This window comes from Bifidobacterium sp. LH_424 (assembly GCF_056356895.1).
This window is the reverse complement of sequence record NZ_JBKEVC010000001.1, coordinates 173015-230685: the sequence shown is the minus strand read 5'-3', so window position 1 is coordinate 230685 and position 57671 is coordinate 173015. Positions and strand designations below refer to the sequence as shown.

General features: G+C 65.6%; 44 protein-coding genes, 1 tRNA gene, 2 pseudogenes and 1 riboswitch (2 of these 48 running past the window's edge). Of the genes and pseudogenes, 16 read left to right on the top strand and 31 right to left on the bottom strand.

The features are described from left to right. On the bottom strand, positions 1 to 2335 hold the 5' portion of the coding sequence (gene dnaE / locus AC1AYP_RS00850) for a DNA polymerase III subunit alpha (protein WP_476501995.1). Its footprint begins 1217 nt before the window's first position; 2335 of the gene's 3552 nt are visible here — the first part of the coding sequence; its start codon is at positions 2333 to 2335; its stop codon lies off the left edge, out of view. A 92-nt stretch (positions 2336 to 2427) separates the two neighbouring features. Between dnaE and AC1AYP_RS00845 the strand changes: the two genes are divergently transcribed. Then, complete coding sequence (locus tag AC1AYP_RS00845; RefSeq protein WP_476546503.1) at positions 2428 to 3642, top strand: helix-turn-helix transcriptional regulator; 1215 nt, start codon at positions 2428 to 2430, stop codon at positions 3640 to 3642. On the opposite strand, the gene AC1AYP_RS00840 is transcribed toward AC1AYP_RS00845, so the two are convergent. The 8 genes from AC1AYP_RS00840 to AC1AYP_RS00805 all read right to left on the bottom strand — a co-directional run bounded on the left by AC1AYP_RS00840 (position 3555) and on the right by AC1AYP_RS00805 (position 12029). Beyond that, positions 3555 to 4553, bottom strand: coding sequence for an RluA family pseudouridine synthase (locus AC1AYP_RS00840; protein ID WP_476546502.1), 999 nt, complete (start codon positions 4551 to 4553; stop codon positions 3555 to 3557). The two genes, AC1AYP_RS00845 and AC1AYP_RS00840, sit on opposite strands and share 88 nt — an antisense overlap. Next, positions 4550 to 5107 (bottom strand): signal peptidase II, encoded by a 558-nt coding sequence (locus AC1AYP_RS00835; protein ID WP_476501998.1) that lies wholly within the window; start codon positions 5105 to 5107, stop codon positions 4550 to 4552. Before AC1AYP_RS00835 ends, AC1AYP_RS00840 begins: the two co-directional genes overlap by 4 nt. A gap of 26 nt (positions 5108 to 5133) precedes the next feature. Beyond that, positions 5134 to 6492 carry a DivIVA domain-containing protein gene (locus AC1AYP_RS00830; RefSeq protein ID WP_476501999.1) on the bottom strand — a complete coding sequence of 453 codons (1359 nt, stop codon included), beginning with the start codon at positions 6490 to 6492 and terminating at the stop codon, positions 5134 to 5136. A 138-nt stretch (positions 6493 to 6630) separates the two neighbouring features. Continuing rightward, on the bottom strand, positions 6631 to 6912 hold the full coding sequence (locus AC1AYP_RS00825) for a YggT family protein (protein ID WP_476531715.1): 282 nt from the start codon (positions 6910 to 6912) through the stop codon (positions 6631 to 6633). Between the two features lie 116 nt (positions 6913 to 7028). Beyond that, on the bottom strand, positions 7029 to 7532 hold the full coding sequence (locus AC1AYP_RS00820; RefSeq protein ID WP_476502001.1) for a cell division protein SepF: 504 nt from the start codon (positions 7530 to 7532) through the stop codon (positions 7029 to 7031). 37 nt (positions 7533 to 7569) lie between these two features. Next, a complete protein-coding gene (ftsZ, locus tag AC1AYP_RS00815; RefSeq protein ID WP_476546501.1) occupies positions 7570 to 8946 on the bottom strand; it encodes a cell division protein FtsZ in 1377 nt (458 codons plus the stop codon). A 165-nt stretch (positions 8947 to 9111) separates the two neighbouring features. After that, on the bottom strand, positions 9112 to 10359 hold the full coding sequence (gene dusB / locus AC1AYP_RS00810) for a tRNA dihydrouridine synthase DusB (protein ID WP_476546500.1): 1248 nt from the start codon (positions 10357 to 10359) through the stop codon (positions 9112 to 9114). Between the two features lie 194 nt (positions 10360 to 10553). After that, positions 10554 to 12029, bottom strand: a complete 1476-nt coding sequence (locus tag AC1AYP_RS00805) for a glycine--tRNA ligase (RefSeq protein WP_476531710.1) — start codon at positions 12027 to 12029, stop codon at positions 10554 to 10556. Positions 12030 to 12211: 182 nt separating this feature from the next. Continuing rightward, a riboswitch (TPP riboswitch) is annotated at positions 12212 to 12321 on the top strand. Positions 12322 to 12337: 16 nt separating this feature from the next. Here AC1AYP_RS00805 and thiM point away from each other — a divergent pair. Next, positions 12338 to 13216: a hydroxyethylthiazole kinase gene (thiM, locus tag AC1AYP_RS00800; RefSeq protein ID WP_476546722.1), complete on the top strand. Its 879-nt coding sequence runs from the start codon at positions 12338 to 12340 to the stop codon at positions 13214 to 13216. 136 nt (positions 13217 to 13352) lie between these two features. After that, complete coding sequence (gene thiC, locus AC1AYP_RS00795) at positions 13353 to 16094, top strand: phosphomethylpyrimidine synthase ThiC (protein WP_476531706.1); 2742 nt, start codon at positions 13353 to 13355, stop codon at positions 16092 to 16094. 103 nt (positions 16095 to 16197) lie between these two features. Here the strand turns inward: thiC and AC1AYP_RS00790 are convergent, their stop codons facing one another. Next, complete coding sequence (locus tag AC1AYP_RS00790) at positions 16198 to 17406, bottom strand: AAA family ATPase (RefSeq protein ID WP_476546721.1); 1209 nt, start codon at positions 17404 to 17406, stop codon at positions 16198 to 16200. Between the two features lie 167 nt (positions 17407 to 17573). Between AC1AYP_RS00790 and thiD the strand changes: the two genes are divergently transcribed. Next, positions 17574 to 18380 carry a bifunctional hydroxymethylpyrimidine kinase/phosphomethylpyrimidine kinase gene (thiD, locus tag AC1AYP_RS00785; protein ID WP_476546499.1) on the top strand — a complete coding sequence of 269 codons (807 nt, stop codon included), beginning with the start codon at positions 17574 to 17576 and terminating at the stop codon, positions 18378 to 18380. 19 nt (positions 18381 to 18399) lie between these two features. Beyond that, a complete protein-coding gene (locus AC1AYP_RS00780) occupies positions 18400 to 18849 on the top strand; it encodes a thiamine-binding protein (protein WP_476531702.1) in 450 nt (149 codons plus the stop codon). A 169-nt stretch (positions 18850 to 19018) separates the two neighbouring features. Here AC1AYP_RS00780 and gmk read toward each other — a convergent pair whose 3' ends face one another. From gmk to AC1AYP_RS00715, 13 genes and pseudogenes are all read right to left on the bottom strand, one after another. Then, positions 19019 to 19603, bottom strand: coding sequence for a guanylate kinase (gmk, locus tag AC1AYP_RS00775; RefSeq protein WP_476502044.1), 585 nt, complete (start codon positions 19601 to 19603; stop codon positions 19019 to 19021). Positions 19604 to 19909: 306 nt separating this feature from the next. Further along, positions 19910 to 20818: pseudogene (gene pyrF / locus AC1AYP_RS00770) on the bottom strand (orotidine-5'-phosphate decarboxylase); the annotation flags it as partial. Positions 20819 to 20855: 37 nt separating this feature from the next. Next, positions 20856 to 24239 (bottom strand): carbamoyl-phosphate synthase large subunit, encoded by a 3384-nt coding sequence (gene carB / locus AC1AYP_RS00765; protein WP_476502009.1) that lies wholly within the window; start codon positions 24237 to 24239, stop codon positions 20856 to 20858. 1 nt (position 24240) lies between these two features. Further along, on the bottom strand, positions 24241 to 25461 hold the full coding sequence (gene carA, locus AC1AYP_RS00760; protein WP_476546498.1) for a glutamine-hydrolyzing carbamoyl-phosphate synthase small subunit: 1221 nt from the start codon (positions 25459 to 25461) through the stop codon (positions 24241 to 24243). 188 nt (positions 25462 to 25649) lie between these two features. Then, positions 25650 to 26063, bottom strand: a complete 414-nt coding sequence (nusB, locus tag AC1AYP_RS00755) for a transcription antitermination factor NusB (RefSeq protein WP_101622084.1) — start codon at positions 26061 to 26063, stop codon at positions 25650 to 25652. 76 nt (positions 26064 to 26139) lie between these two features. Next, a complete protein-coding gene (gene efp / locus AC1AYP_RS00750; protein ID WP_476546497.1) occupies positions 26140 to 26697 on the bottom strand; it encodes an elongation factor P in 558 nt (185 codons plus the stop codon). 202 nt (positions 26698 to 26899) lie between these two features. Then, positions 26900 to 28102 (bottom strand): esterase-like activity of phytase family protein, encoded by a 1203-nt coding sequence (locus AC1AYP_RS00745; RefSeq protein ID WP_476546720.1) that lies wholly within the window; start codon positions 28100 to 28102, stop codon positions 26900 to 26902. 261 nt (positions 28103 to 28363) lie between these two features. Beyond that, a pseudogene (locus AC1AYP_RS00740) lies at positions 28364 to 29375 on the bottom strand (esterase-like activity of phytase family protein); the annotation flags it as partial. A gap of 311 nt (positions 29376 to 29686) precedes the next feature. Further along, positions 29687 to 30886 carry an elongation factor Tu gene (gene tuf, locus AC1AYP_RS00735; protein ID WP_034526986.1) on the bottom strand — a complete coding sequence of 400 codons (1200 nt, stop codon included), beginning with the start codon at positions 30884 to 30886 and terminating at the stop codon, positions 29687 to 29689. 139 nt (positions 30887 to 31025) lie between these two features. After that, a complete protein-coding gene (gene fusA / locus AC1AYP_RS00730) occupies positions 31026 to 33149 on the bottom strand; it encodes an elongation factor G (protein ID WP_476546496.1) in 2124 nt (707 codons plus the stop codon). Between the two features lie 30 nt (positions 33150 to 33179). Further along, on the bottom strand, positions 33180 to 33650 hold the full coding sequence (gene rpsG, locus AC1AYP_RS00725; RefSeq protein WP_034526982.1) for a 30S ribosomal protein S7: 471 nt from the start codon (positions 33648 to 33650) through the stop codon (positions 33180 to 33182). Between the two features lie 5 nt (positions 33651 to 33655). Then, positions 33656 to 34027 (bottom strand): 30S ribosomal protein S12, encoded by a 372-nt coding sequence (gene rpsL, locus AC1AYP_RS00720; RefSeq protein ID WP_003825774.1) that lies wholly within the window; start codon positions 34025 to 34027, stop codon positions 33656 to 33658. Between the two features lie 508 nt (positions 34028 to 34535). Then, positions 34536 to 34611, bottom strand: a tRNA-His gene (locus AC1AYP_RS00715). A gap of 1095 nt (positions 34612 to 35706) precedes the next feature. Between AC1AYP_RS00715 and AC1AYP_RS00710 the strand changes: the two genes are divergently transcribed. Beyond that, positions 35707 to 36744: a threonine aldolase family protein gene (locus tag AC1AYP_RS00710; RefSeq protein ID WP_476546495.1), complete on the top strand. Its 1038-nt coding sequence runs from the start codon at positions 35707 to 35709 to the stop codon at positions 36742 to 36744. A 44-nt stretch (positions 36745 to 36788) separates the two neighbouring features. Here AC1AYP_RS00710 and AC1AYP_RS00705 read toward each other — a convergent pair whose 3' ends face one another. Both AC1AYP_RS00705 and AC1AYP_RS00700 read right to left on the bottom strand, forming a co-directional pair. Further along, on the bottom strand, positions 36789 to 37994 hold the full coding sequence (locus AC1AYP_RS00705; protein ID WP_476546494.1) for a glycosyltransferase: 1206 nt from the start codon (positions 37992 to 37994) through the stop codon (positions 36789 to 36791). A gap of 54 nt (positions 37995 to 38048) precedes the next feature. After that, positions 38049 to 39266 (bottom strand): pyridoxal phosphate-dependent aminotransferase, encoded by a 1218-nt coding sequence (locus tag AC1AYP_RS00700; protein ID WP_476546493.1) that lies wholly within the window; start codon positions 39264 to 39266, stop codon positions 38049 to 38051. A gap of 192 nt (positions 39267 to 39458) precedes the next feature. On the opposite strand from AC1AYP_RS00700, the gene purT reads away from it, so the two are divergent. The 3 genes from purT (at position 39459) to AC1AYP_RS00685 (ending at position 45601) form a co-directional block, all read left to right on the top strand. Then, complete coding sequence (gene purT / locus AC1AYP_RS00695; RefSeq protein ID WP_476546492.1) at positions 39459 to 40796, top strand: formate-dependent phosphoribosylglycinamide formyltransferase; 1338 nt, start codon at positions 39459 to 39461, stop codon at positions 40794 to 40796. Between the two features lie 108 nt (positions 40797 to 40904). After that, entirely contained in the window at positions 40905 to 41657 is a 753-nt protein-coding gene (purC, locus tag AC1AYP_RS00690; RefSeq protein ID WP_476546491.1) for a phosphoribosylaminoimidazolesuccinocarboxamide synthase, read from the top strand. Between the two features lie 191 nt (positions 41658 to 41848). Then, complete coding sequence (locus tag AC1AYP_RS00685) at positions 41849 to 45601, top strand: phosphoribosylformylglycinamidine synthase (protein ID WP_476546490.1); 3753 nt, start codon at positions 41849 to 41851, stop codon at positions 45599 to 45601. Positions 45602 to 45670: 69 nt separating this feature from the next. Here AC1AYP_RS00685 and AC1AYP_RS00680 read toward each other — a convergent pair whose 3' ends face one another. Both AC1AYP_RS00680 and AC1AYP_RS00675 read right to left on the bottom strand, forming a co-directional pair. After that, entirely contained in the window at positions 45671 to 46273 is a 603-nt protein-coding gene (locus AC1AYP_RS00680) for a DUF4230 domain-containing protein (RefSeq protein ID WP_243394323.1), read from the bottom strand. A gap of 115 nt (positions 46274 to 46388) precedes the next feature. Continuing rightward, positions 46389 to 46532 (bottom strand): hypothetical protein, encoded by a 144-nt coding sequence (locus AC1AYP_RS00675; RefSeq protein ID WP_165784851.1) that lies wholly within the window; start codon positions 46530 to 46532, stop codon positions 46389 to 46391. Positions 46533 to 46635: 103 nt separating this feature from the next. On the opposite strand from AC1AYP_RS00675, the gene AC1AYP_RS00670 reads away from it, so the two are divergent. After that, the gene (locus AC1AYP_RS00670; protein ID WP_101622122.1) at positions 46636 to 47172 is read left to right on the top strand and encodes a DNA-deoxyinosine glycosylase; all 537 of its coding nucleotides are present in this window, start codon (positions 46636 to 46638) and stop codon (positions 47170 to 47172) included. Positions 47173 to 47212: 40 nt separating this feature from the next. Here AC1AYP_RS00670 and AC1AYP_RS00665 read toward each other — a convergent pair whose 3' ends face one another. The 4 genes from AC1AYP_RS00665 to AC1AYP_RS00650 all read right to left on the bottom strand — a co-directional run bounded on the left by AC1AYP_RS00665 (position 47213) and on the right by AC1AYP_RS00650 (position 51308). Further along, a complete protein-coding gene (locus tag AC1AYP_RS00665; RefSeq protein WP_476544519.1) occupies positions 47213 to 47788 on the bottom strand; it encodes a hypothetical protein in 576 nt (191 codons plus the stop codon). Positions 47789 to 47843: 55 nt separating this feature from the next. After that, on the bottom strand, positions 47844 to 49250 hold the full coding sequence (locus AC1AYP_RS00660) for a Na+/H+ antiporter NhaC family protein (protein ID WP_101622065.1): 1407 nt from the start codon (positions 49248 to 49250) through the stop codon (positions 47844 to 47846). A gap of 119 nt (positions 49251 to 49369) precedes the next feature. Then, entirely contained in the window at positions 49370 to 49588 is a 219-nt protein-coding gene (locus tag AC1AYP_RS00655) for a hypothetical protein (RefSeq protein ID WP_101622064.1), read from the bottom strand. 100 nt (positions 49589 to 49688) lie between these two features. Then, a complete protein-coding gene (locus AC1AYP_RS00650) occupies positions 49689 to 51308 on the bottom strand; it encodes a Y-family DNA polymerase (RefSeq protein WP_101622121.1) in 1620 nt (539 codons plus the stop codon). 171 nt (positions 51309 to 51479) lie between these two features. Between AC1AYP_RS00650 and AC1AYP_RS00645 the strand changes: the two genes are divergently transcribed. From AC1AYP_RS00645 to purD, 6 genes are all read left to right on the top strand, one after another. After that, positions 51480 to 52175 (top strand): response regulator transcription factor, encoded by a 696-nt coding sequence (locus tag AC1AYP_RS00645; RefSeq protein ID WP_165784850.1) that lies wholly within the window; start codon positions 51480 to 51482, stop codon positions 52173 to 52175. Positions 52176 to 52323: 148 nt separating this feature from the next. Then, entirely contained in the window at positions 52324 to 53466 is a 1143-nt protein-coding gene (locus AC1AYP_RS00640) for a histidine kinase (protein WP_165784849.1), read from the top strand. A 55-nt stretch (positions 53467 to 53521) separates the two neighbouring features. After that, complete coding sequence (locus tag AC1AYP_RS00635) at positions 53522 to 54055, top strand: hypothetical protein (RefSeq protein ID WP_101622062.1); 534 nt, start codon at positions 53522 to 53524, stop codon at positions 54053 to 54055. A gap of 204 nt (positions 54056 to 54259) precedes the next feature. Beyond that, entirely contained in the window at positions 54260 to 55783 is a 1524-nt protein-coding gene (gene purF, locus AC1AYP_RS00630; protein ID WP_101622061.1) for an amidophosphoribosyltransferase, read from the top strand. Between the two features lie 59 nt (positions 55784 to 55842). After that, positions 55843 to 56880 (top strand): phosphoribosylformylglycinamidine cyclo-ligase, encoded by a 1038-nt coding sequence (gene purM / locus AC1AYP_RS00625; RefSeq protein WP_476503220.1) that lies wholly within the window; start codon positions 55843 to 55845, stop codon positions 56878 to 56880. Between the two features lie 59 nt (positions 56881 to 56939). Beyond that, positions 56940 to 57671 carry the 5' portion of a phosphoribosylamine--glycine ligase gene (gene purD, locus AC1AYP_RS00620; RefSeq protein WP_476546489.1) on the top strand. Its footprint extends 540 nt past the window's final position, so 732 of the gene's 1272 nt are visible here — the first part of the coding sequence; the start codon lies at positions 56940 to 56942; the stop codon falls past the right edge of the window.

Sequence of the window (57671 nt, the reverse complement as noted above, 5' to 3'; positions counted from 1 at the left end):
TGTTGAACGCGTATCCGGAGAACGGGACGAGGATGTCCCACACGGCCTGCGCGGACTCCTCCGAATAGCCGTGCTCCTTCATGCCGGCGAAGAACGGCACCTTCTCCTTGGCCAGCACCTCCGGCTTCTTCTTGCCCATGGCTCGTCGGAGCACGTCGGCCTTGCCGAGCGAGTAGCCGGCGAGGATTCGCGCGGCGGACTGCACCTGCTCCTGGTAGATGATCAGGCCGTACGTCTCGTCGAGCACCTGCTTCAACGGCTCGTCGAGCTCCGGGTGGATTGGCGTGATCTTCTGCAGGCCGTTCTTGCGCTTCGCGTAGTTGATGTGCGATTCCATCGACATCGGGCCCGGTCGGTACAGGGCGATCAATGCGGAGATGTCGTTGAAGTTGTCGGGCTTGAGCATCTTGAGCAGCGAGCGCATGCCGTCGGAATCGAGCTGGAACACGCCGAGCGTGTCGCCGCGCGACAGCAGCTCGTAGGTGGGCTTGTCGTCGAGCGGGATCTTCGTGTAGTCGATCGCCTCCTTGCCGTTGGCGACGATGTTCTTCAGCGTATCCTGGATGACCGTCAAGTTGGACAGGCCGAGGAAGTCCATCTTGACCAGGCCCAGCGTCTCGCACGTATGGTATTCGAACGTGGTCGTGACGGTGCCGTCGGTGCGTTCCAGCAGCGGCGACGTGTCGGTAATCGGCGCGCTTCCCATGATCGTGGCGCAGGCGTGCACGCCGGTCTGGCGGATCAGGCCCTCGATGGTCTTCGCCTTGTCGACGATCTGGTGCGCGTCATGGTCGGACTCGTACAGCTCGCGGAACTCGCGGGCCTCGGCGAAGCGCTTCGACGTGGGGTCGAAGATCTCCTTGAGCGACGCGTCCTTGCCGTTCTTCGACGGCGGCAGCGCCTTGGTGACCTTCTCGCCCATCGAGAACTCGTAGCCCATGATGCGCGCCGAGTCCTTCAGCGCCTGCTTGGTCTTGATGACGCCGTAGATCACGCACTGGGCGACCTTGTCGTGGCCGTATTTCTCGCCGCAGTAGTTGATCACGTCGAGGCGGCCGTCCGGGTCGAAGTCGACGTCGATATCCGGCAGGGAGACGCGTTCCGGGTTGAGGAACCTCTCGAAGATGAGGCCGTGCTCCAGCGGGTCAAGCTCGGTGATGCCCATCGCGTAGGCGACCATCGAGCCTGCGGCGGAGCCTCGGCCGGGGCCGACCATGATGTCGTGGTCCTTCGCCCACTGGATGTAGTCGGCGACGACGAGGAAGTAGCCGCAGAACTGCATCTGGCAGATGATGCCGCACTCGTAGTCCGCCTGCTTCGACACGTGTTCGGGCACGTTGCCGTCATAGCGGCGCTCCAGTCCCTCCTCGACCTTCTTGAGGAACAGCGAGGCCTCGTCCCAGCCTTCCGGGCAGGGGAATTGGGGCATGAACGCGCCGTCCTCGTGGTCGTCGAAGATCACGTTGCAGCGTTCGGCGATCTCCAGCGTGTTGTCGCACGCCTCGGGGAACTCCTTGAAGAGCTCGCGCATCTCGGCGGCCGGCTTGATGTAGTAACCGGTGCCGTCGAACTTGAAGCGGTCCGGGTCGTCGAGGTGGGAGCCGGAGTTGATGCACAGCATCGCGTCCTGCGCCTCCGCGTCCTCGGCGTGCACGTAGTGGGAGTCGTTGGTGGCGAGCAGCGGCGCGTCCAGCCGCTTCGCGATGTCGAGCAGGCCCGCGGTGACCTCCTTCTCGATCTTGAGACCATGGTCCATGAGCTCGATGAAGAAGTTGTCGCGGCCGAAGATGTCCTGGAATTCGCCGGCGGCGCGCAGCGCCTCGTCGAACTGTCCGAGGCGCAGCCTGGTCTGGATGATGCCGGACGGGCATCCGGACGAGGCGATCACGCCTTTCGAGTAGGTGGCGAGCACCTCCTTGTCCATACGCGGGTAGCGCTGGACGCGGCCTTCGAGGTTCGCCACGGAGCTCGCCTTGATGAGGTTGACGAGGCCTTCGTCGTTCTCCGCCCACATCGTCATGTGGGTGATGAGGCCGCCGCCGGAGACGTCGTCGCGGCGCTGGTCCTCGGTGCCCCAGTGCACGCGGGACTTGTCCTGGCGCGCGGTCTCCGGCGTCACGTACGCCTCGATGCCGATGATCGGCTTGACGCCGTTGGCCACGCAGTTCGTGTACATCTCGTATGCGCCGTGCATGTTGCCGTGGTCGGTGATCGCCACGGCCGGCATGCCGAGCTCGGCCGTGTACTTGGCGAGATCCGGGATCTTGGACGCCCCGTCGAGCAGCGAATAGTGCGTGTGGTTGTGCAGATGAACGAAGTCTCCCGAATTGGCCATGCGTTCCACCCTACCGCACGCCCTGTTCAGGGCCTTTCGGCCACGGGCGTAGGATGGTGTTCACCGATGAGGGTCGCAGGAAGGGAGCCGGCATGACTCGTAAGGCCGATGGCGCCGCGGCGGGGGCCGCCCGCGCGCCCAAGACGCCCACCGCGCAGATCGTGGTGGAGATCATCGAACTGCTCGCGGCGCATACGGACCGCGAGCACGGGCTCACCGCCTCGGAGATCGCGCAGACGCTGGGGGTGAACGAGAAGACCGTGCGCAACCATCTGCGCGCGTTCGAGTCCATGACGCCGATCGGCCGCAAGGTCGGGCATCTCGACCGCGCCGATCTCGTGCACGCGGAAAGCCCCGATCCGCGCCCCGGCTGGTACATCGACCCGGTCTTCGACACCGCGCAGATGCGGCTGCTCACCGACGGCGTGATGCTCTCCCGCCCGGACGGCGAATACCTGCGCGACCTCATCGCGAAGATCTACTCGTTCGCCGGGCGTTCCGGCCAGCTGCGCGGCCTGAGCAGGCTCGAGACGCCGAAGAACTACAACACGGAGTTCCTCAACAACATCGAGGTGCTCAACGACGCGATCGACCATGAGCGCGTCATCGAATTCCACTACTGCACGTACGACACGGACGGCGTGCTCGTGCCCCGCCGCGACGCCGCCGGCAGGGCGCGCGTGTACCGGGCCGACCCGTACCATCTCATGTACAAGAACAACATGTACTATCTCGTGTGCCACATGCACATCTACGACGGGCTGGCCTACCTGCACGTGGACCGTCTGCGCGACCTGAGGATCGACGACGCCGACCATTCCGTCTCGCATCGTCTCGACGATTTCAGCGACACGCCCGGCGAGCCGTTCGACATCGACCGGCATATGGCGGAGCGCCCCTACCCGGTGAAGGGCCCCGCGGTGCCGATCCGCATGCGCATCGCCGGCCCCTTGGAGCCGTTGTTCGACTGGTTCGACGACGCGCAGGTCACCCGGCTCCCACAGCCTCCCGCCGGGACGGCGGCGAGGGACGGCGAAGGCGGAAAGCGCGCGAAAGGCGCGAAAGGCGCGGAGCCCGTCTACGAGGTACGGGTCCGCGCCAACGAGAAGGCCACCCTGTGGTGGGCGCTGCAGTATGCGGACGGCGGGAACATCGAGATCCTCGAGCCGCAGTCCCTGCGCGACAGCCTGCGCGAGGTGGGCGAACGCCTCGCCCGCACCTATGCCGCGAACGGGTCCGCGGCGGGCGCCTCCGCATCCGCGGTCTCCGACGCCGCCTCCGCATCCGCTGCCGGCGCTTCCGCGTGACGGGCGCGCATCACGTCGAGCGCATGCTCCAAATCGGCCGGATAGCTTGACGTGACGGTCGTCCACACGTGCGTGCGCGGGTGACGGAACTCCAGCTGCATCGCGTGCAGCCATTGGCGTTCCAAGCCGAGCTCGGCGGCCAGCACCGGGTTCGCGCCGTACATGTGGTCGCCGGCGAGCGGATGCCCGATCGACGAGAAATGCACGCGGATCTGGTGCGTGCGACCGGTCTCGAGGTTCACGGAGACGAGCGTCGCCTCCGAACCGAACCGCTCCATCACGTCCCAATGCGTGACGGCGGGCTTGCCCGACGGTGTCACGCAGAAGCGGAAATCGGAGACCTTCGCTCGCCCGATCGGCGCGTCGATGGTCGCCTTGTCCTGTCTGAGCGAGCCCTGCACGAGCGCATGATACGTCTTGACGACCTCGTGTCCGGCGAACTGCCGACGCATCTCCACATACGCGAGATCGGATTTGCATACGAGCATGAGGCCGCTCGTGCCCACGTCGAGCCGTGAGACGATGCCCTCGCGCCCGGCGGCGCCGTACGAGGTGATGTGCACGCCGCGGTCGCGCAGCGAGCCGAGCACGGTCGGTCCGGTCCAGCCGACGGACGCGTGCGCGGCGACGCCGACCGGCTTGTCGACCACGACCACGTCGTCGTCCTCGTAGACGACGGCCATGTCCGTGGCGATCGGCTCCGGCGCCTTGCGTTCCTCGACGAGATCGAATTCGACGGTCTCCCCCGCCTGCAGGATGCCGGATTTCGCGATGGAGCGGTCGAGCACCTTCGCCTGTCCGGTGTCGATGAGTTCGGCGGCCTTCGAACGGGAGACGCCGAGCATCTTGGAGACGGCCACGTCGAACCGCCTGCCGACCAGCGCGTCGGGCGCCGGCGCGAGGCGGCTCATGCGACGCCGCCTTCCGCGCCTTCGCCGTCCGCCACGGCGGCGGCGCGCTCCCCCGCCTTCCCGCCGTCACGGGCGCCGAACGGCACGTCAAAGAGGATCATGAGCACGATGGCCACGCCGGCGGCCATGAGAAAGATGTCCGCCACGTTGCCCACGGACCATCCGTAGTTGAGGAAGTCGACGACCTTGCCGTCGAGGAAGCCCGACGCGTAGACGACGCGGTCGATGAGATTGCCGAGCGCGCCGGCGAACGCCAACGCGAACGCCGCCGACCATGCCGTCGACGCGGTCCGCCACGCGAGCGCGGCGAGCACGACGCAGGCGACGATGGCGAGCAGCGAGATCACCCACGTGGCACCCGATCCGAAGCCGAGGGACGCGCCCGGGTTGCGTACCAGCGTGAGCGACAGCAGGCCGGGGATGACGCGCACGGTGCGACCGTCCGACAGCGCGGACAGCGCCCACAGTTTCGTGAGCTGGTCGACGGCCAGCGCGATGACGGTGACGCAAGCAAAGACGGCCACGCGAATGCGCGGCCGTCCATGATGAACCATGTTCATACCGGGATGCGTACCTGCGATCAGTCGCCGGACTGCTCGGTCTGGCTGTAGGTGTTGTTGTCCGACACCTGGTTGACCAGCTGGCCGAGGAACTCGGTGAGGCGGGCGCGGTACTCGGTCTCGAACTGCTTGAGGCCCTGGATGTTGCCCTCGATGGCCTTGGCCTCGTGGGTCAGGTTCTCGCGCACCTGGTTCGCGTAGTCGTCGGCGGCGGTACGGGTCTTCTTGCCGTAGTCCTCGGCCTCGTTGCGGGTCTTGACGCCGTAGTCGTCGGCTTCCTTGCGGGTCTGCTTGCCGTACTCGTCGGCGGCGGTGCGGACCTTCTGGTCGTACTCGGCGGCGCGGCGCTGGACCTCGGCCTCGTACTGGTCGGCCTCGTTGTGCTTGGTGCCGAGGTAGGTGTCGGCGTCCTGACGGGTCTTGACCGAGTAGGCATCGGCGTCGGAGCGGGTGCGCTTCGAGTAGGCGTCGGCGTCGGAGTGGACGCGCTTGTTGTACTCGTCGGCCTCGGTGCGGGTGCGGTTGGAGTAGTCGTTGGCCTTGCCGATCAGGTCGTTGTAGTCGTTCTGGCTCTTCTCGGTGATCTCCTTGGCCTTCGCCTTGCCCTTGTCCACATACTGGTCATGCAGCTGCATGGCGAGGGTGAGCATGGCGGTCGCGCGCTCCGGCTCGCTGCCGGCGCCGACGGCCGCGCCGGCGATCTTGCGCAGGGAGCCGGTCTCGGTGTCGGGCTCGACCTTGGCGACCTGCTCGCGCAGCTGGTTCTCGCGCTTCTTGGACTCCTCGAGCTGGCGGGTGAGCTCCTGGACCTGCTGCGCCTGCTGCTGCAGACCGGAGGCCTGCTGCTGGAAGGCGGCGATCTTGCGGGACATGTCCTCGGCCTGGGCGCGGAACTGGTCGCGCTCCTTCTGGACGGCCGCGATCTGCTGAGCGACGGCGTCCTGGTTGCCGGAGGCCTGGGCGGCCTGGGCGGTGAGCTGGTCGATCTGCGCGTTGAGCTGGTCGACCTGGGCCTTGAGCTGCTCGTTCTGGGAGGAGAGGGCCTTGTTGGAGGACTCCGCCTCGGCCAGCTTGGCCGCGACGGCCTGCGCCTGGTCGCCACCGGCGGCCGCCTGCTTGGCGGCGTCCTTGAGCTTGTCGTTCTCGTCCTGGAGCTGCTGCACCGTTGCATTCAGCTCGGAGATCTTCTTGTTCAGGGCGGTCACATCCGGACCCAGCGCCTGGGTCGACTGGCCGGCGACCGCCTGCTTGCCGAGCGCCTCGACGGTCTCGGTGACCTGGTCGAGGAAATCGTCGACCTCGTCGACGTCGTATCCTTCCTTGAAGCGCACCGTCTGGAACGTGCGCTCCCTGATGTCCTTAGGCGTCAACAGAGCCATAAATCTACACCTCGCTTTGGGGCTGTGCCTCGCTTACGTTGGTATCAACACATGACATTAGCACGTCCCCCCAGCATTCATGCAGTATTTCCGCGTTTGCGGACGGATGACACGCCCATGGGCGCGCTCACGGGCCGGTCAGATGAGCGCGCGGAGCACCACGAGGACGAAGTACAGGACGATGAAGCTCATGTCGAGCGCGACGGCGCCGAGACGCAGCGGCGGGATGTAGCGGCGCAGCCATTTCAGCGGCGGCTCGGTGACGCTGTACACGATGTCGATGAGCTTGGCGACGAGGCCCCTCGGGTACCAGCGGGGCGCGAGCAGCGCCGCCCAGTCGAGGATCATGCGGATGAACAGCACGGTGATGTAGGCGTCGATCAGACCGTCGACGATGCGCGTCAGGATGAGGAACAGCATGCCTCCACCGTATCAGCCCCGCTGGGAACAGGCTGAATGTTCGCTGATGACATACCGAAACGTCCCCGCGGCTTTCGGCTGCGGGGACGTGGAAGGCGACGCGGGGACCGTGTGGCTCAGTCGGCGAACAGGTCGCGCGCGCTGTTGGCGTTGGCCGATTCCTCGACCTTGATGTTCACCTGTGACGGGCTCAGCAGGAACACGCGCGGCGTGACCCGCTCCATCGAACCGTGCACGCCGAACACCACGCCGGCGGAGAAGTCCACGATGCGGTAGGCGACGGCCTCGGGCACGCCCGTCAGGTTGAGCACGACTGGCACGCCGTCGCGAATCGCGCGGCCGACCATCTGCGCGTCCTCGTAGGACTTCGGATGGATGGTCGTGATGCGGCTGAGACGCCCCTGGAACGGGTTGGCGACGCGCGTGGACGAGGACGGGGACGAGGCGGCCGACGCCGGGACGGCGGGCTTCGTCGGCATCGGGGTCACCGTATGGTCGGAGTCGAACGAACCCGCGGGTTCCGGGGTCTCCGGTTCCTCGTCGATGTCGAAATCGTCATCGTTCTCGGAGACGTCGGACATGCCCAGATAGGACATCGCGTTCTTCATGAACCCTGCCATGGCTTAACCCTTTCTCGTCGTCGTTGTCGTCTTGCCGTCAGCGCAGGAAATCGGGGATGTCGAGGTCTCCGGCCGGATCGTTCGCGTCGGGCGCGTACGGGTACTCCTGGTAGGGGTTCCGGTAGTGGTACGGCTGCTGGGCCGGAATCCCGCCGGTGGTCGGGGCGAAGGTGAACGGCGACTGGTCGGGCTGGGCGGTGGACGGCTGCGGCTGCGCGGCCGGGGCCTGCTGCGGCTGCGCGGGGGCCGGCGTGGCGGCCGGAGCCGCGGGAGCGGCGGGCTGGGCCTGCGGCGTGGCGGTCTGGGCCTGCTGCGGCTGCGCGGGGGCGGCCGGCTGAGCAGGAGCGGCGGGCTGCGCGGGGGCCTGCCGGGCGGCGGGAGCCGCGTCGCGGGCGGCCTTCGCCTGCTGGGCGGCGACGGCGAGCGGCTGCGCGTCGTTCGCCTCGGCCTGTTCCTTGGCGGTGTCGAAGCCGGCGGCGATGACGGTGACGCGCACCTCGTCGCCGTAGGCGTCGTCAAGGGCGAGGCCCCAGATGATCTGGGCCTCGGGGTGGATGGCCTTGCGCACGAGCTCGACGGCGGCGGAGGCCTCCTGCAGGCCGATGTCGGTCGGGCCGGCCACGTTGATGAGCGCGCCGTGGGCGCCTTCGATGCTCTCCTCGAGCAGCGGCGAGCTGATGGCCAGCTCGGCGGCCTGGGTGGCGCGGTCCTCGCCGCGCGCGGAACCGATGCCGAACAGCGCGGTGCCGGCGCCGCGCAGGATCGCGGTGACGTCGGAGAAGTCCACGTGGATGTACGAGTTGGAGGTGATGAGGTCGGTGATGCCCTGGACGCCGGACAGCAGCGCGGAATCCGCGGTCTTGAACGCGTCCATGATCGTGATGGAGCGGTCGGACAGCTCGAGCAGACGGTCGTTCGGGATGACGATGAGGGCGTCGACCTCCTGACGGAGGTTGTCGATGCCGAGCTCGGCGGAGGCAGCGCGCTGCGGGCCCTCGAACGAGAACGGACGGGTGACCACCGCGATGGTGAGCGCGCCCTGCTGGTGGGCGGCGCGCGCGACGATCGGGCTGGCACCGGTGCCGGTGCCGCCGCCCTCGCCGCAGGTGACGAACACCATGTCGGCGCCCTTGAGGGACTCCTCGATGTCGGACTGGTGGTCCTGCGCGGCCTTCGCGCCCTTCTCCGGGTCGGCGCCCGCGCCGAGGCCGCGGCTGGACTGGTCGGACAGGGAGATCTTCACATCGGCCTCGGAGCGCAGCAGGTCCTTGGCGTCGGTGTTGACGGCGATGAACTCAACGTTCTGAAGACCTTCGGCGATCATGCGGTTGACGGCGTTGCCGCCGGCACCGCCTACGCCGACGACCTTGATGTTGGTCTTGTCGTTGAACTCAGTCTGGGCGTTCTCGCTCACGTTTGGCTCCTGTCACTTCACGGTTACACCCTAGACTAGCGCAGGGCTCCCCCGTATTGTGTGATATTTTCGCGCGTGTAACGCGTATTTCACGGCGATGACGACGTTTTCATCGCACACCGCTCCCGACGTCGGTCCCGGGCGTCGGCCCCCGGCCCCATGGCGTCAGTAACCGGCGTCCATCGGGTCGTCGCCGAAGAGCGTCTCGCGCTCCTCATGGCTGGTCGTGCGCGACTCGAGCCAGCCGTACGGCAGATGCACCTTCTTGGCGAACCGCACGCGCCCGCGCGGCTTGTCCACCACGCGCTCGGGGAACGTGACGGCCGGGTCGAGGCGCGCGATCTCGCGGTCCACGTCGGCCAGGGACTCGCATTCCATGAACGCCTTGCGCGTGGACCCGCCCACCGGGAACCCCTTGAGGTACCAGGCGATGTGCTTGCGTAAATCGTGCACGGCCATGCGCTCGTCGCCGTCGTAGAACTCGACGAGCAGACCCGCGTGGCGGCGGATCACGCGGCACACCTCGCCGAGCGTCGGGTTGAAGCGTTCGTCCGAGCCCTCGAAGGCGTGTTTGATGTCGGCGAACAGCCACGGGCGGCCCTGGCAGCCGCGTCCGATGGCCACGCCGTCGCATCCGGTCTCGCGGATCATCGCGAGCGCGTCGTCCGCGCCCCAGATGTCGCCGTTGCCGAACACGGGGATGTCGAGGCGTTCCTTGAGTTCGCCGATGCGGCTCCAATCGGAGTGCCCACCGTAGTATTCGGCGGTGGTGCGCGCGTGCAGCGTGACGGCCGCGCACCCCTCCTCCTGCGCGATATGGCCGGCTTCGAGGAAGGTCTCGTGGTCGTGGTCGATGCCGACGCGGATCTTCGCGGTGACCGGGATGCCGGCCTCGCCGCACACCTTGACGACGCGGCGGATGAGGTCCGTGTAGATGTCGGTCTTCCACGGCAGCGCCGATCCGCCGCCGCGGCGCGTCACCTTGGGCACCGGGCAGCCGAAGTTCAGGTCCACGTGGTCGGCCATATGCTCGTCGACGACGATGCGAGCCGCCTGTTCGACGATGGCCGGGTTCACGCCGTACAACTGGAGCGAGCGCACGCGCTCGGAGGGCGCGAACCGGCACAGGCGCAGGGCCTTCGGGTTGCGGGCGACGAGCGCGCGGGCGGTGATCATCTCCGCCACGTACAGGCCGTCGGGCCCGTATTCCTCGCAGATCACGCGGAACGGCCAGTTGGTCACGCCGGCCATCGGCGAGAGCACGACGGGCGTCGGCACGCTGATGTTCCCGAGCCTGACCGGCGCGATGGCCGGGGCGGGTTCGCCGGCCGCGCGGCGCGGCGCGTCCGTGCGTGGGTCGAGATCGTCCGTCTCGTGCGGCGCGTTGATGATGGTTTCGGTGATGTCGCTCACTGTCACAGGCCTTCCGCTCGTTGCTGGGGTTCGGGACATGCAGGCCCCCTCTGACGAGGGGGCTGTCATCCGCGGGATGACTGGGGGAGAGACCGCGGCGCGTCGGCCGCTCCTTCTCTCCCCCACCCGGCCGAGCCGGGAGCCCCCTCGTCAGAGGGGGCCATTGCCGCCGCCTTCCGGCGACGTATCGCCGATCAGTACAGGCCGCCGGCCTCGTTGATCCTGACGGAGTCCGGCCAGGCCTCGCCGCCCATGGCGACCGGCTTCATCGGCACGCGGGTGCGCTTCTCGCCGATGCGGGCGTCCACGTATTCGGCGACCTTGTCCAGCGAGACGCGCTCCTGGTTCATCGTGTCGCGGTCGCGGATCGTCACGGCGTGGTCGTCGAGCGTGTCGAAGTCGACGGTGATGCACAGCGGGGTGCCGATCTCGTCCTCGCGGCGGTAGCGGCGGCCGATGGCGCCGGACTCGTCGTAGTCGATCATCCACTCGTTCTGGCGCAGGTCGGCGGCCAGGTCCTGGGCGACGGACTGCAGTTGCGGCTTCTTGCTCAGCGGCAGCACGGCGGCCTTGACCGGGGCGAGGCGCGGGTCGAGGCGCAGGACGGTGCGCTTGTCGACGCCGCCCTTGGTGTTCGGCGCCTCGTCCACGTCGTAGGCGTCGACGAGGAAGCACATGAGGGAGCGGGTCAGGCCGGCGGCCGGCTCGATGACGTATGGGACGTACTTCTCGCCGGTGGCCTGGTTGAAGTAGCTCAGATCCTCGCCGGAGTGCTTGGCGTGCGCGGAGAGGTCGAAGTCGGTGCGGTTGGCCACGCCCTCGAGCTCGCCCCAGTCGGAGCCCTGGAAGCCGAACTTGTACTCGATGTCGACGGTGCGCTTCGAGTAGTGGGCCAGCTTGTCCTTCGGGTGCTCGTAGTGGCGCAGGTTCTCCGGCTTGACGCCGAGGTCCAGGTACCACTGGGTGCGGGCGTCGATCCAGTACTGGTGCCATTCCTCGTCGGTGCCGGGCTCGACGAAGAACTCCATCTCCATCTGCTCGAACTCGCGGGTGCGGAAGATGAAGTTGCCGGGCGTGATCTCGTTGCGGAAGGACTTGCCCATGTTGGCGATGCCGAACGGCGGCTTGGAACGCGAGGAGGTCATCACGTTCTTGAAGTCGACGAAGATGCCCTGCGCGGTCTCCGGACGCAGGTAGTGCAGGCTGTTCTCGTCCTCGACCGGGCCGAGGTGCGTGCGCAGCATCATGTTGAAGTCGCGCGGCTCGGTCCACTTGCCGCGGGTGCCGCAGTCGGGGCAGACGATGTCGGCCATGCCGTTCTCCGGCAGCTTGTCGCCGTGCTTCTCGGCGTAGGACTCCTGCAGCTTGTCGGCGCGGTTGCGCTTGTGGCAGTTCAGGCACTCGACCAGCGGGTCGTTGAACACGGCGACGTGGCCGGAGGCGACCCACACCGGGGTCGGCAGGATGATGGAGGTGTCGACGCCGACGACGTCGGGACGGGTGACGACCATCGAACGCCACCACTCGCGCTTGATATTGTCCTTCAGCGCGACGCCGAGCGGGCCGTAGTCCCAGGCGGAACGGGTCCCGCCGTAGATCTCGCCGGCGGGGAACACGAATCCGCGACGCTTCGCGAGGGACACGACTTCATCAAGTTTGGACTGAGCCACAATGCACCTTCTGGTTTGAACGGTTTGGGGTCTTACAACCCGTTCAGACTACCTGCATACGCCGACCGGCGAAAGACCGCGTCACAACTACCACTCCGCCGCACGACACGCAAGAGGTGTGACGCGCTGGAATCCGTCTTCGTCACAGGTTGTCCATATAACCGCATAGCGTCGAATCCGATAACGCAATGCAGGGGAACCCGCAGCCACTCGGCGGGTTGAGATGGGCGCGACGCCCGACCCTTTGAACCTGTTGGTTAAGACCAGCGTAGGGAGCAGTGAATATGAGCGAATCATCGCAGGCAATCATGGCGGACCGCGACGACGCGGACGTCGCCGCATTGAAGGCGCGCATCAGGAAGGCCTCCGAGGCGGTGCGCGAGCGCACGCCGATGGCGCAGTCGTTCACGAACTTCGTGACCATCAACCTCGTCGCCAACGCGCAGCTCGCCGCCGGCGGCGCCGCCGCGATGAGCTTCCTGCCGGACGACGTGATCGACACCGCGACCATGTCCGGCGCCGACTACATCAACGTGGGCACGCTGCTGCCCTTCTATAAGGACGCGCTGCCGAAGATCGCGCGCGCCTTCCACAAGACCGGGCACAAGTGGGTGCTCGACCCGGTGGCCGCCGGCATCGGCTCGACGCGCACCGAGATCCTGCGCGCCTTCCGCGCCGCTCCCCCGACCATCGTGCGCGGCAACGCCTCCGAGATCATCGCCCTGGCGACGATGTGGGGCCTCGTCTCCCCCGACGACGCGACCCGGCCGGCCGGCGTCGAATCCGTCGACGAGGTCGAGTCCGCCGTCGAACCGGCGAAGACACTCGCCCGCTTCCTCGCCGCGTCCGCGCCGGAAGGCGAGGCGGCCGTCGCCGTCTCCGGAAAGGCCGATCTCGTCACCGACGGCGAGACCGTCTACCGTCTTCCCGGCGGCAGCGCGATGATGGCGAAGATCACCGGCGCCGGATGCTCGCTCGGCGGCGTGACCGCCGTCTACCTCGCCGTCACGGACCCGCTGACCGCCGCGCTCGCCGCGACGGCGCTCTACGACCGCGCCGGCGAGGCCGCGGAGAAGGTCTCGAACGGTCCCGGATCGTTCCAGGTCGCCTTCCTCGACGCCCTCTGGAACACCACCCCCGACCAGATCGCCTCCAGCCCGATCCTCACATCCCCCGGCTCCCTCTGACGAGGGAGCTGTCGACCGCAGGGCGACTGAGGGAGAGCCCCTTCCCGCCGGCGGGAAGAAAAACAGGACTTGTCTCCTCCCATCCGGGAGGAGACCGCAAAACTTCCACCAACCAATCAACAAGGAACAGGAACACATGAGCAACGAATATCCCTACGCGTCCATGCGCGATTCGTTCGACCTCTCCGCGTACTTCGTGGTCGGGCCTGACGACTGCAAGGGCCGCCCGCTGACCGACGTGGTCGACCAGGCTCTGCACGGCGGCGCCACGTTCATCCAGCTGCGCGCCAAGGGCGCGGACGCCTCCGAACTGACCGAGATGGCCCGCGACGTGGCGCAGATCATCGAGGACGCCGGCAAGTCCGACACGGTCGCATTCGTCATCGACGACCGCGCGGACGTCGTCTGGCAGGCCCGCCGCAAGGGCATCAAGGTCGACGGCGTGCACATCGGCCAGACCGACATGGAGCCGCGCGAGGCCCGCGCGCTGCTCGGCGACGAGGCGATCGTCGGCCTGTCCGCCGAGACCGAGTCGCTGGTCCGTCTCATCAACGAGCTGCCCGACGGCTGCATCGACTACATCGGCGCCGGCCCGCTGCACGTCTCCTCCACCAAGCCCGAGGCCTCGGTCGGCGGCAACGACGGCTCCGGCAAGACGCTCGACGCGCGCCAGATCGACACGATCTGCGCCGCCAGCGAGTTCCCGGTCGTGGTCGGCGGCGGCGTGACCGCGGCCGACATGGCCATGCTCGCCGGCACGAAGGCCGCCGGCTGGTTCGCGGTCTCCGCGATCGCGGGCGCCGACGACCCGGAGGCCGCCACCCGCGCGATGGTCGAGGGCTGGAAGGCCGTGCGCGGCGACAAGCGCCACGGCTACGCCCCGCGCATCGTCACCCACACGCCGGCCGTCGACACGCAGGCCGCGCAGGAGGGCGCCGCCGAGCCGGGCGCCGAGGCCACCGAGAAGAAGTTCACGAACGCGAAGGAGGCGAAGGAGGCGCAGAAGCTCGCCAAGCAGCAGCGCGTCGACATCGCCGCCCGTGGCTCGAAGCAGCGCGACAAGGCGCACATCCGCAAGACGAAGACCGTGCCGTTCTCCTACGAATACGGCTCCTACGACCTCGAAGTGCCGTACACGGAGATCAAGCTCTCCGACACGCCCGGCGTCGGCCCGAACCCGCCGTTCATCGACTACAACACCGAAGGCCCGAAGTGCGATCCGAAGGAGGGCCTGAAGCCCCTGCGCCTCGACTGGATCCGCGACCGCGGCGACATCGAGGACTACGAGGGCCGCGCCCGCAACCTGCAGGACGACGGCAAGCGCGCCATCAAGCGCGGCCGCGCCACGAAGGAATGGCGCGGACGCACGCACAAGCCGATGCGCGCCAAGGACCACCCGGTCACCCAGATGTGGTACGCCCGCCACGGCATCATCACCCCGGAGATGCAGTACGTCGCGACCCGCGAGAACTGCGACGTGGAGCTCGTGCGCTCCGAGCTGGCCGCCGGCCGCGCCGTCATGCCGTGCAACATCAACCACCCGGAGGCCGAGCCGATGATCATCGGCTCCCGCTTCCTCACCAAGCTCAACGCGAACATGGGCAACTCGGCCGTCACCTCGTCCATCGACGAGGAGGTCGAGAAGCTCACGTGGGCCACCAAGTGGGGCGCCGACACCGTGATGGACCTGTCCACCGGCAACGACATCCACACCACCCGCGAGTGGATTCTGCGCAACTCCCCCGTGCCGATCGGCACCGTGCCGATGTACCAGGCGCTGGAGAAAGTCGAGGACGACGCCTCGAAGCTCAGCTGGGAGCTGTTCCGCGACACCGTGATCGAACAGTGCGAGCAGGGCGTCGACTACATGACGATCCACGCCGGCGTGCTGCTGCGCTACGTGCCGCTCACCGCGAACCGCGTCACCGGCATCGTCTCCCGCGGCGGCTCGATCATGGCCGACTGGTGCCTGCGCCACCATCAGGAGAGCTTCCTGTACACGCACTTCGACGAGCTATGCGACATCTTCGCCAAGTACGATGTGGCGTTCTCCCTCGGCGACGGCCTGCGCCCCGGCTCCCTCGCGGACGCCAACGACGCGGCACAGCTCTCCGAACTGATGACGCTGGGCGAGCTCACCGAGCGCGCCTGGGCGAAGGACGTGCAGGTCATGATCGAGGGCCCGGGCCACGTGCCGTTCGACACGGTGCGCATGAACATCGAGCTGGAGAAGGCCGTGTGCAAGGGCGCCCCGTTCTACACCCTGGGACCGCTCACCACCGATACCGCCCCCGGCTACGACCACATCACCTCCGCGATCGGCGCCACCGAGATCGGCCGCTACGGCACCGCCATGCTGTGCTACGTGACCCCGAAGGAGCACCTGGGCCTGCCGAACAAGGACGACGTCAAGCAGGGCGTGATCGCCTACAAGATCGCCGCCCACGCGGCCGACATCGCCAAGCACCACCCGCACGCGCAGGACCGTGACGACGCGATCTCGAAGGCCCGCTTCGAGTTCCGTTGGCTCGACCAGTTCAACCTCTCCTACGATCCGGACACCGCAATCGCGTTCCACGACGACACGCTGCCCGCCGAGCCGGCCAAGATGGCGCACTTCTGCTCGATGTGCGGCCCGAAGTTCTGCTCGATGGCCATCTCGCAGAACATCCGCAAGGCGTTCGGCGGCGCGGCCGCCCAGGAGCAGATCGTGAAGGACTCGCTCGCCGGCGTGGCCGCCGACGCGCAGCCGGCCGCGGCCGACGGCGTCGTCTCCGCCAACGTACTGAGCCCCGAGGAGATCCGCGCCGGCCTCGACGCGATGAGCGAGAAGTACACCGCCCAGGGCGGCAAGCTCTACACCACCGCCACCGAGTGACGGATTCCGATCCCCACCGGTAGGATCCCTCCGGTCCGATACGTTGAAACCCCTCTCATCCGAGAGGGGTTTCAACATATGCGGGGTCCCGTGCCAGCCTCCGCTAGCCCCGATGCGCGCGCAGCTCCGGGCGGCGTTCGACGCGTTCGAACGCGGTAATGAGGTCGGCGGCGCGGATCGCGGCGCGACGGTCCTTGGCGGCGACAAGCGCCGCCTCCGTCCAGATCGCGCACACTTCGGCGCCGCTCCAGCCTTCGGTGCGCCGCGCGATGTCCGCGAGGGGCAGCTCCCCTTCGGTCGAAAGCGCGCGCTCCTGCACTTCAAGGATCGCGAGACGGTCGTGCTCGCTCGGCATCGGGAACGGGATCTGCCAGTCGAACCGGCCAGGGCGCAGCAGCGCCGGATCCACGTCCTCGATGCGGTTCGTGGCGGCGACGACCACCACGTTGCCCTTGGACGCGAAGCCGTCCATGAGCGTCAGCAGCTGCGCGACGAGACGCTTGCCGACGCCGTTCGTGTCGGTGTCGCGCGAGGAGGCGATCGAATCGATCTCGTCGAAGAAGATGATGGCACGCTGGTCGGCCTGCGCGGCGGCGAAGATCATGCGCAGCGTCTCCTCGCTGTCGCCCACGTATTTGCTCACGATGGTCGGACCGGAGACGAGGTAGAACTGCGCGTCGGCCACATTGGCGATGATGCGCGCCAGATGCGTCTTGCCGGTGCCGGGCGCACCGGTGAAAATCACGCCCTTGATCGGCTTCGCACCGATGGCACGCATCTGCACGCTGTTGCCGAGCTGCGTCTCGATGAGCTCCTTGGCGCGCGTGACGACCTGCTCGTAGCCGCCGAACGACGCGAACGTGAGGTCCGGGTCGGCGCTCGGCGTGATCCGGTACTGTTTGATGTCGTCGTCGTGGTCGGATTCGCCGGGGCGGATGGCCGTCGGCCACAGCACGCGTTCGATGCCGAACAGGTCGGTGAACTCGACCGTGTTGCCGGGCATGATGTCCACCGGATAGTCGCCTTCGAGGAGTTCCAGCCCGTCCGAGGTCTCCAGCACGACCGCATCCTCCAACGCGCGGCGCACGACGCCGACGCGGGGCTTGATCGGCCAGACGGAGGCGGGCACCTTCGTGTAGAAGCCGTCGCCGACGAGCAGCACGTCGCCCACGTCGAACACCTCCTGACGCGGGAACGTGAGCTGCGTGCTCCGCCCGTTCGGCATCGTCGCGTAATAGGCGACGCGCCCCTCGTCGAATCCGGTGATGCGCGCCAGCACGCCGTCGCGGCGCAACACGTCGTCGGACATGATTCCCCTCTCCCACTGCTCGGTTCCGGCCGTTGTCCCGGCCCGTTCCATCACACCACACAACCGCCCCGGAATCAAGGGAAATCCGAGGGAAGTCCAAGGCGGGTCGAGCCGGAAATCAACGGCGGAAACAGGTGAAAAACGAGTCTCCCCCGACTAAGCTGAACCGTATGTCAACACATGCAACCACGCTTCCCCCCGTGCTCGCGATCTCCGGTTCGGATTCGTCCGGCGGCGCGGGCATGCAGGCGGACCTGAAGACCATGCTCGCCAACGGCGTGTTCGGCATGAGCGCGATCACCGCACTCACCGCGCAGAACACGACCGGCGTGCGCTCCATCCAGGACACGGAGCCGACGATCCTCGCCGACCAGATCGACGCCGTGTTCGAGGACATCCCGCCGCTGGCCGTCAAGATCGGCATGGTGTCCGCGACCGGCATTATCGACGTGATCGCCGATCGGCTCACGTTCCATCACGCGGCGAACGTCGTGCTCGACCCGGTCATGGTCGCCACGTCCGGCGCGAAGCTCATCAGCGACGACGCGATCGCCGCGTTGACGTCGAAGCTGTTCCCGCTCGCCACGGTCATCACGCCGAACATCCCCGAGGCGCAGGAGCTCACCGGTCTGGCGATCGTCGACGCCGGTTCGATGGAGGCGGCGGCGCGCGCGCTCGTCACGCGCTACGGCTGCGCGGCGCTCGTCAAGGGAGGCCATCACACGAACGATGCGAACGACGTGCTCGCCGAGACCGACGGCACGGTCACGTGGTTCGAGGGTTCGCGCGTCGACAATCCGAACACGCACGGCACCGGTTGCACGCTGAGCTCGGCGATTGCGTCGAATCTCGCGAAGGGCGAGACGCTGCCCGACGCGATCCGGCACGCGAAGGAGTATCTGACCGGCGCGCTGAACGCGATGCTCGATCTGGGCCACGGTTCCGGCCCGATGGACCACGCGTGGCAGTGGCGGTGAGAGAGAAGGAGAGATGACGATGACGCAGAACGATGACGCCACCGGGCGCGACGCTTCGAACGCGCGCGACGCGGCGCTCGCCACGGCGACCGACCGTTTCGCCGTGAAGCAGGAGGTCCCCATCGACCCGAAGACCGGCAAGCCGTATCTCAACACGGTGGCCGCGATCCAGGTGTCGGTGACGGGCGCGGGATCCGAGGTCTCCCCCTACGTCTCGCAGGCGATCGAGGTGATCCGTGATTCAGGCCTCCCGCAGGAGACGAACGCGCTGTTCACCGACGTGGAGGGCAACCTCGACGACGTGCTGCACGTGGCCGGCGAGGCCGCGAAGAAGCTCGCGGAGCAGGGCTACCGCACGAGCCTCGTGCTCCACATGGACATCCGCCCCGGCTTCACCGGTCAGCTCGCCGAGAAGCCGAAGCTCGCCGACCAGCTCATCGCCGACCGCAAGGCCGCCGCGGCAGAGTAAAGGCGAAAACACAAAGGCTCCCTCTGATGAGGGAGCTGGCCGCCGTAGGCGGTCTGAGGGAGAGACAGCCGCAACGTAACGTTCACGGTATCTCTCCCTCAGTCTTGCTACGAAAGACAGCTCCCTCGTCAGAGGGAGCCTACGTATGTACGGGGATGTACGAGAAGACTCACGCCTCCTTGCCGTACTCCTTGGCGATGATGTCCCAGAGCTGGTCGGCGGCCTGTTCGACGTTCTCGTTGACGATGGTCACGTCGAATTCGCTTTCCGCGGCGAGCTCCACCTTGGCGGTCTCGAGGCGGCGCTTGCGCTGCTCCTCGGTTTCGGTGCCACGGCCGGTGAGGCGGCGCACCAGCTCGTCGAAGCTCGGCGGGGCGATGAACACGGTCATCACCTCGAGTCCCAGCTCCTTGGCCTTCTCCTTGACGCGACGCGCGCCCTGCAGATCGATCTCGAGAATCGTCGGCGTGCCGACGGCCATGTGGTCCTCGAGCGGCTTCAGCGGCGTGCCGTAGTGCGCGAGTCCGTGCACGAGCGCCGTCTCCAGGAACTCACCCGCCTTCTCCTTGGCGGCGAACTCCTCCTCGCTCATGAACCAGTAGTTGACGCCATTCACCTCGCCCGGGCGCGGGTCGCGCGTCGTGGCGGAGACGGACACCCAGATCTCCGGGTGCTTCTTACGCAGCGCGATCTCGACGGTGCCCTTGCCGACGCCGGCGGGACCGGTGAGCACGAGCAGACGGCCACCGCGCAGCGCCTGCGCGTCCGCTTCGGCCGTGGCTTCCGGCTGCGTGCCGGTGGCGGCCGCGGTTTCGCCCGCGGGAGCGGTCGTCGCGTCGGCTTGCGCCTCGGCGGCGGAATCAGCGGAAGCGGCGGTCTTATCGGTGTCGGTCACGGTGATGCTCTCCCTCGGCGCGTCCGCGCCGGTCGTCTCGGATGTTGCGGTTGCGCCGTGGTCGGACGTCCCGGCGGTCTCGGCAGGCGTCTGCGGCACGGGCGCGGCCTCGTCCGTCGCCGCCGCAACGGCCTTCTGCTGCTCCTGCGGCAGCTCGGCGACGCGCGTCGCCTCCATGAGCGCTTGACGCACGTCGAGCGAAATCGCCTCGGTGGCTTCGCTCAATGCGGCGATGTCCGGACCGTGCGACGCGATGAAGCGGGACACGGTGACGAGCACGTTGCCCTTCGTCCCCTTGAACACGGTGCGCAGGTCCTTCGCGTCAGCGCCCTGCCAGCCGTAGCCGGGCGAGAGGATCGGTCCGGTGAACTGGGCCGGGTCGACGCCGGTCTCGTTAATCCACTGGCCGATGGTCGCGCCGATGACGAGGCCGACGGAGCCCATGCCGTCCACGTTGCGGTTGTTCTTCTGCGCGGTGGCGGCGATGCCGTACGCCACCGTCTTGCCTTCATAGTCGCCAACCTGTCGGATGGCGCTTTGCAGGCTCTTGCCCTCCTCGTTGGAGGTGAGGGATGCGATGAACACGCCGCGCCCGTTGTCGAGCGCGTCGTCGATGAGGCCCTGCAGCGATCGCGCGCCGTAGTACGGCAGCAGCGTGATCGCGTCGGCCCTCAGCGGCGCGCCCGGCTTGAAGTAGACGTCGGCGATGGCGGAAATCGTCGTGGACAGTCCGCCGTGCAGGCAGTCGACGATCGTGATGATGCCCATCTGGCGTGCCGCGTACAGCACGCGTTCCAGCGCGGCGAATCCCTTCGAACCGTAGCGTTCGAACATCGGCGACTGGAACTTGACGGCGGCGGCGCGTCCGTTCGCGGCCTGCAGCATGCGCATGGCGAACATCTCCGCGCCGTCGGCGTCGACGTTGTAGCCCCAATCGGTCAGGAGTTTCCGGTGTGGGTCGATGCCCACGCACAACGGACCGTACTTGTCCATCGAATTGCGCAGACGCAGACCGAAGTCCGAACGCCTGGCGAGCCGTTCCTTGTCCTGTTCCTCAATGGGGCTGTCACTCATCGCGATCCCTTCCTTCGTGTGAGAGGAAATCCGTTGATCAGAAATCCTTGCTTTCCAACGCGAACAGCTGCTTGGAGTGCTCCTGGATGCTCATGATCTGGTAGTCGTTGCGCTTGACCGCCTCGATGGCCAGCAGCACCGCGGAGAACTCGGTGATGGTCGTGAACTGCGGCAGGTCGGCGGCGATGGCGGCGGCTCGAATCGAGTAACCGTCGGAGCGCGACCCGCGCGAGTTCGGCGTGTTGAGAATCATGTCGATCGCGCCGTCCTCGATGAGTTCGACGACGTTCTTGCCGATCGAGCCTTCGGCGTGCACGACCTTCACCGGCGCCTCCGGATCGGAGTCCACGCGGGTGGAGATCTTGTCGACGATCTTCGAGTCGATGCCGTAGCGGCGCAGCACGGAGGCGGTGCCCTCGGTCGCCCAGATCGTGAAGCCGAGCTCGACGAGGCGCACGGCCATGAGCGGCAGCTGGCGCTTGTCGGTGTCGTTCACGGAGATGAACACGTTGCCGTGGGTGGGCAGACCGCCCTCGTAGGCGGCGAGCTGGCTCTTGGCGAACGCGTGCGGGAAGTCGCGGTCGAAGCCCATGACCTCGCCGGTGGAGCGCATCTCCGGTCCGAGCAGGATGTCGACGGTCTTGCCGACGGGCGTGCGGAAGCGCTTGAACGGCAGGACGGACTCCTTGACCGCCACCTGCTGGCCGCGGTGCATGACGCCGCCGTCGCCCTTGGGCAGCAGCAGGCCGTTGGCGCGCTGGTCGGCGATGGTCTCGCCGGCCATGATGCGCGCGGCGGCCTTGGCCAGCGCCACGCCGGTCGCCTTGGAGGCGAACGGCACGGTGCGGGAGGCGCGCGGGTTGGCTTCGATGACGTACAGCGTGTTCGCCATGAACGCGTACTGCACGTTGATCAGGCCCTTGACGTTGCAGCCCTTGGCGATGGCGTAGGTGCCCTCGCGCAGACGGCGGATCTGGTCGTCGGACAGCGTGGACGGCGGCAGCGTGCAGGCGGCGTCGCCGGAGTGGACGCCGGCCTCCTCGATGTGCTCCATGATGCCGCCGATGTACAGCTCCTCGCCGTCGAACAGCGCGTCGACGTCGATTTCGATGGCGTCCTGGAGGAACTTGTCGATGAGCAGCGGGGAGGGCAGGCGGCCGGAGACGACCGTGTCGGCCTGGGCCTCGGCGAGGGCGCGGTTCACGTACTTCTCGAGCTGGGCGTTGTCGTAGACGATCTCCATGCCGCGGCCGCCGAGCACGTAGCTCGGGCGCACGAGCACCGGGTAGCCGATCGAGTGGGCGGCCTCCTGGGCCTCCTCCAGCGACAGGGCGGTGCCGTAGCGCGGCGCGTTCATCTTCGCCTTCTTGAGCACCTCGCCGAACAGCTCGCGGTTCTCCGCGAGGTCGATGGCCTCCGGGGTGGTGCCGAGGATCGGCACGCCGGCGGCCTTGAGGCGCGCGGCGAGCGACAGCGGCGTCTGGCCGCCGAGCTGCACGATGACGCCCTTGACGGGGCCCATGCGCTTCTCGGCCTCGTAGATCTCGAGCACGTCCTCGAAGGTGAGCGGCTCGAAGTAGAGGCGGTCGGAGATGTCGTAGTCGGTGGAGACGGTCTCCGGGTTGCAGTTGACCATGATCGTGTCATAGTCCTTGCCGAGCTCCTGCACCGCGTGCACGCAGGTGTAGTCGAACTCGATGCCCTGGCCGATGCGGTTCGGGCCGGAGCCGAGGATGATCACGGCCTCGCGCTCGCGCGGCTTGACCTCGGACTCGTCCGCGTAGCAGGAGTAGTAGTACGGCGTGGCCGCGTCGAACTCGGCGGCGCAGGTGTCGACCGTCTTGTACACGGGCTTCAAGCCGTAGGTCCAGCGCAGCTCGCGGATCGTGTTCTCGCCCTCGTCGCCGAGGTTCCTCAGGTGCGCGATCTGCAGGTCGGACAGGCCGGCGAGCTTGGCGCGGCGCAGCAGCTTGCGCGTGAGCGTCTCGGCCTCGCGCACCGCCTGGGCGGTCTCGTTGATGAGCGTGAGCTGCTTGAGGAACCACGGATCGATCTTGGTGGCCGCGTACAGCTGCTCGATGGTGGCGCCGCCCCAGATGGCGCGCATGAGCTCGAGGTAGCGGTTCTCGGTGGGCGTGTGGATCGCCTTGAGCAGTTCGGCGACCTCGTCGGCCGTCGGCTTCGGACCGTCCCAGTTGAAGCCCATGTGGCGCTTGTCGATGGAGCGCATCGCCTTGCCGAGGGACTCCTGGAAGTTGCCGGCCAGGGCCATGGCCTCGCCGACGGACTTCATCGACGTGGTGAGCGTCGGATCGGCGCCCGGGAACTTCTCGAACGCGAAGCGCGGCACCTTGGTGACCACGTAGTCGATGGTCGGCTCGAAGGAGGCCGGCGTGGACTGGGTGATGTCGTTGCGGATCTCGTCGAGCGTGTAGCCGAGGGCCAGCTTGGTCGCGATCTTCGCGATCGGGAAGCCGGTGGCCTTCGAGGCGAGCGCGGAGGAACGGGAGACGCGCGGGTTCATCTCGATGACGATGATGCGGCCGGTCTCGGGGTGGATGGCGAACTGGATGTTGCAGCCGCCGGTATCGACTCCCACGCCGCGGATGATGGCGATGCCGATGTCGCGCAGCTTCTGGTATTCGCGGTCGGTCAGGGTGAAGCACGGGGCCACGGTGATGGAGTCGCCGGTGTGCACGCCGACCGGGTCGACGTTCTCGATCGGGCAGACGACCACGACGTTGTCGTTGCGGTCGCGCATGAGCTCGAGCTCGAACTCCTTCCAGCCTTCGATGCCCTCCTCGATGAGCACCTCGTCGGTCGGCGAGTAGTGGATGCCGGCGCCGGCGATGCGGTGCAGCTCCTCCTCGTCGTGCGCGATGCCGGAGCCGAGGCCGCCCATCGTGAAGCTCGGGCGGACGACCAGCGGGTAGCCGAACTCGTCGGCGATGCGGTCCACTTCGGCGAGCGTGTGGGCGATGCGGGAGCGCGCGGATTCGGCGCCCGCCTCGTCGACGACCTTCTTGAACAGCTCGCGGTCCTCGCCGCGGTCGATGGCGTCGAGGGACGCGCCGATCAGCTCGACGTCGTACTTCTTGAGCACGCCGGCCTCGCCGAGCGCCATCGCGGCGTTGAGCGCGGTCTGGCCGCCGAGGGTCGGCAGCAGCGCGTCGGGGCGTTCCTTGGCGATGATCTGCTCGAGGATCGGCGTGGCAATCGGCTCGATGTAGGTGGCGTCGGCCATCTCGGGGTCGGTCATGATGGTGGCCGGGTTCGAGTTGACGAGGATGACGCGGATGCCTTCCTCCTTGAGGACGCGGCATGCCTGGGTGCCCGAGTAATCGAACTCCGCGGCCTGACCGATCACGATCGGGCCGGAGCCGATGACCATCACGGATTTGATGTCGGTGCGCTTCGGCATATCACTTACCTTCCTTGGAGTCGGCGCGGGAATCGCGCGGATTGTTCTTCATGAGATCGCAGAATCGGTCGAACAGGTACGCGGCGTCGTGCGGGCCCGCGGCGGCCTCCGGGTGGTACTGCACGGAGAACGCGGGGATGTCGACGCACTGCAGGCCTTCGACCACGTCGTCGTTGAGATCGATGTGGCTGACGAACACCTTGCCGTACTTGCCGTTCTCGAACGGGGCGTCGACGGTCTCGCCGATCGGCGCGTCGACGGCGAAGCCGTGGTTGTGGGCGGTGACCTCCACCTTGCCGGTGGTGAGGTCCTTGACCGGCTGGTTGATGCCGCGGTGGCCGAACTTCAGCTTGTACGTGCCGAAGCCGAGCGCGCGGCCGAGCAGCTGGTTGCCGAAGCAGATGCCGAAGAACGGGTAGCCGGCGTCGAGGACCTTGCGCAGCAGCTCGACCTCCGGGCCGGCCTGCTCCGGGTCGCCCGGGCCGTTGGAGAAGAAGACGCCGTCCGGGTTGAGGGCGGTCAGCTCCTCGAACGTGATGGTGGAGGGCACGACGTGCACGCGGCAGCCGCGCTCGGCCATGCGGTGCGGGGTCATCGCCTTGATGCCGAGGTCGACGGCGGCCACGGTGTACAGCGGCTCCTTGCCTTCGAACTCGCCGCACGGTTCGATCGTGTACGCCTCCTTGGTGGAGACCTCGTCGTACAGGCTCAGGCCCTGCATCTGCGGGGTGGCCTTGACCGCGTCGAGCAGTTCGTCGATGGTCTTGAGGCGGCCGCCCTCGCCGAGGAGCGCGTCGCCGGAGAAGATGCCGGCGCGCATCACGCCTGCGGAGCGCAGGTGGCGCACCAGCTTGCGGGTGTCGATGTCGGCAAGGCCGACGATGCCGTTGGCCTCGAGGTCGCCGTCGAGGCTGCCCTCGGCGCGCCAGTTGCTCACGTTCGGGGAGGGTTCGCGCACGATGTAGCCGGCCACCCAGATGCGGGAGGATTCCGGATCCTCGTGGTTGACGCCCGTGTCGCCGATGTGCGGGAAGGTCTGCACGACGATCTGACGGTCGTAGCTCGGGTCGGTGAGCGTCTCCTGGTATCCGGTCATGCCGGTGGCGAACACGATCTCACCCGTGGTCGCGCCATGGGCCCCGTAGGGTTCACCCACATACACCTGCCCATCCTCCAGCACAAGGACCGCATCGTCCTTGCCATAGTTCGCGATCTCGCTCACCAAAACCCCCTTTTCGTTCTCGGGTCGTCCGTATTCAAGGTTATCGGCCCGCGCCGACGCACACGCGCAGGACACACGCGCATGTCGCCGTTCGCTGCCGTTCTGTTCTCGTGCCGGTTGGTCGCGCCCGGCCCACGCTCTCATAAAAACGCCTCCCGTGTTGCGGGGAGGCGTTCAAAAAAGAAATGTCAGTCCAACGGCTTTTCCTTGGCCGTGCAGATCGCGGACAGCAGTCCGTGGATGAAAGCGGGGGAATCCCCGTCGCACAGCGTCTTCGCGAGGGACAGCGCTTCGTCGATGGCGACCTTGTCGGGCACGTCATCGTTGAAGAGGATCTCCCAAGCGGCGATACGCAGGATGTTGCGGTCGATCACGCCCATACGGCGGACCTTCCACCCGGTGGAGTGCTCGTCCAGAGTGGAGTCGATCTCGTGCTGGTGCTCGGCCACGCCCTTGACGATCTCGATGGCGTATTCGGGCAGCGGCGTCTGCGCGCCGGGCGTCTCGATACGCTCGTCGAGCAGGGACAGGATGTCCTGATCCTTCTCGTCCGCCTCATACAACGTGTTCAGAGCCCTCTTACGGGCGGTGGAACGTGCCATGCAGCTCTTTCGTCCTTCGTGTCGTCGGTTTACCGGTTGGAACTGGTGCGATCGGTGTGATCAGCGGGTGTGCGAATCAGTTCTCGCGGCCCAGGTAGGAGCCGTCGGTGGTGTTGACCTTGACCTTCTCGCCCTCGTTGATGAACAGCGGGACCTGGATCTCGGCGCCGGTCTCCACAGTGGCGGGCTTGGTGCCCGCGTTGGAGCGGTTGCCCTGCAGGCCCGGCTCGGTGTGGGTGATGGTCAGGACGACGGAGGCCGGCAGTTCGACGCTCAGCGGGGTCTCGTCGTGGAAGGACACGATGCAGTCGGTGCCTTCGAGCAGGAACTTGGTGTCGACGATGGACTTCGGCACGTAGATCTGGTCGTAGGTGGTCATGTCCATGAAGACCAGGTTGTCGCCGTCCTCGTATGAGTACTGGAGGTTGCGGTTGTCGACGGTCTCGAACTCCATCTTCATGCCCGCGTTGAAGGTCTTGTCGACGATCTTGCCGGAGAGCACGTTCTTGATGGTGGTGCGCACGAAGGCGGGGCCCTTGCCCGGCTTGACGTGCTGGAACTTGAGGACGGTCCACAGCTGGCCGTCCAGGTTCAGGACGGAACCGTTCTTGATGTCATTGGTAGTCTGTGCCACGATGTCTCACCTATTTCTAGTGTCGAGGGCTTACCCAAAATTTGCCTTCGCTATTATGCCACCACCCCCCTACCGCGCCACACCGGCCGTCCGGCGAACGGGCCGGCGCCGTCACGCGTCTTCGTGATGCATGCGATGCATGTGGGACATACGACGGGCCGTCCGTGTCCCGGGGAGACACGGACGGCCCGCATGGATTATCTCACAGGCGACGACGGCGCGCGGCGAGATAGCCGCCGGCCGCCGACAGCAGCAGCGCGGCTGCGGTGATCGCCGTCACATCGGCGCCGGTGCGGGACAGCTTGCCGGCACCTGTGGCACCGTGCCGGCCACCGTTCGGCTTGGCGCCTGTCTGCTGGCCGCCATTCTGATCACCGGCGGTCTGGCCACCAGCGGTCTGGCCGCCGTTCTGGCCACCAGCCGTGGGATCGGGCACGAACACGGACCGGTCGATCTGCAACCGGACGATGCGCGTCGTCTCCGTGGTGTCGAAGTTGTTGTCGGTCATGACGCTCAGGTCGAGCTTGCCGCCATCGTTCGAATCGGTGATGATCAGATCCTCGAAATTGTCGAGCAACGGGTTGGTGTCCGAATACGCCGCGTTCGGCTTGAACCGGGCGCCGAGGGTCAGCTTGCCGCCCAGATCGGCGAGTTCGGTGAAGCTCAGGAACGACGAGTCGCCGCTCGCGGACAGCGAGGCGACGCCGCTGACGTCCGGAGCCGCCGCGATGCCGTGCGCATACGCGATTCGGATGCCGTATCCGTGGGTCTGGTCCCACGAGCGTTCCAGCACGAGGAACCCGTCCTCGCCGATGGCGGCGAATTCGGTGATGCCCATGTCGGCGTTCGCGGCCTTGAACGCGACCTGCTTGACCAGTTTCCACTGGCCTTCGGAACCCTTCACATCGTCCCGGTACACCAGGACTCGGCGGGCGGCGGTGTCGATGTCCTTGCCGGTCGGGGAGTCGTTCTTCAGCGCGTATTCGTTGCCGACGAGGATCTGGTGGCCGGACGGGGACACGGTCAGCGCCTCGAGGCTCTTGTTGTGCACGGCCTGCCCGTTGCCGTTGATGTCGAACAGTTCCGGCACGGGCAGTTCGCCTTTCTGCCGTCCGTCGGTGCCGAAGATGCGGATCTTCGGCTCCTCATGCTCGCCCGCGGCGGCGTTCGGATGTCCTTCGGAGGTGAGCACGAAATCACCGTTCGGCAACACGCCGAGACCTTCGTCGTCGGTGGTCTCACCGTTGTATGGGGTGCCGTCCGCATCGGTTAGGATGATGCTCCCGGTCGGGGCGGCCTTGCCGAAGTCGTTGCCGAGCAACCACAGACGAGCCACGTCGGTGCCGTGGTTGTCCATTGTGGAGACGTACTGTCCGAGCTTGGCGTTGTATGCGGTGGAGGACAGTCCTCCGAACGGAATCGGTTCGCTGGTGCCGGTGCCGTCGCTGTACCCGTTGACCGACCAGTAGTCGAGGTGGTCGTCGCGGCCGAGTGCGGTGACGTACTTGGAAAGCGTGCCGCTCGCCGAATCGTCGAAGCCGGCGGCCGCCTTCTGGAACGGTTCCGCTTCGACGTCGAGGATGCGCGTGGTCTGGCTGGCGCTGTAGTTGTCGTCGCTGATGATGGAGATGTCGGCCTTGTAGCTGCCGTCGCCGCGGTACCATGCGGCGTCGGGCGTGGCGAGCTGGTCGCGGTTCGTGATGACGAGCCCTTCGTAGTTGTCCATCAGCGGGTTGGTCTGCGGCGATTCCGGCTTCTTCGACGCGCCGAGGTCGGAGAGCTTGTCGAGCTCGCCAATCTGACGCGACTTCACGAATTTCGAGGCGTTGGCGGGATCGTTGAGGTTGGCGACGTCGGAGACGTCGGGCGCGGCGTCGAGTCCGGAGACGTAGGACAGCGCGACCTTGTTGCCGGTCTGGCTGTTCCAGGTGCGCTGCAGCACGTATAGGGAGTCCTCGGAATCGAGCGCGACGTCGGTCACGTCCAATCCGGTGACGGCCTGGAATCCGACCTGCTTGACCAGCGTCCACGTTCCGGCCTTGCCCGCGACGTCGTCGCGGTAGACGAGGAAGCGCCGTGCGTTGGTCTTTGTCCTGATACACGTCGTTCTTGAGCGTGCCCTCCATGGCGGCCACGAGCTCGTGGCCGGTCGGCGACAGGCTCAGGCCTTCGAGCGTGAGGTTATGGGACGCCTGTCCTTCGGCGGTGTTGATGTCGAACAGTCCGGGAACGGGCAGCTCTCCCTTCTGCCTTCCGGTGGCGTCGAAGATGCGGATCGTGGGATGTTCGGGCTGCGTCTTTCCCGCCGGGGGAATGCCCTCCGACGTGATGGCGAAGTCCCCGTTGGGCAGCACGGCGATGCCTTCGTTGTCGGTCGTGTTGCCGTTGTAGGGGGTACCGTTCGCGTCGGTGAGGGTCACCGGGTCGCGGGTGATGGCCGGGTTGCGCAGGTCCTTGCCGAGGAACCAGACGTGGGAGACGTCGCTTCCGTGGTTGTCGGACTGCGCAACATACGAATCGGCCTGCGCATCCCAGGCGATGCCGGAGAGTCCCCCGACGCGTATGCCCTTGTAGTCGACCTTGTCCAGCGCGTCGCTGTAGGCGACCGGCGTGACCTGATCCGGCGTGACGGTGTCATCGGCATACGCCGCGGGAGCCGTCGCGCACCCCAGCGCCATGCATGCGGCCGCTGCGATCGCCGCTATCGTTCTGTTCATTATTCCCCTTCCGTAACCAGTATCGCTGATTGCGCTATCATGCTGGACCCGCAAAGTTGCGAGGGAGGGAAGAATCGCACGGCATCTGATGAACCGTGCATGAAGAACATGTCGGTCGCGACGTGATCGGGTACGCCGTCGTACCCGTACGTATCCGTTTACAGGAGGGGAATGGAAAGGAATATACGAATGGGGCTCCGAAATCCGTAAGGATTCCGGAGCCCTATTTCAGTACGCTAGTTCAAGCGTGTCGAAGATCTCTCTGATGGGAATCAGGCGAGGATCTTGGTGACACGGCCCGAGCCGACGGTGTGGCCACCCTCACGCACGGCGAAGGTCAGGCCCTCCTCCATAGCGATCGGCTGAATCAGCTCGACGGTGAAGGTCGCGTGATCGCCCGGCTGGACCATCTCGACGCCTTCCGGCAGCTCGATGACGCCGGTGACGTCGGTGGTGCGGAAGTAGAACTGCGGACGGTAGTTGGAGAAGAACGGCGAGTGACGGCCACCCTCATCCTTAGTCAGGACGTAGACCTCACCCTCGAACTTGGTGTGCGGGGTGACGGAGCCCGGAGCAGCCACGACCTGGCCACGCTCGACGTCCGTACGGCCGAGGCCACGGAGGAGCAGACCGGTGTTGTCGCCAGCCTCGCAGGAGTCCATCGTCTTGTGGAAGGTCTCGATGGAGGTGACGGTGGTGTTCTGGGTCGGGCGGATGCCGACGATCTCGACCGGGGTGTTGACGGCCAGCTGGCCACGCTCAACACGGCCGGTGACGACGGTACCACGGCCGGAGATGGTGAAGACGTCCTCGATCGGCATCAGGAACGGCTTGTCGAGGTCGTGGACCGGGGTCGGGATGTACTCGTCGACGGCGTCCATGAGCTTCTTGATCTGCTCGACCCACTTCTCGTGGTCCGGAGCGTCGTCGTGCAGCGCACCGTAGGCGGAGACGTGGATGACCGGGCAGTCACGATCGAAGCCGTTCTCGTCGAGGAGGTCACGGACCTCTTCCTCGACGAGCTCGATGAGCTCCTCATCGTCGACCATGTCGCACTTGTTCAGGGCGACCAGGATCTTCGGGACGCCGACCTGACGGGCGAGCAGGACGTGCTCGCGGGTCTGGGCCATCGGGCCGTCGGTGGCGGCCACAACGAGGATGGCGCCATCCATCTGGGCGGCACCGGTGATCATGTTCTTCACGAAGTCGGCGTGGCCCGGGCAGTCCACGTGAGCGTAGTGACGCTTCGCGGTCTGGTACTCGATGTGGGCGATGTTGATGGTGATACCGCGGGCGGCCTCTTCCGGAGCGGAATCGATCTGGTTGAAGTCGTACTCCGGGTTGACATCCGGGTACTCCTCGTGCAGAACCTTGGAGATGGCCGCGGTCAGGGTCGTCTTGCCGTGATCGACGTGGCCGATGGTGCCGATGTTAACGTGCGGCTTAGTACGCTCGTACTTTTCCTTTGCCATTACTTTGTCCTCCTGGACGTTTCGTAGGTTTACTGGGTTTCTGGGTTTCGTGCCACATTGAAGGAGCCAGAACCCAGTCAGCGGTACACGATATTACCGCTGACTGGAGACGTGGCGCAAATCAACGTAGCTACGCGTGTCACTCGCCGCGCTGGGCCTTGATGATCTCGTCGGAGACGCTCTTCGGCACCTCGGCGTAGGAGTCCATCTGCATGGTGAACATGGCGCGGCCCTGGGTCTTCGAGCGGAGGTCGCCGATGTAGCCGAACATCTCGGACAGCGGGACCTTGGCGTCGATGACCTTGACGCCGGTGGCATCGGTCATGGACTGGATGTTGCCACGGCGCTGGTTGAGATCGCCGATGACTTCGCCCATGTAGTCCTCCGGGGTACGGACCTCCACGGCCATGATCGGCTCGAGGATGACCGGCTTCGCCTTCGGGGCGGCTTCCTTGAAGCACATGGAGCCCGCGAGCTTGAAGGCCATTTCGGAGGAATCGACCGGGTGCATCTGGCCGTCGGTGACGGTGGCCTTGACGCCCACGACCGGGAAGCCGGCGAGAATACCGGATTCCATGGCCTCCTTGACGCCGGCCTCGATGGACGGGATGAACTCCTGGGAGATGTGGCCGCCGGTGACGGCGTTCTCGAACTCGAAGGTCTTGCCCTCGGTGGTCTCGAGCGGCTCGAAGTTCATCAGGACCTTCGCGAACTGGCCGGAACCACCGGTCTGCTTCTTGTGCGTGTAGCCCTGGTCCATGACCGCCTTGCGGATGGTCTCGCGGTAGGCGACCTGCGGCTTGCCCTGGGTGCACTCGACCTTGAACTCGCGACGCATACGGTCGACGATGATGTCGAGCTGGAGCTCGCCCATGCCGGCGATCAGGGTCTGGCCGGACTCCTCGTCCGTGGCGACCTGGAACGTCGGATCCTCTTCGGCCAGCTTGGCGAGGGCGATGCCCATCTTCTCCTGGTCGGCCTTGGTCTTCGGCTCGACGGCGACCTGGATCACCGGATCCGGGAAGGTCATCGAGTTGAGGGAGATCGGAGCGTCCATGGCGCACAGGGTGTCGCCGGTGGTGACGTTCTTCAGGCCCACGAAGGTGTAGATGTTGCCGGCGTCGGCCACGTCGACCGGGTTCTCCTTGTCGGCGTGCATCTGGAAGATCTTGCCGACGCGCTCCTTCTTGCCGCGCGTGGAGTCGAGCACGTTGTCGCCCGGCTTGACGGAGCCGGAGTAGACGCGCACGAACACGAGCTTGCCGTAAAACGGGTGGGTGGAGATCTTGAAGACGAGGGCCGCGAACGGATCGGACTTGGTCGGCTTGCGGTCGATCTCGACGGACTCGTCGCCGGGCTTGAAGCCCTTGATGGCCGGCACGTCCTCCGGGGACGGCAGGAAGTCGACGACGCCGTCCAGCATCGGCTGAACGCCCTTGTCCTTGAAGGCGGAACCGCAGAAGACCGGGAAGGCCTTCTTCTCGATGGTGAGCTGGCGGACGCCCGCGCGGATGTCCTCCTTGGACAGCTCGCCGTCCTCGAAGAACTTGTTCATCAGGTCGTCGTTCGCCTCGGCGGCGGCCTCGACCAGCTGCTCGTGGTACTCGGCGGCCTTGTCCTTCAGGTCGTCCGGGATCTCGGTGGTGTCGTACTTGGCGCCGAGGCTGTCGGTGCCGTTCCACACGTAGGCCACCATCTCGACCAGGTCGACGACGCCGGTGAAGTCGTTCTCGGCGCCGATCGGCAGCTGCATGACGATCGGGGTCGCGCCCAGCTTCTCCTTGATGGTGTCGACGGAGTAGTAGAAGTTCGCGCCAAGCTTATCCATCTTGTTGATGAAGCAGATGCGCGGCACGCCGTACTTGTCGGCCTGACGCCACACGGTCTCGGACTGCGGCTCCACACCCTCCTTGCCGTCGAAGACGGCGACGGCGCCATCGAGCACGCGCAGGGAGCGCTCCACCTCGGCCGTGAAGTCCACGTGGCCCGGGGTGTCGATGATGTTGATCTGGAACTTTTCCTTGGTGTCGTGGGACTGACGGCTCCAGAAGCAGGTGGTGGCGGCCGACTGAATCGTGATGCCGCGCTCCTGCTCCTGCGCCATGAAGTCCATCGTCGAGGCGCCATCGTGGGTCTCACCGATCTTGTAGTTCTTACCGGTGTAGTACAGGATGCGCTCGGTGGTGGTGGTCTTACCGGCATCGATGTGGGCCATGATGCCGATGTTGCGGACGAAATGAAGGTCCGAAAGCTCTGCAGCCATCTTTATCCTTAGTCTTCCTCAGGCGAGTGATTACCAGCGGTAGTGGGCGAAGGCCTTGTTGGCCTCTGCCATCTTATGAGTATCCTCGCGACGCTTGACAGAAGCGCCGAGGCCGTTGGAGGCGTCCAGGATCTCGTTGGCGAGACGCTCGGCCATGGTCTTCTCGCGACGGGCGCGGGAGAAGTCAGTCAGCCAGCGCAGGCACAGCGTGTTGGCGCGGTTCGGCTTGACCTCGACCGGCACCTGGTAGGTGGCGCCGCCGACTCGGCGGGAACGCACCTCGAGGGACGGGCGGATGTTGTCCAGCGCGCGCTTGAGGACGGCAACCGGCTCCTGGTCGGTCTTCTCCTTGACCATGTCGAGCGCGGAGTAGACGATGTCCTCGGCGATGGACTTCTTGCCGTCCAGGAGGATCTTGTTGATCAGCTGCGCGACGACGGTCGAACCGTAGATCGGATCGGGCAGCACGACGTGCTTCTTAGCGGGGCCTTTACGTGACATATCTCTTACTTCGCCTTCTTTGCTCCGTACAGGGAACGACCCTGCTTGCGGTCCTTGACACCCTGGGTATCGAGCGCGCCACGCACGATGTGGTAACGCACACCCGGCAGATCCTTCACACGGCCGCCGCGCACGAGCACGATGGAGTGCTCCTGCAGGTTGTGGCCCTCGCCCGGGATGTAGGCGGTGACTTCGATGCCGGAGGACAGACGGACACGGGCGACCTTACGAAGCGCCGAGTTCGGCTTCTTCGGGGTGGTGGTGTAGACACGGGTGCACACGCCGCGACGCAGCGGGCTGCCCTTCAGCGCCAAAGTCTTCGACTTCTTCGGCTTCGGCGAACGTCCCTTACGGACGAGCTGTTCGATAGTAGGCAACTTGAATTCTCCGATTCAGTGTTATCTCTTGGTTCCGTGAGGCCCGCAGCACCGTGAGCCATACTCCCCCGAGCATCCGGAAACCGATCCGAATCGGAAAGTCAGCCACTGCCCACCGGCCCGATGGCCCGTTCCTCTCTCGCCGCCGCATTGCTGCGCGCGATCCATGCGATTCACGGGATATCCCAGCGCCGTACTCCTGTCACATAAGGCGTACCGCTGGCACACACGAATATCCATATTACGAACCGCCCGGACAACGACACGCCAGACTCTCATCCACGCCCCTCCTCAACCACGCCCCTCCTCAACCCCAACCCCAACCTCGCTTCCACCCCGCCACACTCCAATTCCAACCCCACCACCCCATGGTGCGGCAACACAATTTCTCCACATCGGCGAGAATCCGGCGTTTTCGCCTACCGCACCATGAGGGTTTTACCGCACCATGGGATGAAACGACGGGAGGGGATACGAAAAGACCCCGAGGTTACCCTCGGGGTCTTGGTGGGGTGGCTAACGTGGCTCGAACACGCGACCTTCTGAACCACAATCAGATGCTCTACCAACTGAGCTATAGCCACCATTGTTCTCGACCCGCTCTCGCCGGTCGGCAACGAGTGAATACAATACAGGAGTTTCCGCCGTTGTCCAACTACGGCGTGTCGCGCCTGTTTCCAAGGATTGAGGGCATATATGCCCCAAGAGCACGATGCAGGAAAGCACGCAACTATTCGCGAAATCGTGGAATCCCACGCCGCATCGCCCATTTCGTCCCCTCCGCACCACACCTCCGCTCCTCGCGCGCGGACGGCTGATCACGGGTGGTTACGCGTTGGCGAAGTTCCGACCTCCGCTCTTCGCGCTCGGACAGCCGCCGATGCATGTCTGCGCGGTGGGGCGGGTGATGCCTCCGCCCCGCGCACGCGGACGGCCGCACGTAGGCGGCGCGTCCGCCCGCCACTCCGCCACGCCACCACCGGTTCCGCCGTCGGCCCCTTCGTTTCGCCAGTACGGCCGCCCGCGCCGCAACAAAGCCCACGCCCGGCAAACCCCGCATCCCACGTCGCCTTTGCGAATCGCCATCGTCCCGCCCAATCGCTCGCATGCGCACATGAGAACGGTCACATTGTTCGCTTGTGTTCATTTCAACATAGCCCGTCACCCTTACTGCCGATTGGCTTTTCGGCGTGTCGAGGCATGCAGCATGTTCGGTTTTTGGTATACTTACCAGTGAAGGCCGGAGTTTAAGATCGGCCGGGAATCCGGCAGGTCGCAACGAAGCGCAGAAAGCCGTAAGGCCGCAGGCGCAACGCCTTCGAGATAACTGAATAGCGATCGATGGTGAATTCACCGAGGTGCGGCAAGGCAACACGGCGCAGGCGCCGGGCCGCGAAAGAAACACGTGTACTGGTTGTTTGTGGTTCATCATTGCAAGGAGGCCGCGCAAGGCGGCGCGGCGAAAGCAGCAAAGCGTACCATCGCCTCCTTCCCCATCAGATGGCCCCCGGAACTTCTTCCCTTCGGTTCCGGGGGCCATCTTCTTGCGCGCGAGGCGCAAGGCCCCGCACGACCACCCTCAGTCCCGCCGTGCGGGACAGCTCCCGCCAGCGGGAGCGCAAACTCCATGCGGGAGCGGAAACTCCGCGCGGGAGCGGCCGGCCACTACACTGGTCGTCATGATTTCCTTCGAGAACGATTACTCTCGCGCGGCGCACCCGGCGGTGCTCGACGCGATCGCCCGCATCAACGAGAACCTGTACCCCGGCTACGGCATGGACCCGATCTGCGAGCGCGCCAAGACGAAGATCCGCGAGGCGTGCGCCCTGCCGGAGGCGGACATCCACTTCCTCGTCGGCGGCACGCAGGCCAACCAGGTCGTCATCGACGCGGTCACACCGCCGTATGCGGGCGTCGTCGCCGTCGCATCCGGGCATCCGAACGTGCATGAGGCGGGCGCCATCGAATACTCCGGTCACAAGGTGCTCACACTCCCCCATCACGACGGCAAAATGGACGCAACCGAGCTCGACGAATACTGCGCGACCTTCTACGCGGACGGCAATCACGATCACATGGTCTTCCCCGGCTGCGTCTACGTCTCCATGTCGACCGAATACGGCACCGTCTACTCGAAGGCGGAACTGGAGGTCATCGCCGAGGTCGCGCATCGTTACGACATGCCGTTGTTCGTGGACGGCGCGCGTCTCGGCTACGGCCTCACGGCGACCGGCTGCGACATGACGCTGCCCGATCTCGCCCGCATCGCCGACGTCTTCTATATCGGCGGCACGAAGGTGGGCGCGATGTTCGGCGAGGCGGTCGTGTTCGCGAACCGTGACGCGCGTTCCGCCGCGCCGCGTCATTTCCTCACCGAGATCAAGCAGCATGGCGCGCTGCTCGCGAAGGGCTTCCTGCTGGGCGCGCAGTTCGACGCGCTGTTCACCGACGACCTCTACTTCCGCATCGCCCGCAACGCGAACGCGCAGGCGGACCGCATCCGCGCCGCGCTGCGCGACAAGGGCTACACGTTGACGTTCGAGGCGCCGACGAACCAGATCTTCGTCACGCTCGACCAGCCGACCATCGACCGTCTGGAACGCGACGTGCGTCTCGGCTTCATGGAGAAGGCGGACGAGTCGCACACGGTGATGCGCATCTGCACGAGCTGGGCGACCACGGACGAGGAGACGGACCGGCTCATCGCCCTGCTGTAGCAGTCCCCACTACGGCAGTCCCCGCTACGGCAATCCCCGCCGTGTCACGCCTCCGCCGTGGCGATCGCCTCGCGTTCCATGTCGACGAACCGGTGGACGGACGCCTCCACCGAATAATGCTCGCGCGTGTGCTCGGCGTAGACCGCGCCCCAGCGCGCGAGCTCGTCCGGATGATCGATCCACCAGTCGATGCGGCGCGCGAGCATCGCCGCGTCGCGCACCGGGAACAGCGAGGCATCGGTCAGCGCGAACTGGCTCGCCGCGGACAGTTCGGACGCGGCGATGACCGGCACGAGGCCGCACGCCATCGCCTCGATGACGCTCACCGATTCGATGTCGGCGATCGAACAGTGCACGAACAGGTCGCACGAACGCAGCAGCGCGGGCATGTCGACGTTGCGGTGGAAACCGATGTCCGCCTTGCGCTTGAGGCGACGGTTCGCGCGGAACGTGAGATACTGTTTGAGCGGACCGGTGCCGGCGATGACCAATTGGACGTCGCTCGCGTGCCGGCTCATCGAGATAGCCTTGATGAGCGTGATCTGGTCCTTCTCGTGTGCGAGGCGGCCGGACGCGACGACGCGGAACGGCACGTGCGCGGGCGCGTCCGGATCGAACGGCTCGCGCGCGGTGAACCGCGGCGCGTAGCCGTTCGAGATCACGTGCATCGTCCCCTTGTACCCGTGTTCGCGCAGCAGGCTCGCGGTCATCTCGGTGGGCGTGTGGATGTGGTCGACGCGCTTGTACAGCCACTGGCGGAACAGCCAGTAGAGGAACCGCTCCATGCCGGGGATGTAGCGCAATGGTCCGGCGGAGTAGAGCACGTTCTCCGGCTGCAGGTGGAATCCGGCGGTCACGGGGATGCCCATCCGACGGGCGACCTTCGCGGCGTGCCGGCCGAATTTGAACGGCATGTAGATGTGGACGACGTCGACGCCTTGGAACGCGGTGCGGAACAGCGTGTCGCTCGGCTCGGCGAACTGCATCTGCTGCTTGGCGGCCACCCACGAGACGAGCGGCACCTTGTTGACGCGTGCCGGATAGTCGGGCGCGCCGATACCGACGAGACGCACGTGATGCCCCTGCCGTTCCAGTTCGGCGGCCCATTGCAGCGCCGAATTCGACGTGCCGTTGCCCTGGTTGCCGACCGTGTCGACCACCAAGGCGATGGTCAGCGGACGGTCGATGTCCTCCTCGACGATCGGCGTCCGCCGAATCTCCTCATCATGCTCCGATTCCTGTTCACGCATTGCTCCAGTCTATGACCGCACGCGACTGGGCACGGGCCGTGCGCCGCGGCGATACTATGCCAGCGCGCGCGTGATGCGCGACACCGCCTGATAGAGGTCGCGTTCCGGCTTCAGCAGGCTGAACCGCACGAATCCGTCCGACGCGGGGCCGAAGCACGATCCGGGCATGACGGCCACGCCCGCATGTTCGATGAGCCATGCGGTGAACGCGTCCGACGTGCCGTAGCCATCCGGCACACGCGCCCACAGGAACAGTCCTCCGCGCGGCGGCGCCACGTCGAGCCCCGCCTCGCGCAATCCGTCGGCGAGCACCTGCGCGCGATGCCCGTAGCTTGCGCCGAGCGCCGCCACGGAACGCAGGTCGCCGCTCAGCGCGACCGCACCGGCCTGCTGCACGACGCTGGGTGCGAGCACGGCGGTCTGCTGGTGGACGGACTTCGATGCGGCGAGGATCGCGGCGTTGCCGGCGATCCAGCCGCCGCGCCACCCGGCGACCATGAACATCTTGGACAGCGATCCGAGTTCGACGGCCACGTCAAGCGCGCCCGGCGTGGCGAGGATGCTGGGCGACGGCGCGTCGCCGAACTCGATGCCCGCGTAGGCGAAGTCGTTCATCACCGCGAACCGGTGTTCGTGCGCGAGCGCGACGACGCGCCCGTAGAATTCCGGCGTCGCGACGGCGCCGGTGGGATTGTTCGGATAGTTGAGGATGAGCAGTTTCGCCTCGTCCCACAGTTTCGGGTCGACGGCGTCGAGGTCCGGTAGGTAGCCGTGCGTCGGGTCCGCGGGAATCGTGACGAACCGGCCCTTGGCGACGGCGGTGGAGCCTTCGTACTGCGGATAGTACGGGTCGACGGCCACGACCGTGTCGCCTTCGTCGACGAGCGCCTCGATGACGGTGGAGATGCCCACCGACGCGCCGGCGGTGGCGAGCAGGTGCGCGCGCGGGTCGAGCGCCACGCCGTAGCGTCCGTGATACCAGTGCGCGATTGCGTCGAGATAGGCGGGGACACCGTCGAACGCGGGATAGCGGAACAGGGACGGGTCGTGCGCGGCGTGGGCGAGCGCGTCCTGCATGAACGCGGGCGGCGCGCCGTCCGGATTGCCTTTGGACAGGTCGATGACGTCATGCCCGGCGCGGATGGCGGCCGCGGTGCGCGCGTCGGCCTGGGCGAACGGGTTCGGCGGGAGCGCCGCCGCCCTGCGTGAGATCAGATCCGCGATCGGATCGACGGACTGACTGACTGCGGGCGACGGATTCCCTTCCCCCATCTCCAACTCCCTTTCTTCCCCTTCAGGAAACGTTGGCCCGATCGTTTATTCCCAACCGATCGGTGATACTCAAGGTACGCCGCGGATCGGCACGCGACAACGGCGTGTCTATACGCGGTATTTATGGACGGTTATCAACGCGTGCCGGCATGCCGGCGCGCCTCATCGGGTGGCGATGGGAGAATGTGACGCATGACCGATAGCGTGAACACCGTCAACACCGTCAACACCGTCAACACCGTCAACACCGTCAATGATTCCCCTTCCTCGTCCCACTCCCCCGTCTCCGGCCGCGTGCTGGGCACGCCGCTGGGCGCGCGGCCGACGCGCGTGCTGTTCCTCGGCTCGGGCGAGCTCGGCAAGGAGGTGACGATCGAGCTCATGCGCCTGGGCGCATGGGTGTGCGCCGCCGACTCGTATGCGGGCGCGCCCGCCCAGCAGGTGGCGCATGAGGCCCGTGTGCTCGACATGGCGGACGCCTCCCAGCTGCGCGCCCTGTTCGACGAGGTGAAGCCGGACATCGTCGTGCCCGAGGTGGAGGCGATCGCCACGTCCGAGCTGGCCGATGCGGCCGCCCGCGGCGTGCAGGTGGTGCCGAGCGCCGAAATCGCCGCGATCTGCATGGACCGCGAGCGTCTGCGCGTCATCGCGCACGAAGAGCTGGGACTGCCGACCACGCCTTACCGGTTCGCGGGCTCGCTGGAGGAGCTGCGCGCGGGCGCCGACGAGGTCGGCTATCCGTGCGTCGTCAAGCCGGTGATGAGCTCGTCCGGTCACGGCCAGTCGGTCGTGCGCGAGGCGGACGCGATCGACGCCGCGTGGACGGAGGCGCAGGAGGGCCGCCGCGCCGCCGGCGAGGGCGACGTGTCACGCGTGATCGTCGAGGCGCTGGCGCCGCTCGACTACGAGCTGACCGTGCTGACGGTCTCGTCGAGCGCGGGCATCGTGACGTGCGCGCCGATCGGACAGCGTCAGGAGTCCGGCGACTACCGCGAATCGTGGCAGCCGGCCGCGGCGGGCGACGCCGTGCTCGCCGAGGCGGGCCGCATCGCGCGCGCCGCCGTCGAGGGCCTCGTCGCGAAGGCGAAGGCGAGCGGCGAGACCGGCTGGGGCGTGTTCGGCGTGGAACTGTTCGTGCTGACCGACGGCTCCGTCCTGTTCAACGAGGTGTCGCCGCGTCCGCACGATACGGGCATGGTGACGATGGCTTCGCAGCGGCTCAGCGAGTTCGCGCTGCACGCGCGCGCGATCCTCGGCCTGCCGGTCACGGAGGGCCATGTGGCGCTCGCGATGCCGGAGGGCGCGGTGGCCGCCAGCCATGCGATCGTGGTCGCCGGCGACGGCGAGGCGGAGTTCTCCGGGCTCGACCGTGCGCTCGCCAAGCCGGGCACCGACCTGCGCGTCTTCGCCAAGCCGGAGGTGCACGGCCATCGCCGCATGGCCGTCGCGCTGGCGATCGGCGGTTCCGAGGCCGACGCGCGCGCCAAGGCGGGCCGCGTCGCCGACGCGCTGACCATCGAAGTGCGCTGACCATCGAGGTCGCCGGCCATCCGCCGCGGTCGTGTGTTGCATGTAGCCGGCGATTGGTACCCTTTTACCGTTAGTTCACCCAGATATTCCACTCCTGAAAGGCGAGTAATGGAGAAACTGGAAATGCTCTACAAGGGCAAGGCCAAGAAGATGTACGCAACCGACGACCCCGACGTGCTGTGGGTCGAATACATGAATCAGGCGACCGCCGGCAACGGCGCGAAGAAGGCCCAGATCGAAGGCAAGGCCAACCTGAACAACCACATCACCTCCGTCATCTTCGACCTGCTCAAGGCGCGCGGCGTGGAAAGCCACTTCATCAAGCGTCTGTCCGACACCGAGCAGCTGGTGAAGAAGATGGACATGTACCCGCTCGAAATCATCATGCGCAACACCGCGGCCGGCTCCTTCGCCAAGCGCTACGGCGTCGAGGAGGGCACTCCGCTCAAGAAGCCGATCCTCGAGTTCTGCCTCAAGTCCGATGAGCTGGGCGACCCGTTCATCAACGACGACGGCATCGTGGCCCTGGGCCTCGCCTCCGAGGAGGAGCTGGCCGAGATCTCCCGCATCGCCCGCGCCGTCAACGAGGGTCTGAAGGACATCTTCTCCAAGATCGACGTGCAGCTCGTCGACTTCAAGATCGAGGAGGGCAAGACCTCCGACGGCACCATCCTGCTCGCCGACGAGATCACCCCGGACACCTGCCGCCTGTGGGACCTCAAGGACAAGTCCGGCAAGATCGAGCACCTCGACAAGGATCTCTTCCGTCGCGACCTGGGCAACATCATCCCCGCGTACGAGGAAATCTACGGCCGTCTGGTCAAGCTGGCCGAGGCCGAAGGCGTCGAGCGCGCCGAGTGACACGCTTTCATGCAGGCTCCCTCTGACGAGGGAGCTGGACCGCGAAGCGGGACTGAGGGAGAGAACCCGTCGGGAACGACGGCATGGCGACGACGGTCGCCGTCTCTCCCTCAGTCGGCTCCGCCGACAGCTCCCTCGTCAGAGGGAGCCGATGTTTTAGGATTCCGTTCAATATTCCCGAAAGGACCCTCATGGTTTTCCGCGTGTACGTGGAGAAGAAGCCCGGCTTCGACGTCGAGGCTCAGCAGCTCGCAGGCGAGCTGAAGACCATCCTCGGCATCGCCGGCCTGAAATCCGTGCGCATCGTGAACCGCTACGACGTGGAGGGCATCAGCGCCGAGCTGTTCGCCCAGGCCACGCCCACCGTGTTCAGCGAGCCGCAGGTGGACGACGTCGCCAACGACCTGCCCGACTTCGGCGCGGCGAAGGTGTTCGCCACCGAGTTCCTGCCCGGCCAGTTCGACCAGCGCGCCGACTCCGCCAGCGAATGCATCCAGCTCATCTCGCAGGGCGAGCGTCCCACCGTGCGCTCCGCCAAGCTGTACGCCCTCGAAGGCGACCTGACCGAGGCCGACGTCGAGGCGATCAAGCGCTACGTCATCAACCCGGTCGAGGCGCGCGAGGCGTCCCTCGACGTCAAGGAGACGCTGAAGACCGCCGTGCCGACGCCCGGCAAGGTCGAGGTTATCGCCGGATTCAACGAGATGGACGCCGAGGCCGGCCAGCGGTTCATCGACGAGCGCGGCCTCGCCATGGACCTCGCGGACCTCGAGTTCTGCCAGAAGTACTTCGCCGAGGCGGGCCGCGAGCCCACGATCACCGAGATCAAGGTCATCGACACCTACTGGTCCGACCACTGCCGCCACACGACGTTCGGCACGATCCTCACCGACGTCGCCATCGACGACGAGGTCGTCAAGGCCGCGTTCGAGCGCTACCTCGAACTGCGCCACGAGCTCGGCCGCGACTCCAAGCCTCTGTGCCTGATGGACATGGGCACGATCGGCGCGAAGTGGCTCAAGAAGAACGGCATCCTCACCGGTCTCGACGAGAGCGAGGAGATCAACGCCTGCACCGTCAAGGTGAAGGTGGACGTCGACGGCGAACAGCAGGACTGGCTGTTCCTGTTCAAGAACGAGACCCACAACCACCCGACCGAGATCGAGCCATTCGGCGGCGCCGCCACCTGCATCGGCGGCTGCATCCGCGACCCCCTGTCGGGCCGCTCCTACGTGTACCAGGCGATGCGCGTGACCGGCGCCGCCGACCCGACCGTGCCGGTCTCCGAGACGCTCGAGGGCAAGCTCCCCCAGCGCAAGCTCGTGACCACCGCGGCCGCCGGCTACTCATCCTACGGCAACCAGATCGGCCTCGCCACCGGTCAGGTCGACGAGATCTACCACCCGGGCTACGTGGCCAAGCGCATGGAGGTGGGCGCGGTCGTGGCCGCCACCCCGGCCGACCACGTGCGCCGCGAGACCCCGGCCCCCGGCGACAAGATCATCCTGCTGGGCGGACGCACCGGACGCGACGGCATCGGCGGCGCGACGGGCGCCTCCAAGGCCCACAACGTCGAATCGCTGGAACTCGACGGCGCCGAGGTGCAGAAGGGCAACGCGCCGGTCGAGCGCAAGCTGCAGCGCCTGTTCCGCCGTGGCGACGCGTGCCGTCTCATCAAGCGCTGCAACGACTTCGGCGCGGGCGGCGTGTCCGTGGCGGTCGGCGAGCTGGCCGACGGCCTGTACGTGGACCTCAACACCGTCCCGAAGAAGTACGAGGGCCTCGACGGCACCGAGCTGGCGATCTCCGAATCGCAGGAGCGCATGGCCGTCGACGTGGCCGCGGAGGACGTCGACGAGTTCCTCGGCTACGCGCGCGAGGAGAACCTCGAGGCGACGGTGATCGCCACCGTGACCGAGGACCCGCGCATGGTGATGACCTGGAACGGCGACGAGATCGTGAACCTCACCCGCGAGTTCCTCGCCTCCAACGGCGCGCCGAAGCATCAGGCCGTGCACATCGAAGCGCAGCAGGCGTACGCGGTGCCGTCCGCGTGGACGACCGGCACGCTGGCCGAGCGCATGCACGCCCTCGTCACCGACCTCAACGTGGCCTCCAACAAGGGTCTGTCGGAGCGCTTCGACTCGACGATCGGCGCGGGCACCGTGCTTATGCCGTTCGGCGGCGTCAGGCAGCTCACCCCGAACGAGGCGATGGTCGCCAAGCTCCCCGTGTTCGGCGAGACCACGACCGCATCCGCGATGGCCTGGGGCTTCAACCCGTACATCATGGAGAAGAACCAGTTCACCGGCGCGTACCTGTCCGTCGTCGAATCGCTCGCCAAGCTGGTGGCCGCCGGCTTCGAGCATGAGAAGGCGTACCTGAGCTTCCAGGAGTACTTCGAGAAGCTGCGCGACGAGCCGGAACGCTGGGGCAAGCCGATGGCCGCCGTGCTCGGCGCGCTGATGGCGCAGATCGACCTCGGCACCGGCGCGATCGGCGGCAAGGACTCCATGTCCGGCTCGTTCGAGGATCTCGACGTGCCGCCGACCCTGATCTCCTTCGCCGTGGCCGTGGGCAACATGAAGCGCGCCACCTCCCCCGAGTTCAAGGGCGCCGGCCACCGCATCGTGCGCATCGCGCCGCGCTACCTGGCCGACGGCCTCACGCCGGACAAGGACGCGCTGCTCGACGCGTTCGGCCTGGTTGAGGAGCTCACCGACTTCGGCACCGCGCTGGCCGTGTCCACGCCGGGCTACGGCGGCACCGCCGAGGCGCTGTTCAAGATGACCGTGGGCAACGGCATCGGCGTGGCTCTGAACGACGGCATCGCGCTCGACGACCTGTTCAAGCCGGCGTACGGCTCGTTCATCGTCGAGCTCAAGGACAACGAGAAGATCCCGGCCGTCTCCAACCTGGTCGAGGTCGGCGAGATCGGCATGACCACCGAGGCCTACGAGTTCACGGCCGCCGGCGAGACGCTCGACCTCGCGGGCACGCAGGACGCGTGGGAGGGCGGCATCGAATCCGTGTTCCCGTACCGTTCCCGCGGCGCGGAGAAGACGGAGACCGTCGAGACGATCGACTTCCACGCGGCCGAGGCCGGCGTGAAGAAGACCGTGTACGTGGGTTCCGGCGTGGCCAAGCCGCGCGTCATCATCCCCGTGTTCCCGGGCAACAACTGCGAGTACGACTCGGCCGCCGCGTTCGAGCGTGCGGGCGCCGAGGCGCACACGCTGATCGTCAACAACCTCACGCCGGCCGCGGTGGCCGAGTCCACCGCCAAGCTGGTCGAGGAGATCGGCAAGAGCCAGATCGTGATGATCCCGGGCGGCTTCTCGGGCGGCGACGAGCCGGACGGCTCCGCCAAGTTCATCACCGCGTTCTTCCGCGCCCCCGCCGTCACCGAGGCGGTGCGCGACCTGCTGAAGAACCGCGACGGCCTGATGCTCGGCATCTGCAATGGCTTCCAGGCGCTCATCAAGCTGGGTCTGGTGCCGTTCGGCGACATCGTCGACATGGACGCCACCTGCCCGACGCTGACGTTCAACACAATCGGCCGCCACCAGAGCCGTCTCGTGCGCACGCGCGTCGCCTCCGACCTGTCCCCGTGGCTCGCGAAGACCAACGTGGGCGACGTGCACACGGTCGCCATCTCCCACGGCGAGGGCCGTTTCGTCGCCTCCGACGAGACGCTGGCGCGCCTCAAGGCCAACGGCCAGATCGCCACGCAGTACGTGAGCGAGGCGGGCGTGCCCGGCATGGATCTGGACGTCAACCCGAACGGCTCGATGCTCGCCATCGAGGGCATCACCAGCCCGGACGGCCGCGTGTTCGGCAAGATGGGCCACTCGGAGCGTTCCGGCAACGGCCTGTACGTGAACGTGCCCGGCGACAAGTACCAGCCGATCTTCGAGGCCGGCGTCGACTACTTCGCCGCCTGATGATCTAGCATCCGTATGGAAAAGGGGAGACCCGAAGGTCTCCCCTTTTCCATATCTACGGTTCCCGATTCACGACTTCGGGTCGGTGGTGGTCACGTCCACCGTGTAGCCATCCGTCTCGGCGATCGGCGAATACATACGCTCGATGACGTCCTTGGCCTGCTCGTTGGCGGTGGTCAGCAGCTCGCCCTTGTTCAGCTTCTTCTCGGCGCTCTTCTTGGCGTCCTGCAACGCGGTCGCCGCATCGCCGACATCCGAAGAGTTGAGTATCGACGACTGCTGATCGAAGAACTGCAAAGTGTCCGGATTGACCGACACCGACTGGATCGTCGGCGCGGGCAGCGTGATGTCGATGGTCTTCTTCTCATTATCGACGGAGATGTCGGCCTTGCCGAGGTCGATGCCGGCACGGGCCTCATACGAGTAGAACATCGTGAACGACTTCTTGTTGATGAACGCGACACCGCCCTCATCGTATTTCTCAAACCCGAAATCGGTCTCCTTCGCCGTGGTCAGATCCTGGATCTTTTCCAGTTGCTTGGCAACCACGGTGTTGGTGAGCGTCGGATGCGGGTTGAGGAACCCGTCGATGATGCTGCGTCCGAACACTCCCGTCGCAACGCATGCGACGATAATCACGACGCCGATGATTACTTTGACGGTCTTGCCCATGTATACGTCTCCTTCGTTCATCTACTGGGCGCGAGATAATGAAAGCGTAACCTTTCACCAAGACTACGTTGGTGTTCCCATGAGGTCTGCGGCTCGGTCGATGAACCGGGGGACGTCAGTCCTCGACCTCGTAGTTGTCGACGGACACCTTGACCTGCGCGGCGACAGATGGCCCCAAGGCCACGTTGCCGTTCGAGGGGTATTCGGGCGGCGTGAGCGTCATCCTCCCCGATGATTCGACGTGTCTCGCCCGGCTCATGGTGGTCCACGGGTAAACGAATCACACTCCGTGAGGCCGTCAAAGCCGACTAAACAAAGTCCCCTACGCATCAGCAACACGCGACACGATTATCATGGGCGGCATGGTGCGTGTGGAGCATGGGTTCGGGCCGGTGTGGGATGATTCGTCGCGGATGTTGGTGTTGGGGTCGATGCCGAGTCCGAAGTCGCGGGAGGCGGCGTTCTACTACATGCATCCGCGCAACCGGTTCTGGCCGGTGCTTCAGGCGCTGTTCGCGGATCCCTCCGACCCCTCCGACCGTGTGGGCGACTCCCCCGCTTCGCGCCGCGCGTTCGCGTTGCGGCATCACGTGGCGTTGTGGGATGTGATCGCCTCATGCGACATCACGGGGGCGAGCGATTCCACCATCCGCAATGCGGTGCCGAACGACATCGTTCCGATCCTACGCGACGCGCCGATCGCGCATGTCTTCACGACGGGCGGCAAGGCGGCGCAGCTGTATCGGCGTCTCATCGCGCCGCTACTGGACGCGGCCGGCCTCGACGTGCCGATGACGCCGCTGCCGTCGACGAGTCCGGCGAACGCGTCGATGCGGCTGGACGACCTCGTCGCCGTCTATCGCGAGGCGTTCGCCGCGGCGGGGCTCATCGGCGGGTGATTCGTCATCGACGCGGCTCGCCGACCACGACGCCGGCGGCTCAGCCGATGAGCTTGGCCTTCACGTGGTTGACGCGCACGTAGAACTTGAGATCGAAGTTGATGCTTTTGGCCTTCGCGTCGTAGGTGAACACCTTGGTGGAGTCCTCGGAGCCGAATTCCGACTTGGTGACCTTCTTGCCTTGCGCGGACTTCGAATCGGCCTTGCTCGTCCACTTGCCGGTCTTCGCGATGGACTCCGAATCGACGGTGCCGTACCAGTACGGGTACTTGCCGAAGTCGTCGGACATGACGGCGGAAATCATACCGTCCTTGACGGTGACGGTGATCTTGCAGTCCTTCGTGCAGTCCTTGCCGAAATCAGAGAACTCGTAGGTGCCGGTGATGTCGACCGGAGTGGCGGATGCCGACGCCGAGGCATCGGAGGAATCGGAGGAATCCGTCTTGTCGGACTGTTTGGACTGTTCGGACTGTTCGGACTTCTTGGAGGAGCCCCCGTCGGTCTGCGAGCTGCTCGCGGAGCCGTTCGCCGATCCGTTCGCGGCGGAGGCGTTCGACGACCCGCATGCGCCCAGTCCGATGGCGAGCGCACCGCACAGCATCATGGTGGCCAACATCGTTCCCGTTCTCATGCCCATCGTCGATCGTCCTTTCGTGGAAATCCTCATCACGTCATACGGATGCCATGATAGCGTCATCATCCCGCAGTTCTCCGGACTCGCCGCATTCCGTGGGAACCGTCGCACGCCGATGCCTGCGTATGGCCGACGCCAGAAGCCGGGTGAGCGGCAGGAGATAGAGGAACGTCGCGGCGGCGATGCTCACGGTGGGCGCGCCTATCGTGGCCAACGGCACCGCGCCGGCGATCGACCAGGGTACCAGCGGCGCGATGACGACGGCGGAATCCTCCAGGTCGACGGCAAACGCGCCGCGCGCCGCCTCGTCGTCACCGTACAGTCCCGTGCAGAGCTGGTGGGTGAGCATGATCGTCAGGGTCTGGTTGCAGGAGAGCGCCGCGGCACCTGCCGCGACGGCCGTGGTCGCGCCGGTCGCGCCGATGCGGAAGCCCAACGCGTCGATGGCATGCCGCAATCGGGCGAGCATGCGGGTTTCGGCGAAGATGCCCGCGTAGGCGGAGGAGATGCATACGATCGCCGCCACGTTCACCATGGAGATCATGCCCCCACCGTCGAGCAACGCGCCGACATGTGGATCGACGGCATGGTATCCGGAAACGAGGAGACGCAGCAGTTCCGGCCAGGTCATGCGCTGCACGCCGACGCATACCACCGCGGATACGGCGATGCTTGCCAGCATCGTCAGCCGCACGCCGACACGCAGCAACGCCATGACGACCACGAGGATCGCCGGCGTCACGGTGAGCCAATGCAGGTCGAACGCCTTCGCGAACAATCCGGCGATCGGGACGCCTCCGGAGACGGCCGACGACGTTCCGTCCCCGGACATGATGCCGGTCACGGCGGCCACCGCATAGACGATGCAGCTCGACGCGAACGGCACCGCTCCGGTACGCAGCATGCGCCCGAGGTTGGAGAACAGATTTGTGTGCGTGAGTTGCGCGACGAGCAACGCACTGGTGGAGACCGGGGAGAACCGATCCCCCACGTATACGCCGGCGAGCACCGCGCCGCCGAGCATCGCCGGATGGGCGCCCATCGACAAGCCCAATGACATGCAGATCGTACCCATGGTCGCGGCGCTGGCGAACGACGAGCCAATCAGCATCGACATCGCCGAGCACAGGAGGAACGTCAGCGGCAGTACGGTCACGCCGTGGATCAGGGACGAGGCGTGGGCGACGATGAACGCGATGGTGCCGCTGGCCCGCCACAGGGAGGTCAGCATGCCGATCAGCGCGAACGTCACGAGAATCATTCCGGCGGCGCGGATGCTGCCGGCGGCACGGCGCGTCATCGCGGACAGCTTCCGGCCACGCGCCAACCCGTATCCGACGAACAGCACCATGCCGATCAGCAGCGCGGGGATGATCGACCAGCCTTGCGCGACGCTTACGAACAGCGTCGCGCAGAACGCGAGCATCACGACCGCCTCGGTCATTCCCGCGCCTCCTTTCCCGTCCGATCCGATGCCGACACAGAGTACACCGCGTCACCGTTCGCAGCCGAGCCACGGTCGGATGCTTGACCGCGACCGCATGAGCCGCACCCGTTCCATGGTCACGCGCCGAAGTCGCGGTCGAACTGGGAGTCGCGGGCGGCGACGGTCTCCTCGACGCGGCGCGCGGTCTCCTCGATGACCTGCTCGTAGCCGGTCAACGCGGCGAACGGCATGAACTGGGCCGCGCGTTTGTGCCGCGACATCGGCGGATGCCGTCGCGACACGTGGTGTGGCAGATCGATGATGTCGTCGTATCGGTGTGTCTCATGCAATGCCATGGCGCTCGGTCTCCTGTCGGTAAGGACGGGCTGCACCCGCATACGCAGGCTCGCCTGTCGGCTCGCACATCACCTACGGACAACCCACCGGGTTGTCCGCTTAACGGTGATGTCCTCCGATCTGGTTGTTGCGTTCGATGCCGGTGGCGCCGGGTTCCATGTTCATGGCCTTGACGACCGCGTTCTTCCCAAACCGGCGTTTGATCGCCAGCAGCGCGCGGTCCACCGCGTCGCGGTCGGTCCCGGCGTCGGATTCCCCGCCGGCATCGCCACAGGGCCGGACGGCATCGGATTCCCCGGCATCCCCGCCTGCCGCGGCATCCGCATCGAACAGGTCGGGCTGCTCATAGCGTTTGCCGGCGGCGAGCTCCCCGTCCGTGGCGAGATCGTCGGCGACGACGGTGAGCCGGCGCACCAGCAGCCTCGGGTCCACGATGCGTTCGAACAGCAGCGTCATCGCCTCGCGGATGCGCGCCGACGAGGACGTGAACTCCCCCAATCCGATCGAACCGGCCGACGGTTTGGGTACCTTGCGACCGTAATGGTCGACCGCCACCGGGCCGTGATAGGACTCGGCGGCGCGTCTCGCCAGACGTTTTGTCTCCGGCGCCTCGCAATCGTCCAGCAGGCCCGCGTCGAGGCTGCCGACGTCGTATCCGACGACGAGCGTGAGCCGGTTCGTGCGCACGCCTTTGCCGACGAGGTCCAACGCGAGCGCATCGGCCATCTCCTTGGCGATGAGCCGCGCGGTGCTCCAGTCGGCCGGTCCGGTGAGCACCTGGCCGATGCTGGTGCTGTGCGCGTCCGGCTCATACGACTTGATGTCGGCGATCGTGCACGGCTCCCACCCCCACGCGTGGTCGATGAGCAGTTCCGCGTTCACGCCGAACATGCGGTAGAGCAGATCCTCGTTGTAGTAGTCGGAGGCGCGCCCCACCGAGCACCGCGCGACGTCGCCCATCGTCATGAGCCCCGCCTTCTCGAGTTTGCGCGCGTACCCGCGCCCGACCCGCCAGAAGTCGGTGAGCGGGCGATGGTCCCACAGCAGGCGGCGGTACGACGCCTCGTCGAGTTCGGCGACGCGCACGCCGTCCGCATCCGCCGGCATATGCTTGGCGACGATGTCCATCGCGACCTTCGCGAGGTACAGGTTCGTGCCGATGCCGGCCGTCGCGGTGATGCCGGTCTCGCCCAGGATGTCGCGCACGATGGTCATGGCCATCTCGTGCGGGGTCATGCCGAGCGCGGCGAGATACGGCGTGGCGTCGATGAAGACCTCGTCGATCGAATACACGTGGATGTGCTCGGGGGCGGCGTATCTGAGGTAGATGCCGTAGATGCTCCCGCTGACGGCGAGGTATCTCGCCATCCGCGGCGGGGCGATGATCATCGACGCCTTGAGCCGCGGCGATCGTTCCAGATCGCGCGCGTCGCACGACTCCCCCATCAGCCGGCGGCCGGGGGCCGCGAGCGCGCGGTCGGCGTTCACGCGACGCAGCCGCTCCTTCGCCTCGAACAGGCGCGGACGGCCGGGCAGCCCGTACGCCTTGAGCGACGGCGACACGGCGAGGCAGATCGTCTTGTCGGTGCGTGTCTCGTCGGCCACGACGAGATTCGTCGTCAACGGGTCGAGGCCACGAGCATGACATTCGACGGACGCATAGAAGGATTTGAGGTCGATGGCGAGGTAGACGCGGCCCCGCCCGGAATCATCGGCCATCGGCATCACCGCCACCTCCCATCATCAAACAAACGTTCGAATATCCACAACTCAACACTGCCACGATACCATAAAATCAAACATCTGTTCGATTCGTGTTGCGAGGTCCATGTAAGTCAGATAACTACACGTCGACGCCCCTGTGCTTACCCGGCAGTTATCATAGGAGCCATGGCTCAGCCAAACCCAAACCGCACATTCCAACGTTCCGACGCTACGCCGATCCGCGTCGCGCTGGTAGACAATGACGCATGCGTGCTTCAGTGGATGAGAGCGGCGCTGGCCACACATATGGGCATCGATGTCATCTGGGCGGAGAAGGACTCGGACGTGGCCCTTCAAAAAACATTATTCGAAAAGAATGTCCCCCATGTACTGATAACGGACATCGTCCTTAACCTCATGTCGGGCGTACAACTGTGCGAAGCCATCCGAAGAAGAACTCCAGCCATTGGAATCATTGGCATCACCGCATATCCAATCGAACATTACGAAACCGAATTGGCGCACGCCGGAGCCCAAGGCATACTCGACAAAAGCAATAGCATCATCGCAAAACTATTGTCGGCGATTCCCATTGCCGCTCACGGCCTACCGATCGACCGCAACGGCCCCTTCATGGACGCAAAAACCGCGCATGATTTGGTTTGCTCAAACCCCAACCCGACAATCGGCCAACTGTCGGAAACGGAAATACAGATACTCCGTCTATGCAACGCACACTATTCATTACGGGAAATATCGGAAATCATTGGGATGAACCCCCACACCGTTTCCACCCATGTAACCCGGGCAATACGAAAATTGGGAGCCAAGAACCGTTATGAGGCACTGCGAATTTGTGCGAAATATCACTCGCTGGATTAACGACCTTGCAAATCATGCAATCGCAAAGACGCGTTGTATCAGACATCGTTGGATCACCCTTCTTGCGACAATCACATCCTGTCTTCTCATCAGCGACGAAAGTCGTCTACTATCATTTGACTCAAATTCGGCGACACCCCAACTGATAATGACGATTCTGGCGATTGCCTCACTGGTGGGAATGTGCGTCCAACCCGCACTGGGAGCATGGGCCGTTATAGCATCCAGCGCCATTGCATACCTTCTCATGCCGACCCCGGTGATATTCGCCAGCACATTCTCGATTCCCCTATATATCTCGGTTGGCGTTCTGTCCTATACGGATATCATTCAAGGCATTATCGCGACCCCCATCGCCATCTCGATTGACATATCCGCAGCATACGCCTGTGGGAAAATATATTTCCTCTCCACCTCCAACATCATAACGCTCATCACGGTTTATATACTGGTATGCTTGCTGGGCTATTCCCTACGTTGGCGGGAACGAGCCTTACGCACCGAATGTCGCCTACAAAGCGCTCAACACCGATCAGCCACGGCCCATAAACTCCACGATTCGGTTGCCAATGATCTTTCATACGCCATGATGCATATCGACGCCATCCTTGCTTCGGATTCCGATGACGTGGACTATATGTCAGAAACGAAAGAACTGAAAACCATCCTTTTACGAGCCATAGCCAACACACGTGAGCTCATCGAATCCATGCACTCACCCTCCAACGGCAATATCCGCACTTTCGACAATCAGCCTCCGAAAAGATTCAACGATATAGAATCCCAGCAAAAAGTGAAATACGATGACGGTATCGAAGTACCGTGGATTCGACATCTCAAGGCGTTAGTCAATACGAAACAGTCCCATCTTGAACAATTGCATATACGGGGCATTGCCATACTCCCCGACTCATCGAATCATGAGATAAGCCCGCACAACGAACTACTGTTAACTGATTTTTTGAACGAAATATTCATCAACATCGCCAAATATGCAAATCCGGAATTCGGCTATGCAATCATCATAGCAACCGATGACAATGGTATTCAAATATCTCTAACAAATCACAGAAAGGACATAAAATCAAAGTATATGTCTACACACCTTGGGATGCAATATTATTGCGATGCTCTCTATAAGGCTGGAGGGCACTGCCGAATCGAGGAGAAGGATTCTTCAATCTGGCATCTCGTCGCATCCATACCCTATGGGGACGCCACTTTCACTGCACGCACCCTCTGTAGTGGAATTCATTACACACGCTGTTCTACGCACCGAAAACAGGATTGAATTGAATCGGGATTATCCGGACTGACGACCCATCCAACGGATGAAAGGAATAATCATGCACCAGCACATCAGACACATTATCATGGCCATCATCGGTGTAATCGCCTTGCTGATGGCACCCGCAGCCATGGCCGATGAACCCACACAGCCGAACGAACCAGAGTTCATCCAGGTCGGCCCCACTCTGGTTGAATCCTCGCTGAACATCCACACTGAACAGGAACTGACGGACTTTCTCCTGTCAAGCACACCAAAGGACGTATGGGAGGATGTCGATACGGGAACCATTACCAAGGTGGCTTTGCATCAAGACACCGGCACCCCCTACATTGATTATCAAAGCTACTGCGACACATTCACGCTGTGTCTGATGACTCCAAGCGGAGCCGATGTCGCGGGCTTCAAAAACGCCGGCATCCGAGCCGGTCGATGGGGCAATGTAGGACAATGGCGCACTCTGGCGATTGGCGGAGGCCAGATTCGATATTCCCAGAACGGTCATTACGTGACCACGGCAAAAAGAGGCCCTTGGACATGGAATAAGTTGTCCGGGACCGTCGACGTGGTACGTGTCCAGATATGGGATTGACGGTTTCCTAAACTCGCCCCGGTATTCTGCGGGATACCGGGGCTTCTTCTTAACGGTAATGCTCTCAGCGCAAGTCATCGTCATCCGCAGTCATCCGCATCTCACGGACACAGCCGCGACGCGCCGCCATGATGTAGCCGGCGATTGGTAGGGTGAACGGGTAGTGAACTCCATGTCTGACCACGTTTGAAAAGGAGCTTTGGCTTGTCGGCTGAACTCGAAGACATTCATGAGGAATGTGGCATCTTCGGCGTGTGGGGCCATCCCGACGCCGCACGACTCACCTATTTCGGACTGCACGCGCTGCAGCATCGCGGCCAGGAGGGCGCCGGCATCGTCGCGAACGACAACGGCCACCTCACCGGACACCGCGGCCTGGGCCTCCTGACCCAGGTCTTCGGCGACGAACGCGAGATCGAACGCCTCAAGGGCGACCGCGCGATCGGCCACGTCCGCTACGCGACCGCCGGCTCCGGCACGACGGACAACATCCAGCCGTTCATCTTCCGCTTCCACGACGGCGACGTGGCGCTGTGCCACAACGGCAACCTCACCAACTGCCCGTCCCTGCGCCGCAAGCTGGAGGACGAAGGCGCGATCTTCCACTCCAACTCGGACACCGAGGTGCTCATGCACCTCATCCGCCGCTCCATGCAGCGCACCTTCATGGACAAGCTCAAGGAGGCGCTCAACACCGTCCACGGCGGCTTCGCCTACCTGCTCATGACCGAGGACGCGATGATCGGCGCGCTCGACCCGAACGGCTTCCGCCCGCTCTCCCTCGGCAAGATGAAGAACGGCGCCTACGTGCTCGCCTCCGAGACCTGCGCGCTCGACGTGGTCGGCGCCGAACTCGTGCGCAACATCCGCCCGGGCGAGATCGTCGTCGTCAACGAGCACGGCTACCGCATCGTCCAGTACACGAACAACACGCAGCTCGCGATCTGCTCGATGGAGTTCATCTACTTCGCCCGCCCCGACTCCGACATCTACGGCGTGAACGTCCACTCCGCCCGCAAGCGCATGGGCGCGCGTCTCGCCGCCGAATCCGGCGTGGACGCCGACATGGTCATCGGCGTGCCGAACTCCTCGCTGTCCGCCGCGTCCGGTTACGCCGAGGCCGCGGGCCTGCCCAACGAGATGGGCCTGATCAAGAACCAGTACGTGGCCCGCACGTTCATCCAGCCGACGCAGGAGCTGCGCGAACAGGGCGTGCGCATGAAGCTCTCCGCCGTGCGCAGCGTCGTCAAGGGCAAGCGCGTCGTCGTCATCGACGATTCGATCGTGCGCGGCACCACGTCGAAGCGCATCGTGCAGCTGCTCAAGGAGGCCGGCGCGGCCGAAGTGCACATGCGCATCAGCTCGCCGCCGCTCAAGTACCCGTGCTTCTACGGCATCGACATCTCCACCACGCGCGAGCTGATCGCCGGCCACAAGTCGGTCGAGGAGATCCGCGAGTACATCGGCGCCGACTCGCTCGCCTTCCTGTCGCTCGACGGCCTGGTCGAATCGATCGGCCTCGGCGCGGACGCCCCGTACGGCGGCCTGTGCGTCGCCTACTTCAACGGCGACTACCCGACCGCGCTCGACGACTACGAGGAGGACTTCCTCAAGTCCCTCACCCCCGAGGACCGCGTGCGCCTGCCCGAATTCGCGCTGTACAAGAGCAAGTACATCGGCAACGAGTACACCGTGCAGCCCGAGGACCGTCCGCAGGACAACGCCTGACAAACGTCCGACAGTAAACAAGCCCCAACCCCATCAGCCCCAAGAAAGGCCCAACCCCAATGCCCAAAGCATATGAGAACGCCGGCGTGAGCGTCGAAGCCGGCTACGAAGTCGTCAAGCGCATCAAGTCGCACGTCGCCCGCACGAACCGCCCCGGCGTGGTCGGCGGCATCGGCGGCTTCGGCGGCCTGTTCGACCTCGCCTCCCTCGGCTACAAGGAGCCGGTGCTCATCTCCGGCACCGACGGCGTGGGCACCAAGCTCGTCGTCGCCAAGATGGTCGGCAAGCACGACACCATCGGCGTCGACTGCGTCGCCATGTGCGTCAACGACATCGCCGCCCAGGGCGCCGAACCGCTGTTCTTCCTCGACTACATCGCCTGCGGCAAGAACGATCCGGCCCTGCTCGAGCAGGTCGTCGCCGGTGTGGCCGACGGCTGCGTGCAGGCCGGGAGCGGCCTGATCGGCGGCGAGACCGCCGAGATGCCCGGCATGTACGACGAGGACGAGTACGATCTCGCCGGCTTCGCGGTCGGCGTGGCCGAGAAGTCGAAGATCGTCGACGGCTCCGGCATCGCCAAGGGCGACGTGCTCATCGGCCTGCCGTCCACCGGCATCCACTCCAACGGCTTCTCCCTCGTGCGCAAGGCCCTGTTCGAGCAGGCCGGCTACACCGTCGACACCGAGCTGGACGAGCTCGGCGGCGCGAAGCTCGGCGACGTGCTCCTCACCCCCACCAAGATCTACGTGAAGGCCCTCAAGCCCCTGTTCGAGGCGGGCGTCGTCAAGGGCGTCGCGCACATCACCGGCGGCGGCTTCATCGAGAACGTGCCGCGCATGATTCCCGACGGCCTCGCCGCCGAGATCAAGCTCGGCTCCTGGCCCGTGCTGCCGATCTTCGACGTGCTGGAGAAGGCCGGCGAAATCGACCACATGGAGATGTACAACATCTTCAACATGGGCATCGGCATGGTGCTCGCCGTCCCCGCCGAGCGCGCCGACGAGACCATTAAGCTGCTCGAGGCCAACGGCGAGGCCGGCTACCGCATCGGCGAGATCGTCGAGGACGCCGACGGCACGCAGATCGCGCTCAAGTAACATTCACGCTTCATGAAGCCCCCGCCAGCGGGGGCTTTGGATTGAAAGGACAACACGCAATGGGTCAGAAGGTTCTGGTCATCGGTTCCGGCGCGCGCGAGCACGCCATCGCCCACGCGCTCCAGCGCGGCGGCAGCGTCGAGGAGGTGACCGTCGCCCCCGGCAACCCCGGCATGGAGCTCGACGGCATCCGCACCTCCCACATCGACGAGTCGAACCACGCGGCGCTCATCGACTTCATGAAGGACAACGACTACGACTGGGCGTTCGTCGGCCCCGAGGTGCCGCTCATCGACGGTCTCGTCGACGACTTCGCCGCCGCCGGCCTCAAGGCGTTCGGCCCGAACAAGGCCGCCGCCCAGATCGAAGGCTCCAAGGACTTCGCCAAGCAGCTCATGGAACGCCACGGCATCCCCACCGCCAAGTACGCGACCTTCGACACGCTCGAACCGGCCGTCGCCTACGTGCGCGAGCACGGCGCGCCGATCGTCGTCAAGGCCGACGGACTGGCCGCCGGCAAGGGCGTCACCGTCGCCATGGACGTCGAGACCGCCATCGCCGCGCTCGACGACATCTTCATCGATCATCGTTTCGGCAACGCGGGCGCCAAGGTCGTCATCGAGGACTTCCTCGAAGGCCAGGAGTTCTCCCTGATGAGCTTCGTCAACGGCACCGAGTTCTGGCCGATGCCAATCTCCCAGGACCACAAGCGCGCCTACGACGGCGACAAGGGCCCGAACACGGGCGGCATGGGCGCCTACAGCCCCGTGCCGCAGATTCCGCAGACCGTC

Bases quoted from the DNA above. Each gene is read 5' to 3' on its own strand.
- AC1AYP_RS00645 (WP_165784850.1), top strand. From the start codon at position 51,480: ATGGCTCAGCCAAACCCAAACCGCACATTCCAACGTTCCGACGCTACG.
- purC (WP_476546491.1), top strand. From the start codon at position 40,905: ATGGAGAAACTGGAAATGCTCTACAAGGGCAAGGCCAAGAAGATGTAC.
- AC1AYP_RS00825 (WP_476531715.1), bottom strand. From the start codon at position 6,912: ATGCTGTTCCTCATCCTGACGCGCATCGTCGACGGTCTGATCGACGCC.
- thiM (WP_476546722.1), top strand. From the start codon at position 12,338: ATGGCGGACCGCGACGACGCGGACGTCGCCGCATTGAAGGCGCGCATC.
- fusA (WP_476546496.1), bottom strand. From the start codon at position 33,149: ATGGCTGCAGAGCTTTCGGACCTTCATTTCGTCCGCAACATCGGCATC.
- AC1AYP_RS00675 (WP_165784851.1), bottom strand. From the start codon at position 46,532: ATGAGCCGGGCGAGACACGTCGAATCATCGGGGAGGATGACGCTCACG.
- AC1AYP_RS00650 (WP_101622121.1), bottom strand. From the start codon at position 51,308: ATGGCCGATGATTCCGGGCGGGGCCGCGTCTACCTCGCCATCGACCTC.
- tuf (WP_034526986.1), bottom strand. From the start codon at position 30,886: ATGGCAAAGGAAAAGTACGAGCGTACTAAGCCGCACGTTAACATCGGC.
- carB (WP_476502009.1), bottom strand. From the start codon at position 24,239: ATGCCGAAGCGCACCGACATCAAATCCGTGATGGTCATCGGCTCCGGC.
- AC1AYP_RS00840 (WP_476546502.1), bottom strand. From the start codon at position 4,553: ATGAGCCGCCTCGCGCCGGCGCCCGACGCGCTGGTCGGCAGGCGGTTC.
- AC1AYP_RS00700 (WP_476546493.1), bottom strand. From the start codon at position 39,266: ATGGGGGAAGGGAATCCGTCGCCCGCAGTCAGTCAGTCCGTCGATCCG.
- AC1AYP_RS00830 (WP_476501999.1), bottom strand. From the start codon at position 6,492: ATGGCTCTGTTGACGCCTAAGGACATCAGGGAGCGCACGTTCCAGACG.
- AC1AYP_RS00660 (WP_101622065.1), bottom strand. From the start codon at position 49,250: ATGACCGAGGCGGTCGTGATGCTCGCGTTCTGCGCGACGCTGTTCGTA.
- AC1AYP_RS00835 (WP_476501998.1), bottom strand. From the start codon at position 5,107: ATGGTTCATCATGGACGGCCGCGCATTCGCGTGGCCGTCTTTGCTTGC.
- AC1AYP_RS00635 (WP_101622062.1), top strand. From the start codon at position 53,522: ATGCACCAGCACATCAGACACATTATCATGGCCATCATCGGTGTAATC.
- AC1AYP_RS00685 (WP_476546490.1), top strand. From the start codon at position 41,849: ATGGTTTTCCGCGTGTACGTGGAGAAGAAGCCCGGCTTCGACGTCGAG.
- AC1AYP_RS00655 (WP_101622064.1), bottom strand. From the start codon at position 49,588: ATGGCATTGCATGAGACACACCGATACGACGACATCATCGATCTGCCA.
- AC1AYP_RS00670 (WP_101622122.1), top strand. From the start codon at position 46,636: ATGGTGCGTGTGGAGCATGGGTTCGGGCCGGTGTGGGATGATTCGTCG.
- thiD (WP_476546499.1), top strand. From the start codon at position 17,574: ATGTCAACACATGCAACCACGCTTCCCCCCGTGCTCGCGATCTCCGGT.
- AC1AYP_RS00680 (WP_243394323.1), bottom strand. From the start codon at position 46,273: ATGGGCAAGACCGTCAAAGTAATCATCGGCGTCGTGATTATCGTCGCA.
- AC1AYP_RS00705 (WP_476546494.1), bottom strand. From the start codon at position 37,994: ATGCGTGAACAGGAATCGGAGCATGATGAGGAGATTCGGCGGACGCCG.
- AC1AYP_RS00820 (WP_476502001.1), bottom strand. From the start codon at position 7,532: ATGGCAGGGTTCATGAAGAACGCGATGTCCTATCTGGGCATGTCCGAC.
- AC1AYP_RS00780 (WP_476531702.1), top strand. From the start codon at position 18,400: ATGACGCAGAACGATGACGCCACCGGGCGCGACGCTTCGAACGCGCGC.
- purM (WP_476503220.1), top strand. From the start codon at position 55,843: ATGCCCAAAGCATATGAGAACGCCGGCGTGAGCGTCGAAGCCGGCTAC.
- AC1AYP_RS00710 (WP_476546495.1), top strand. From the start codon at position 35,707: ATGATTTCCTTCGAGAACGATTACTCTCGCGCGGCGCACCCGGCGGTG.
- AC1AYP_RS00640 (WP_165784849.1), top strand. From the start codon at position 52,324: ATGACGATTCTGGCGATTGCCTCACTGGTGGGAATGTGCGTCCAACCC.
- purT (WP_476546492.1), top strand. From the start codon at position 39,459: ATGACCGATAGCGTGAACACCGTCAACACCGTCAACACCGTCAACACC.
- AC1AYP_RS00845 (WP_476546503.1), top strand. From the start codon at position 2,428: ATGACTCGTAAGGCCGATGGCGCCGCGGCGGGGGCCGCCCGCGCGCCC.
- AC1AYP_RS00665 (WP_476544519.1), bottom strand. From the start codon at position 47,788: ATGTTGGCCACCATGATGCTGTGCGGTGCGCTCGCCATCGGACTGGGC.
- rpsG (WP_034526982.1), bottom strand. From the start codon at position 33,650: ATGTCACGTAAAGGCCCCGCTAAGAAGCACGTCGTGCTGCCCGATCCG.
- thiC (WP_476531706.1), top strand. From the start codon at position 13,353: ATGAGCAACGAATATCCCTACGCGTCCATGCGCGATTCGTTCGACCTC.
- nusB (WP_101622084.1), bottom strand. From the start codon at position 26,063: ATGGCACGTTCCACCGCCCGTAAGAGGGCTCTGAACACGTTGTATGAG.